This window comes from Nocardioides sp. B129/18 (genome assembly GCF_055282735.1).
This window is the reverse complement of sequence record NZ_JBUZJI010000001.1, coordinates 1-53915: the sequence shown is the minus strand read 5'-3', so window position 1 is coordinate 53915 and position 53915 is coordinate 1. Positions and strand designations below refer to the sequence as shown.

57 protein-coding genes and 1 tRNA gene (1 of these 58 running past the window's edge) are annotated in these 53915 nt (G+C 73.9%); 34 read left to right on the top strand and 24 right to left on the bottom strand.

Annotated elements, in window-relative coordinates; translation table 11 throughout:
• The 3 genes from ACZDWJ_RS00290 to ACZDWJ_RS00280 all read left to right on the top strand — a co-directional run.
• Window positions 1–97 carry the end of a hypothetical protein gene (locus tag ACZDWJ_RS00290; RefSeq protein WP_463518907.1) on the top strand. It extends 638 nt beyond the left edge of the window, so 97 of the gene's 735 nt are visible here — the last part of the coding sequence; its start codon lies beyond the left edge, outside the window; its stop codon occupies window positions 95–97.
• Between the two features lie 70 nt (window positions 98–167).
• Entirely contained in the window at window positions 168–464 is a 297-nt protein-coding gene (locus ACZDWJ_RS00285; RefSeq protein WP_463518906.1) for a DUF4333 domain-containing protein, read from the top strand.
• 88 nt (window positions 465–552) lie between these two features.
• Window positions 553–1251 carry an NAD-dependent deacylase gene (locus ACZDWJ_RS00280; RefSeq protein WP_463518905.1) on the top strand — a complete coding sequence of 233 codons (699 nt, stop codon included), beginning with the start codon at window positions 553–555 and terminating at the stop codon, window positions 1249–1251.
• 84 nt (window positions 1252–1335) lie between these two features.
• Here the strand turns inward: ACZDWJ_RS00280 and ACZDWJ_RS00275 are convergent, their stop codons facing one another.
• A complete protein-coding gene (locus ACZDWJ_RS00275; RefSeq protein WP_463518904.1) occupies window positions 1336–2100 on the bottom strand; it encodes a TetR/AcrR family transcriptional regulator in 765 nt (254 codons plus the stop codon).
• 91 nt (window positions 2101–2191) lie between these two features.
• On the opposite strand from ACZDWJ_RS00275, the gene ACZDWJ_RS00270 reads away from it, so the two are divergent.
• Window positions 2192–4363: an MMPL family transporter gene (locus tag ACZDWJ_RS00270; protein WP_463518903.1), complete on the top strand. Its 2172-nt coding sequence runs from the start codon at window positions 2192–2194 to the stop codon at window positions 4361–4363.
• 86 nt (window positions 4364–4449) lie between these two features.
• On the opposite strand, the gene ACZDWJ_RS00265 is transcribed toward ACZDWJ_RS00270, so the two are convergent.
• Complete coding sequence (locus tag ACZDWJ_RS00265) at window positions 4450–5340, bottom strand: hypothetical protein (RefSeq protein ID WP_463518902.1); 891 nt, start codon at window positions 5338–5340, stop codon at window positions 4450–4452.
• 105 nt (window positions 5341–5445) lie between these two features.
• Between ACZDWJ_RS00265 and ACZDWJ_RS00260 the strand changes: the two genes are divergently transcribed.
• Complete coding sequence (locus ACZDWJ_RS00260; RefSeq protein WP_463518901.1) at window positions 5446–6591, top strand: acyl-CoA dehydrogenase family protein; 1146 nt, start codon at window positions 5446–5448, stop codon at window positions 6589–6591.
• Window positions 6592–6699: 108 nt separating this feature from the next.
• Here the strand turns inward: ACZDWJ_RS00260 and ACZDWJ_RS00255 are convergent, their stop codons facing one another.
• Window positions 6700–7032, bottom strand: a complete 333-nt coding sequence (locus ACZDWJ_RS00255) for an ArsR/SmtB family transcription factor (protein WP_463518900.1) — start codon at window positions 7030–7032, stop codon at window positions 6700–6702.
• A gap of 102 nt (window positions 7033–7134) precedes the next feature.
• Here ACZDWJ_RS00255 and ACZDWJ_RS00250 point away from each other — a divergent pair, with 102 nt between their 5' ends.
• From ACZDWJ_RS00250 to thpR, 3 genes are all read left to right on the top strand, one after another.
• On the top strand, window positions 7135–8358 hold the full coding sequence (locus ACZDWJ_RS00250) for an MFS transporter (protein ID WP_463518899.1): 1224 nt from the start codon (window positions 7135–7137) through the stop codon (window positions 8356–8358).
• Between the two features lie 86 nt (window positions 8359–8444).
• Window positions 8445–9194 (top strand): VIT1/CCC1 transporter family protein, encoded by a 750-nt coding sequence (locus ACZDWJ_RS00245; protein ID WP_463518898.1) that lies wholly within the window; start codon window positions 8445–8447, stop codon window positions 9192–9194.
• Between the two features lie 7 nt (window positions 9195–9201).
• Complete coding sequence (thpR, locus tag ACZDWJ_RS00240) at window positions 9202–9777, top strand: RNA 2',3'-cyclic phosphodiesterase (protein ID WP_463518897.1); 576 nt, start codon at window positions 9202–9204, stop codon at window positions 9775–9777.
• Window positions 9778–9793: 16 nt separating this feature from the next.
• On the opposite strand, the gene upp is transcribed toward thpR, so the two are convergent.
• The gene (gene upp / locus ACZDWJ_RS00235; protein WP_463518896.1) at window positions 9794–10435 is read right to left on the bottom strand and encodes a uracil phosphoribosyltransferase; all 642 of its coding nucleotides are present in this window, start codon (window positions 10433–10435) and stop codon (window positions 9794–9796) included.
• 225 nt (window positions 10436–10660) lie between these two features.
• Between upp and ACZDWJ_RS00230 the strand changes: the two genes are divergently transcribed.
• The 4 genes from ACZDWJ_RS00230 (at window position 10661) to ACZDWJ_RS00215 (ending at window position 13933) form a co-directional block, all read left to right on the top strand.
• Window positions 10661–11164 (top strand): tRNA adenosine deaminase-associated protein, encoded by a 504-nt coding sequence (locus tag ACZDWJ_RS00230; RefSeq protein ID WP_463518895.1) that lies wholly within the window; start codon window positions 10661–10663, stop codon window positions 11162–11164.
• Between the two features lie 63 nt (window positions 11165–11227).
• Window positions 11228–11659 (top strand): nucleoside deaminase, encoded by a 432-nt coding sequence (locus tag ACZDWJ_RS00225; protein WP_463519165.1) that lies wholly within the window; start codon window positions 11228–11230, stop codon window positions 11657–11659.
• Window positions 11646–12896 (top strand): MFS transporter, encoded by a 1251-nt coding sequence (locus ACZDWJ_RS00220; protein WP_463518894.1) that lies wholly within the window; start codon window positions 11646–11648, stop codon window positions 12894–12896. Before ACZDWJ_RS00225 ends, ACZDWJ_RS00220 begins: the two co-directional genes overlap by 14 nt.
• Before the next feature lie 35 nt (window positions 12897–12931).
• Complete coding sequence (locus tag ACZDWJ_RS00215; protein ID WP_463518893.1) at window positions 12932–13933, top strand: aldo/keto reductase; 1002 nt, start codon at window positions 12932–12934, stop codon at window positions 13931–13933.
• 7 nt (window positions 13934–13940) lie between these two features.
• Here ACZDWJ_RS00215 and ACZDWJ_RS00210 read toward each other — a convergent pair whose 3' ends face one another.
• From ACZDWJ_RS00210 to ACZDWJ_RS00200, 3 genes are all read right to left on the bottom strand, one after another.
• Window positions 13941–14309 (bottom strand): DUF779 domain-containing protein, encoded by a 369-nt coding sequence (locus ACZDWJ_RS00210; RefSeq protein WP_463518892.1) that lies wholly within the window; start codon window positions 14307–14309, stop codon window positions 13941–13943.
• 156 nt (window positions 14310–14465) lie between these two features.
• A complete protein-coding gene (gene exaC, locus ACZDWJ_RS00205) occupies window positions 14466–15989 on the bottom strand; it encodes an acetaldehyde dehydrogenase ExaC (protein WP_463518891.1) in 1524 nt (507 codons plus the stop codon).
• 139 nt (window positions 15990–16128) lie between these two features.
• Window positions 16129–17349: a GAF domain-containing protein gene (locus ACZDWJ_RS00200; protein ID WP_463518890.1), complete on the bottom strand. Its 1221-nt coding sequence runs from the start codon at window positions 17347–17349 to the stop codon at window positions 16129–16131.
• A 196-nt stretch (window positions 17350–17545) separates the two neighbouring features.
• On the opposite strand from ACZDWJ_RS00200, the gene ACZDWJ_RS00195 reads away from it, so the two are divergent.
• From ACZDWJ_RS00195 to ACZDWJ_RS00175, 5 genes are all read left to right on the top strand, one after another.
• Window positions 17546–17635 (top strand) — tRNA-Ser (locus ACZDWJ_RS00195).
• Window positions 17636–17720: 85 nt separating this feature from the next.
• The gene (locus ACZDWJ_RS00190) at window positions 17721–18110 is read left to right on the top strand and encodes a hypothetical protein (protein ID WP_463518889.1); all 390 of its coding nucleotides are present in this window, start codon (window positions 17721–17723) and stop codon (window positions 18108–18110) included.
• Window positions 18111–18196: 86 nt separating this feature from the next.
• Window positions 18197–18841, top strand: coding sequence for a hypothetical protein (locus ACZDWJ_RS00185; RefSeq protein ID WP_463518888.1), 645 nt, complete (start codon window positions 18197–18199; stop codon window positions 18839–18841).
• A gap of 41 nt (window positions 18842–18882) precedes the next feature.
• A complete protein-coding gene (locus ACZDWJ_RS00180; protein WP_463518887.1) occupies window positions 18883–19863 on the top strand; it encodes a nuclease-related domain-containing protein in 981 nt (326 codons plus the stop codon).
• Between the two features lie 110 nt (window positions 19864–19973).
• A complete protein-coding gene (locus tag ACZDWJ_RS00175) occupies window positions 19974–20606 on the top strand; it encodes a lysoplasmalogenase family protein (protein WP_463518886.1) in 633 nt (210 codons plus the stop codon).
• On the opposite strand, the gene ACZDWJ_RS00170 is transcribed toward ACZDWJ_RS00175, so the two are convergent.
• The 9 genes from ACZDWJ_RS00170 to ACZDWJ_RS00130 all read right to left on the bottom strand — a co-directional run bounded on the left by ACZDWJ_RS00170 (window position 20593) and on the right by ACZDWJ_RS00130 (window position 28691).
• Complete coding sequence (locus ACZDWJ_RS00170) at window positions 20593–21255, bottom strand: class I SAM-dependent methyltransferase (protein ID WP_463518885.1); 663 nt, start codon at window positions 21253–21255, stop codon at window positions 20593–20595. The two genes, ACZDWJ_RS00175 and ACZDWJ_RS00170, sit on opposite strands and share 14 nt — an antisense overlap.
• A 32-nt stretch (window positions 21256–21287) precedes the next feature.
• On the bottom strand, window positions 21288–21599 hold the full coding sequence (locus ACZDWJ_RS00165; RefSeq protein WP_463518884.1) for a hypothetical protein: 312 nt from the start codon (window positions 21597–21599) through the stop codon (window positions 21288–21290).
• A complete protein-coding gene (locus tag ACZDWJ_RS00160) occupies window positions 21596–22822 on the bottom strand; it encodes a fatty acid desaturase family protein (protein WP_463518883.1) in 1227 nt (408 codons plus the stop codon). The genes ACZDWJ_RS00165 and ACZDWJ_RS00160 overlap by 4 nt, the downstream gene beginning before the upstream one ends.
• A 39-nt stretch (window positions 22823–22861) precedes the next feature.
• The gene (locus tag ACZDWJ_RS00155; protein WP_463518882.1) at window positions 22862–23950 is read right to left on the bottom strand and encodes a ferredoxin reductase; all 1089 of its coding nucleotides are present in this window, start codon (window positions 23948–23950) and stop codon (window positions 22862–22864) included.
• A gap of 228 nt (window positions 23951–24178) precedes the next feature.
• Window positions 24179–24844: a response regulator gene (locus ACZDWJ_RS00150; protein ID WP_463518881.1), complete on the bottom strand. Its 666-nt coding sequence runs from the start codon at window positions 24842–24844 to the stop codon at window positions 24179–24181.
• Window positions 24829–25872, bottom strand: coding sequence for an acyltransferase family protein (locus ACZDWJ_RS00145; protein ID WP_463518880.1), 1044 nt, complete (start codon window positions 25870–25872; stop codon window positions 24829–24831). Before ACZDWJ_RS00145 ends, ACZDWJ_RS00150 begins: the two co-directional genes overlap by 16 nt.
• Window positions 25859–26854, bottom strand: coding sequence for a D-alanine--D-alanine ligase family protein (locus tag ACZDWJ_RS00140; RefSeq protein WP_463518879.1), 996 nt, complete (start codon window positions 26852–26854; stop codon window positions 25859–25861). Before ACZDWJ_RS00140 ends, ACZDWJ_RS00145 begins: the two co-directional genes overlap by 14 nt.
• Window positions 26851–28014: an alanine racemase gene (gene alr / locus ACZDWJ_RS00135; protein WP_463518878.1), complete on the bottom strand. Its 1164-nt coding sequence runs from the start codon at window positions 28012–28014 to the stop codon at window positions 26851–26853. The genes ACZDWJ_RS00140 and alr overlap by 4 nt, the downstream gene beginning before the upstream one ends.
• The gene (locus tag ACZDWJ_RS00130; RefSeq protein ID WP_463518877.1) at window positions 28011–28691 is read right to left on the bottom strand and encodes a M15 family metallopeptidase; all 681 of its coding nucleotides are present in this window, start codon (window positions 28689–28691) and stop codon (window positions 28011–28013) included. Before ACZDWJ_RS00130 ends, alr begins: the two co-directional genes overlap by 4 nt.
• A gap of 110 nt (window positions 28692–28801) precedes the next feature.
• Here ACZDWJ_RS00130 and ACZDWJ_RS00125 point away from each other — a divergent pair, with 110 nt between their 5' ends.
• Window positions 28802–30013 carry a sensor histidine kinase gene (locus ACZDWJ_RS00125; RefSeq protein ID WP_463518876.1) on the top strand — a complete coding sequence of 404 codons (1212 nt, stop codon included), beginning with the start codon at window positions 28802–28804 and terminating at the stop codon, window positions 30011–30013.
• Between the two features lie 21 nt (window positions 30014–30034).
• Here ACZDWJ_RS00125 and ACZDWJ_RS00120 read toward each other — a convergent pair whose 3' ends face one another.
• From ACZDWJ_RS00120 to ACZDWJ_RS00110, 3 genes are all read right to left on the bottom strand, one after another.
• Window positions 30035–30346, bottom strand: a complete 312-nt coding sequence (locus ACZDWJ_RS00120) for an antibiotic biosynthesis monooxygenase family protein (protein ID WP_463518875.1) — start codon at window positions 30344–30346, stop codon at window positions 30035–30037.
• Between the two features lie 50 nt (window positions 30347–30396).
• Window positions 30397–31500 carry an SDR family oxidoreductase gene (locus ACZDWJ_RS00115; protein WP_463518874.1) on the bottom strand — a complete coding sequence of 368 codons (1104 nt, stop codon included), beginning with the start codon at window positions 31498–31500 and terminating at the stop codon, window positions 30397–30399.
• An 86-nt stretch (window positions 31501–31586) separates the two neighbouring features.
• Entirely contained in the window at window positions 31587–32945 is a 1359-nt protein-coding gene (locus ACZDWJ_RS00110) for a hemolysin family protein (RefSeq protein WP_463518873.1), read from the bottom strand.
• A gap of 182 nt (window positions 32946–33127) precedes the next feature.
• On the opposite strand from ACZDWJ_RS00110, the gene ACZDWJ_RS00105 reads away from it, so the two are divergent.
• Both ACZDWJ_RS00105 and ACZDWJ_RS00100 read left to right on the top strand, forming a co-directional pair.
• Window positions 33128–33718 carry a hypothetical protein gene (locus ACZDWJ_RS00105; RefSeq protein ID WP_463518872.1) on the top strand — a complete coding sequence of 197 codons (591 nt, stop codon included), beginning with the start codon at window positions 33128–33130 and terminating at the stop codon, window positions 33716–33718.
• A gap of 55 nt (window positions 33719–33773) precedes the next feature.
• A complete protein-coding gene (locus tag ACZDWJ_RS00100; protein WP_463518871.1) occupies window positions 33774–34280 on the top strand; it encodes a DUF427 domain-containing protein in 507 nt (168 codons plus the stop codon).
• Window positions 34281–34316: 36 nt separating this feature from the next.
• Here the strand turns inward: ACZDWJ_RS00100 and ACZDWJ_RS00095 are convergent, their stop codons facing one another.
• Window positions 34317–34418 carry an MFS transporter small subunit gene (locus ACZDWJ_RS00095; protein WP_463518870.1) on the bottom strand — a complete coding sequence of 34 codons (102 nt, stop codon included), beginning with the start codon at window positions 34416–34418 and terminating at the stop codon, window positions 34317–34319.
• On the bottom strand, window positions 34415–35782 hold the full coding sequence (locus ACZDWJ_RS00090) for an OFA family MFS transporter (RefSeq protein ID WP_463518869.1): 1368 nt from the start codon (window positions 35780–35782) through the stop codon (window positions 34415–34417). Before ACZDWJ_RS00090 ends, ACZDWJ_RS00095 begins: the two co-directional genes overlap by 4 nt.
• 331 nt (window positions 35783–36113) lie before the next feature.
• On the opposite strand from ACZDWJ_RS00090, the gene ACZDWJ_RS00085 reads away from it, so the two are divergent.
• From ACZDWJ_RS00085 to ACZDWJ_RS00045, 9 genes are all read left to right on the top strand, one after another.
• Window positions 36114–36746 carry a hypothetical protein gene (locus tag ACZDWJ_RS00085; protein ID WP_463518868.1) on the top strand — a complete coding sequence of 211 codons (633 nt, stop codon included), beginning with the start codon at window positions 36114–36116 and terminating at the stop codon, window positions 36744–36746.
• A 29-nt stretch (window positions 36747–36775) separates the two neighbouring features.
• A complete protein-coding gene (locus tag ACZDWJ_RS00080; protein ID WP_463518867.1) occupies window positions 36776–37210 on the top strand; it encodes a hypothetical protein in 435 nt (144 codons plus the stop codon).
• A 52-nt stretch (window positions 37211–37262) separates the two neighbouring features.
• Complete coding sequence (locus tag ACZDWJ_RS00075) at window positions 37263–37940, top strand: DUF305 domain-containing protein (RefSeq protein WP_463518866.1); 678 nt, start codon at window positions 37263–37265, stop codon at window positions 37938–37940.
• Window positions 37941–38062: 122 nt separating this feature from the next.
• Complete coding sequence (locus tag ACZDWJ_RS00070) at window positions 38063–38260, top strand: hypothetical protein (RefSeq protein WP_463518865.1); 198 nt, start codon at window positions 38063–38065, stop codon at window positions 38258–38260.
• A complete protein-coding gene (kdpA, locus tag ACZDWJ_RS00065; RefSeq protein WP_463518864.1) occupies window positions 38257–39921 on the top strand; it encodes a potassium-transporting ATPase subunit KdpA in 1665 nt (554 codons plus the stop codon). Before ACZDWJ_RS00070 ends, kdpA begins: the two co-directional genes overlap by 4 nt.
• 8 nt (window positions 39922–39929) lie before the next feature.
• Window positions 39930–42008 carry a potassium-transporting ATPase subunit KdpB gene (gene kdpB, locus ACZDWJ_RS00060; RefSeq protein ID WP_463519164.1) on the top strand — a complete coding sequence of 693 codons (2079 nt, stop codon included), beginning with the start codon at window positions 39930–39932 and terminating at the stop codon, window positions 42006–42008.
• 25 nt (window positions 42009–42033) lie between these two features.
• Window positions 42034–42660: a potassium-transporting ATPase subunit KdpC gene (gene kdpC, locus ACZDWJ_RS00055; protein WP_463518863.1), complete on the top strand. Its 627-nt coding sequence runs from the start codon at window positions 42034–42036 to the stop codon at window positions 42658–42660.
• Window positions 42657–45209, top strand: coding sequence for a DUF4118 domain-containing protein (locus ACZDWJ_RS00050; RefSeq protein ID WP_463518862.1), 2553 nt, complete (start codon window positions 42657–42659; stop codon window positions 45207–45209). The genes kdpC and ACZDWJ_RS00050 overlap by 4 nt, the downstream gene beginning before the upstream one ends.
• Window positions 45206–45883, top strand: a complete 678-nt coding sequence (locus ACZDWJ_RS00045; protein WP_463518861.1) for a response regulator transcription factor — start codon at window positions 45206–45208, stop codon at window positions 45881–45883. The genes ACZDWJ_RS00050 and ACZDWJ_RS00045 overlap by 4 nt, the downstream gene beginning before the upstream one ends.
• On the opposite strand, the gene ACZDWJ_RS00040 is transcribed toward ACZDWJ_RS00045, so the two are convergent.
• Window positions 45865–46215 carry a hypothetical protein gene (locus ACZDWJ_RS00040; protein WP_463518860.1) on the bottom strand — a complete coding sequence of 117 codons (351 nt, stop codon included), beginning with the start codon at window positions 46213–46215 and terminating at the stop codon, window positions 45865–45867. The genes ACZDWJ_RS00045 and ACZDWJ_RS00040 overlap by 19 nt on opposite strands.
• Before the next feature lie 193 nt (window positions 46216–46408).
• Between ACZDWJ_RS00040 and ACZDWJ_RS00035 the strand changes: the two genes are divergently transcribed.
• The 3 genes from ACZDWJ_RS00035 to ACZDWJ_RS00025 are packed head-to-tail and all read left to right on the top strand — an operon-like array spanning window position 46409 to window position 49758.
• On the top strand, window positions 46409–48409 hold the full coding sequence (locus tag ACZDWJ_RS00035; RefSeq protein ID WP_463518859.1) for an APC family permease: 2001 nt from the start codon (window positions 46409–46411) through the stop codon (window positions 48407–48409).
• A gap of 42 nt (window positions 48410–48451) precedes the next feature.
• Entirely contained in the window at window positions 48452–48982 is a 531-nt protein-coding gene (locus ACZDWJ_RS00030) for a gamma carbonic anhydrase family protein (RefSeq protein WP_463518858.1), read from the top strand.
• Entirely contained in the window at window positions 48979–49758 is a 780-nt protein-coding gene (locus ACZDWJ_RS00025; protein WP_463518857.1) for a crotonase/enoyl-CoA hydratase family protein, read from the top strand. The genes ACZDWJ_RS00030 and ACZDWJ_RS00025 overlap by 4 nt, the downstream gene beginning before the upstream one ends.
• Window positions 49759–49849: 91 nt before the next feature.
• Here ACZDWJ_RS00025 and ACZDWJ_RS00020 read toward each other — a convergent pair whose 3' ends face one another.
• Complete coding sequence (locus ACZDWJ_RS00020; RefSeq protein WP_463518856.1) at window positions 49850–50272, bottom strand: hypothetical protein; 423 nt, start codon at window positions 50270–50272, stop codon at window positions 49850–49852.
• A gap of 149 nt (window positions 50273–50421) precedes the next feature.
• Between ACZDWJ_RS00020 and ACZDWJ_RS00015 the strand changes: the two genes are divergently transcribed.
• Together ACZDWJ_RS00015 and ACZDWJ_RS00010 are read left to right on the top strand one after the other, a co-directional pair.
• Complete coding sequence (locus ACZDWJ_RS00015) at window positions 50422–51288, top strand: AAA family ATPase (RefSeq protein ID WP_463518855.1); 867 nt, start codon at window positions 50422–50424, stop codon at window positions 51286–51288.
• Window positions 51285–52757: a vWA domain-containing protein gene (locus ACZDWJ_RS00010; RefSeq protein WP_463518854.1), complete on the top strand. Its 1473-nt coding sequence runs from the start codon at window positions 51285–51287 to the stop codon at window positions 52755–52757. Before ACZDWJ_RS00015 ends, ACZDWJ_RS00010 begins: the two co-directional genes overlap by 4 nt.
• A 13-nt stretch (window positions 52758–52770) precedes the next feature.
• Here the strand turns inward: ACZDWJ_RS00010 and ACZDWJ_RS00005 are convergent.
• A partial coding sequence (locus ACZDWJ_RS00005; protein WP_463518853.1) for a lipase family protein occupies window positions 52771–53915 on the bottom strand: 1145 nt, incomplete at its 5' end.

Below are 53915 nucleotides of genomic sequence, written 5' to 3'. Positions count from 1 at the left end.
CGGCGGTGCCGGTGTGGGCCTGGTCGCGCTCCTCGTGGTGTCGCTGCTCGTCGCGGCGGTGGCCGGCATCGTCGGCGGTCGACGCTCCGCCGTCTAGGCAAAGTCTTGCGGAATCCGCAGCGGTGGGCTCCCTGGACTGCTGAGATCGGCGTATGCGCCTTCGAATCATGACCATCCCGACCTCCGTGGCCGCCCTGGCCCTGCTGGCCGCGTGCAGCGGCTCGGTGGAGGTCGGCGCCAAGTCCGTCGACGCCTCCGACGTCGAGGACCAGATCTCCTCCCAGGCCAGCCAGACCCCCGAGGACGTCAGCTGCCCCGACGACCTGGAGGCCAAGAAGGGCGCGACCCTCACCTGCACCGCGACCTTCGACGGCACCGACTACGACGTCACGGTCACCGTCACCTCCGTCGCCGACGGCAACGTGAAGTTCTCCATCGAGCAGGGCGACCCCACCTCCGAGTGACCCCTCCCGCGCCGTGAGCGCGCGTCCGCAGGTGACCGACCTGCGGGCGCGTTCGCGTGCCGGGGGTCACAGGGCGTAGGAAGGACCCATGAAGGTCGTCGTGCTCACCGGTGCCGGGATCTCCGCCGAGAGCGGGGTCCCCACCTTCCGCGACGCCGACGGCCTGTGGGTCGGGCACCGGGTCGAGGACGTCGCCACGCCCGAGGGCTACGAGGCGCACCCGATGCTGGTGCAGCGCTTCTACGACGAGCGCCGCTCCTCGCTGGCCGGCGTCGAGCCGAACGCCGCGCACGTCGCGCTGGCCCGGCTCGAGGACGTCCTGGGCGACGACCTGCTGGTGGTCACCCAGAACATCGACGACCTCCACGAGCGCGGCGGCTCGACGCGCCTGATCCACATGCACGGCGAACTGCTGCGCGCCTGGTGCCGCGCCTGCGACGCCCACGTCGCCTGGACGCGCGACCTCGCCGACCTGCCGCCGTGCCCGTGCTGCGGCGTCACCGAGCTGCGTCCCGACGTGGTGTGGTTCGGCGAGGTGCCCTACCAGATGGACCGGATCATGGCCTCCCTCGCCGAGGCCGACCTCTTCGTCTCCGTCGGCACCTCCGGCGCGGTCTACCCCGCCGCCGGCTTCGTCCAGCAGGCCACCCGCTTCGGCGCCCGCACCCTCGAGCTCAACCTCGAGCCGAGCGAGGGCACGCTGTGGTTCCAGGAGGCCCGCCACGGCCCCGCCTCCGAGCTGGTGCCGGCGTGGGTGGACGAGGTGCTGCTGGCGGTCACGCCCTGAGGGGCGGCTTCCCCGGATGTCCGGGGAAGCTGGACGTCGTCAGGCGAGGTCTCCCCTGACGACGTCCGGTTCTCCCTGACCTGATCAGCCCGTCGGACGCAGCCCGGCGCGGGTGACCTCGAGCAGCCGGTCGACGTCGTCGGCCAGGCCGAGGCGCGGGAGGAACTCGCGCAGGACGTCGAGGAACATCTCCCCGCTCTCGATGACGCGGGGGTCGAGGTGGCCGAAGACCTCGAGGGCGACGACGCCGTAGAGCCGCATCCAGCCCTGCATGTAGACCCAGATCAGGCCGCGATCGGCGTCGGCCAGCCCGTCGACCTTGGCCGGGATCACAGGGTCGAGGACGGCGTCGCGGATCGCCGGCGGCAGCTCCTCGAGCGCCGGCACGGGGAAGCGTCGAGCCTCCCAGACCGCGCGCAGCTGGTCGGTGAAGAGCAGCCCGGAGCTGGCGAGGGTGAGCAGGTCGCGACGCGCGCAGGCCGAGTCGGCCACCGGGTTGGCGAAGACCAGACCGAACTCGCGGGGGCTGGCCAGGGCCCACTGCCGGAAGCCGGTGACCGACGCGCACAGCCGGGCGGCGGGGTCGTCGGCGGGCTGGGCGTCGGCGAGGGCGGCGAACCGCTCGGTGGCGGCGCGGTCGATCTCGAAGGCGACGAGGTCGACGAGCTCCTGATAGCTCCCGACGTAGCGGTAGAGCGCGGGCGCGGTCATGCCGATCCGTGCGGCGACCGCCCGCAGGGACAGCTCGGCGTCCTCGGCGAGGAGCGCGCGGGAGGCCTCGACGATCTCGGTGAAGGTCTGCTCGCGCTGCCGCTCGCGGCGGGTCGGTGCGGCGGTGGTGGTGCTCACATTCCTCCTCGAGACGGTTGCAAGGAGAGTTTACACCGTTTACGGTTAACGCTGTTCACAAGTCTGATGGGGTTTCACGAGAGGTGTCGTCATGGAGCGTTGGGCAGCACTGGTCGCCCGCCGGGCCGGAGCCGTGCTGGCGCTCGGCGTCCTGCTGACGGTGGTCGCGGCGGCGTTCGGGGCCGGGGTGTTCGGCTCGCTCTCCCAGGGCGGGTTCGACGACCCCGGCTCGGAGACCGCCCGGGAGCAGCGCGCCGAGCGCGCGCTGTTCGGCAACCGCACCGTCGACGTCGTCGCCGTCTACTCCGACGCCGACCGCACGGCCACCGATCCCGCCTTCCGCCGCGCGGTCGAGGACGTCGTCGCCGATCTGCCGGCCGACGCCACCACCGCCGTCGTGCCGTACTGGAACGACCCGGCGCTGGTCAGCCGCGACGGCCACCACGCGCAGGTGCTGATCTCCTTGGCCGGCGACACCCAGAACGAGCAGCTCGAGGCCTACGACGAGCTCCGCCCGGCCCTCGAGGCCCGCGGCCTGACCACCGACGTCGCGGGCTCCTTCGCGGTCTACCACGACGTCAACGAGCGCACGAGCGAGGACCTCGAGCGCGCCGAGCTGCTGACGATGCCGCTGGTGATCCTGCTGGCGCTGCTGATCTTCCGCAGCGTCGTGGCGGCCCTCATGCCCGCGCTCGTCGGGCTGGTGGCGATGGTCGGCGCGCTGGCCGTCGTCCGGCTGATCACGCTGGTCACCGAGGTGTCGGTCTTCTCGGTCAACGTCATCTCGCTGCTGGGCATCGGCCTGGCCATCGACTACGCGCTCTTCGTCGTCTCCCGCTTCCGCGAGGAGCTCGCAGCACTCCCCGACGGCCCCGACGCCGTGCCGCTCGCGGTGCGCCGCACCCTGGCGACGGCCGGCCGCACCGTCCTCTTCAGCGGCCTGACCGTGGCCGCCGCGATGGCGAGCCTGCTGATCTTCCCGCAGGGCTTCCTGCGCTCGATGGGCTTCGGTGGCATGGCCGCGGTGCTCGTCGCCGTGGTCGCCGCCCTCACCGTCCTGCCCGCCACGCTGCGCCTGCTGGGCCGCCGGATCGAGGCCGGCCGCCTCCCGGGCCGCCTGGGACGCCGTACCGACCCCGCGCAGGACGGCGCCCGCTGGGAGCGCCTCGCGCACGCCGTGATGCGCCGGCCGCTGGCCGTCGTCGCCGTGACGGCCGTCGTGCTGCTCGCCGTCGCCTCGCCGTTCCTCGGCGTGCGCTGGGGCAGCGTCGACCACCGCGTGCTGCCCTCCGACGCGCCCTCGCACCAGGCCGCGCAGCTGATCATCGACGAGTTCGGTCCCGAGACCTCCACCGCCTCGGTGCTGGTGCGCGGCGGCTCGCCCGACGCCGTCCGCACCGTGAGCGCCGCCGCCCGCGCGGTGCCCGGCGTCGGCGACGTCACCACCGTCGCCGCCCAGGGCGACGCCACGCTGCTGCGCGTCACGTGGGCCGGCAACAGCCAGTCCGAGGCGTCCCAGCGGATCGTCCGGGACCTGCGCGACCTCCCCGACGACGGCGCCTCCGTGCTCGTCGGCGGGCTCAGCGCCGACACCGTCGACCTCATCTCCTCCGTCGGCGCCCACCTGCCCTGGATGGCGCTCATCGTCGCCGGGGTGATGCTGGTGCTGCTCTTCCTCGCCTTCGGCTCGGTGGTGCTGCCGGTGAAGGCGGTGCTGATGAACCTCGTGTCGATCTCGGCGTCGTTCGGCGTGATCACGTGGGTCTTCAGCGACGGCCACGGCGCGGGCCTCCTCGGCTTCACCAGCCAGGGCTTCCTCGACGCCACCAACCCGATCCTGATGCTGGCGATCCTCTTCGGCCTCTCGATGGACTACGAGGTCTTCCTGCTCTCCCGCATCCGCGAGGAGTGGGACGCCACCGGCGACAACACCCGCGCCGTCGCCGTCGGCGTACGTCGCACCGGCCGCATCATCACCAGCGCCGCGCTGCTGCTCGCCGTCGTCATCGGCGCCTTCTCCACCAGCGGCATCGTCTTCATGAAGATGCTCGGCGTCGGCATGCTCGTCGCGCTGCTGATCGACGCGACCGTCGTCCGAGCCCTGCTCGTCCCGGCGACCATGCGGCTCCTCGGACGCTGGAACTGGTGGGCGCCCGCCCCGCTGGCCCGCTGGTGGGAGCGGCACGGCTTCCGCGAGGAGTCGGCGACCACTCCGTCCGAGGCCGCCCCGGACGTCCGGGTGACGGCGACCTCTGGGAGCTGATCAGGTCAGGGAGAACTGGACGTTGTCGGGGGAAGCCTCCCCTGACGACGTCCAGCTTCCCCGGACATCCGGGAAGCTGCCCCGCGCTAGGCCCGGCGGACGCGCCCGGCGACGACGCCGACCAGCGCGACGACCACCGCCCCGACGAGGCCGGCGAGCAGCAGGTGCCACAGGCCGTCGGAGAGGGCGCCCCAGAGGGCGGAGGCGAGGGTGCGGCCGCTGGCGGTGTCGGCGGAGTCGTCGATGCCGGCGGTGGCCAGCGCCACCAGGGGCAGCGTGAGGAGGACGGTCAGGGCGCTCAGCACGCCGACGCGGCGCAGCATCCGGGGCCGGTCGACGGCGCACAGCAGTGCGAGCAGCAGGACGACGCCGGTGAGCGGCGGCAGCCAGGTGCGGGCGTCGTCGAGGGCCTGGTAGCCGGTGCGGGCGGCGTCGAGGTCGCCGTCGGAGGCCAGCGTGATCGAGGCGTCGGCTGGGACGGCGTCGGCGGCGAGGGTGAGGTCGGGACCGTCGGCGGCGATGCGCTCCAGTGCCCGCTCGAGGATCGGCCGCAGGTCGAGGCGGACGTCGGTGCCGCGATCGCTGGCCAGCGCGCGCACGAGCTCCTCGTGGAAGGTTCGGTGCGCGGCGCGCCACAGGCCGGGGAAGGCCTCGGAGCGGACGACGACCAGCGCCGCAGCCCGCACTGCCGAGCGCACGGCGGTCCGCGCGGCGCCGCCGGCGTCGAGACCCTGGGAGCGGAGGTACTGCTCCAGGGCCGCGGCGCTCCCCGGGACCTCCACCTGGGCGGCGGCGACCTCGCCGACGCGCTCGGCGACGGCGTCCTGCACGTCACGGCGCTCGGCCAGGGGTGCGACGGCGGCGACGTAGCGGTCGGTGTCGGAGACCGTGCCGCTCCACGTCGCGACCAGCGCGAGCGGGAGCAGCAGGGCGCCGACGACGGCCAGGAGGGTGGCGGCGGAGCGTCGCAGGACCATCCGACGAGCCTGCCAGAGCGGGCCCAGGAGCAGGCCCGGACGCAGGGTCGCGGATGGTGCGGACCACGGGGACAGATCCGGTTACCGGCTAGTAGGCTGCGGCCCATGAAGCGTGAGATCTACGACGAGGACCACGAGGCCTTCCGCAGCAGCGTCCGTGAGTTCCTGGAGCGCTCGGTCATCCCCCACGTCGAGGAGTACGCCGCCAACAAGGCGATCCCGCGTGAGTTCTGGCTCGAGGCCGGCAAGCAGGGCTTCCTGGGCCTGGAGATCCCCGAGGAGTACGGCGGCGCCGGCGCCGGCGACTACCGCTTCAACGCGGTGGCCGCCGAGGAGATGAACAAGGTCAACGCCGCGCTGGGCTCGTGCTGGGGCATCCACGCCGACATCACCGCGCCCTACATCGTGGCGCTGGGCACCGAGGAGCAGAAGAAGCGCTGGCTGCCCGGCGTCGCCGCGGGCGAGATCCTGCTGGCCATCGGCATGACCGAGCCGTCCGGCGGCTCCGACCTCGCCGCGCTGAAGACCACCGCCGTCAAGGACGGCGACGACTGGGTCATCAACGGCTCGAAGACCTTCATCACCAACGGCTACTCCGCCGACATCGTCGTCACCGCCGTGCGCACCAGCCCGGAGAAGAAGGCGCGCGGCATCACGCTGTTCGCGATCCCCTCCGACGCTCCCGGCTTCAGCCGCGGCCGCAAGCTCGACAAGGTCGGCCAGGACGAGTCCGACACCGCCGAGCTGTTCTTCGAGAACGTCCGCCTCGGCGACGACCACATCATCGGCGAGCTCGACGGCGGCTTCATCCACATGATGCAGAAGCTCCCGCAGGAGCGTCTGGGCTGCGCGATCTCCAACATCGCCCACGCCAAGCAGATCCTCGTCGAGACCCTGCAGTACACCAAGGACCGTCAGGCCTTCGGCGTCCCGATCGGCACCTTCCAGCACTCGAAGTTCCTGCTGGCCGAGCTGTTCACCCAGATCGAGGTCTCCGAGGCCTACCTCGACCAGTGCGTCATCGCCCACGACAAGGGCGAGCTCACCCCGGTCGACGCCGCCAAGGCGAAGTGGTGGACCAGCCAGATCCAGAACGACGTGCTCGACCACTGCGTCCAGCTGCACGGCGGCTACGGCTTCATGAACGAGTACCGCGTGGCCCGCGCCTGGCGCGATGCCCGCGTCTCGAAGATCTGGGCCGGCTCCAACGAGATCATGAAGGAGCTCATCGGCCGCGACCTCGGCCTCTGACCTCCGGCATCACAGCATCAACAGCACCAACAGCACGACGCCCCCGCACCTGCGTGCGGGGGCGTCGTCGTCTCTCGGCCCGGGGGCCGGGTGCCGGAAGTCGGGGGGTCAGTCCTCGGAGGCGAGGATCGCGCGGAGGACGCCGGGGTGGCGCTCCTCGACGTCGTCGAGCCGCAGCCGCTGGGCCGGCTGGCCGCCGGAGGTGGCCGGGACGATGACGCCGGCCTCGCGCAGGGTCTTGAAGTGGTGGGACGCCGTCGACTTGCCGATGCCGTCGTAGAGGGTGCCGCACGGGGCGGGGCCGCCGGCGGCGTGGAGGCGACGCACCATCGTCAGGCGCACGGGGTCGGCGAGCGCGGCCAGCACCTGCTGGAGGCCGGCGACCGGAGCGGGCGTCGCCTCGGGAGCGGTGGTCGTGACGGCGGCGTGCGCGTCGGACATCTGTGGGGTCCCTCACCTTCGGTTCGAGATTGATCGAACCATGGGGTAGCGTCCCCGATGTTCGATCACCGTCGAACCTACCACCGTCTCGGAGGAGTGCCGATGTCCGCCTCGCCCGCCCCCGCGCAGGCCCAGCACGGCTCGCAGTCGTGGGCCTACCCGCTGCTCGTCACGCTGCTCGCCGTCTCCCTGGGCGTCTCCGGCGCACCCGCGCCGCTGTACGGCGTCTACGAGGAGCGCTGGCACCTCGCGCCGCTCACCACCACGGCGGTCTTCGCGGTCTACGCCGTCGCTGCGCTCGGCGCGGTGCTGGTCGCCGGCCAGGTCAGCGACGCCTACGGCCGCAAGCCGCTGCTGCTCGGCGCGGCCGCGGCGATGGTGCTGGGCCTGGTGGTCTTCATGACCGCCGACGGCGTCGGCGCCCTGCTCGTGGCCCGCGGCCTGCACGGTGCGGCCGTCGGCACGGCGGTGGTCGTCGGCAGCGCTGCGCTGCTCGACCTGCGTCCCGCGCACGGGGCGCGCACCGGCCAGCTCACCGGCATCGTGTTCAACGTCGGCATGGCCGTGACGATCCTCGCCGCCAGCCTGCTCGCCCAGTTCGGCCCGCACCCGCTGGTGACGCCCTACGCGGTCGTCGCGGTCGTCGTGCTGGCCCTGCTCTGCGGGGTGCTGGCGATGGCCGAGCCCCACACCGCCCGCGAGCGCGGCGCCCGGGTGCGGCTGACCCGTCCGAGCGTCCCCGCGCACATCGCCCCCGACTTCCGCTTCGCGGTGCTCGGCGTCATGGCCGCGTGGTCGGTGCTCGGCGTCTACCTCTCCCTCTTCCCCGGCCTGGCCGGCCAGGAGACCGGCATCCACAGCCTCGCCTTCGGCGGCATCGTCGTCGCGGCGATGGCCGGCTCGGCGGCCGTGAGCCAGGCCTTCGGCGGCCGCGTGGTGGCCCGGCGTGCCGCGATCGTCGGCGACATCGGCACCGCGATCGCGCTCGGGCTGGGGGTCCTGGCGCTCGACAGCCACCACGCCTCGGCCGTGCTCGGCGCGGCGGTCGTCATGGGCCTGTGCTTCGGGCTCGGGTTCGGCGGCTCGCTGCGCCACCTCGGCTCGGTGGTGCCGGCCGGGCACCGCGGCCAGGTGATGTCGGCCTACTACCTGCTCGCCTACGCCGCCCTCGCCGTCCCGACGCTGCTGGCCGGCTGGGCCGCGACGATGTGGGGCCTGGCGGCGGTCTTCCCCTGGTTCGCGCTCGGCGTCGCGCTGCTGTGCCTGACCGCCGCGGCCCAGGGCGTGCGCGCCGCGGCCTCCCCCGCAGCGGTGAACGCGGCCTGAGCAGAGCGGCCGCCCATGGCGGGTGACGTCGCCAGCCCAGGCTGTCCTTCGTTGCGCAGCCCGCTCCGACCCGGGACCCTAGGGGCATGACCGACCTCGCCGACTCCCTGGAGGAGATCCAGCCCGAGGACATCGGCCCGCACGAGGCCGAGCCGCACGAGGGCGGGCTCAACAACCGACTCAACTGGCTGCGCGCCGGCGTGCTCGGCGCCAATGACGGCATCGTCTCCACCGCCGGCATCGTCATGGGCGTCGCGGGCGCCACCACCGCCCGCAGCGACATCCTCATCGCCGGCATCGCGGGCCTCGTGGCCGGTGCGATCAGCATGGCGGCCGGCGAGTACGTCTCGGTGTCGACCCAGCGCGACTCCGAGCTGGCGCTGCTCGACAAGGAGCGACGCGAGCTGGAGGAGGACGCCGTCCACGAGCTCGAGGAGCTCGCCGGCATCTACGTCGAGAAGGGCCTCACGCCCGACCTCGCGCTCGAGGTCGCCAAGCAGCTCACGGAGAACGACGCCCTCGCCGCCCACGCGGAGGCCGAGCTCGGCATCGACCCCGACGACGTCACCAACCCCTGGACCGCCGCCTGGGCGTCGATGCTCTCCTTCACCCTCGGTGCGCTGCTGCCCCTGCTGACGATCACGCTCGTGGTCGCGGGGGCACGGGTGCCGGTCACGGTCGCCGCCGTCACCGTCGCGCTCGCCGTCACCGGCTGGGCCAGCGCCCGATTCGGCTACGGCCCCGCGCGTCCAGCGGTGATCCGCAACGTCGTCGGCGGCCTGATCGCGATGGGCGTCACCTACCTGATCGGATCGCTCATCGGCGGCGCCGTCTGAGCCGGCGATGAGGATCTTCCTCGCGCTGGTGCCGCCCGACGACGTCGCCGAGCACCTCGACGCCTTCCTCGAGCCGCGCCGCTCGGCCCTCGACCTGCGCTGGTCGGCGCCCGAGCAGCTGCACCTGACGCTGGCCTTCCTGGCCGACGTCGAGGAGTGGCGCGTCGAGGAGCTGATCGAGCGCACGGCCGAGGCCGCCGACGGACGCCGGCTCGGGGCCTGGCGCATCGCCGGCGGCGGCGCCTTCCCCGACCCCGACCGCGCGAAGGTGCTGTGGGCGGGGCTCGAGCCGCTCGGCGAGGACCCGGGCAGCCAGCGCGCCGACCTCGACCGGCTCGCGACCTCGTGCCGCAGCGCCGCCAACCGGATCGGCGCCGCACCCGACGGCGGACGGTTCCGTCCGCACGTCACGGTGGCGCGCAGCGGCCGACCGCAGAGCCTGACCTCCGGCGTGCGGGTGCTCGACGCCTACGCCGGCCCCACCTGGGAGCCGGACGCCGTCAGCGTCGTCGCCTCGCACCTGGGCGAGGGGCCGCGCGGACGGCCCCGCTACGAGACGCTGGCCGAGCTGCCGTTCTCCTGAGCCGGCCCGCAGAGGATCAGTGCGCCAGGCCGTAGAGCCGGTCGCCGGCGTCGCCGAGGCCCGGGACGATGTAGCCCTTCTCGTTCAGCCGCTCGTCCATCGCCGCGGTGACCACGGTGACCGGCACGTCGAGGCCCTCGAGCCCCGCCTCGAGACGCTGGCAGCCCTCCGGGGCGGTGAGCAGGCAGATGGCGGTGATGTGGTCGGCGCCGCGGTCGGTGAGGAAGCGGATGGCCGCGGCCAGGGTGCCGCCGGTGGCCAGCATCGGGTCGAGGACGTAGCACTGCCGGCCCGAGAGGTCCTCCGGCAGCCGCTCGGCGTAGGTGGAGGCCTCGAGGGTCTCCTCGTTGCGCACCATGCCGAGGAAGCCGACCTCGGCGGTGGGCAGCAGCCGCATCATGCCGTCGAGCATGCCCAGCCCGGCTCGCAGGATCGGCACCACCAGCGGCGCCGGCGTCGCCAGCCGCACGCCCGTGGTCTCGGTGACCGGCGTCGAGATGCGGGTGGTCTCGACCCGCACGTCGCGCGTGGCCTCGTAGGCCAGCAGCGTCACCAGCTCGTCGGTGAGCGCCCGGAACGTCGGCGACGGCGTCCGCTCGTCGCGCAGGGTGGTGAGCTTGTGGGCGACGAGGGGGTGGTCGACGACGTGCACGCGCATGGGGGGAGCGTAGTCGGGGCGGGGAGGCAGAAGTTCCCCGGTCAGCCGGGGAACTTCTCGAAGGTCAGGGGAACTTATAGGCCCTGACGCCCAAGTTCCCCTGACCAATCGCGCCGTCGTCCACAGGCCGACGCCTGCAAGCCCGGCCCGGAAAGGGATTGGCGGGCCGCGTCGACTGTGCGACCGTGGACGCGACCGGGGTGGTGCATCGACGAAGGGGCCGTCATGTCCGAGCAGCTCGACGCCGTCGACTTCGCGTTCGCCGCCTACCTCGAGGACGACGAGTGGATCCTCGACGACCTCGCCGACCACCATCTGCGCGACGTCGTCGACATCGCCGAGGCGCTGCGTCGCCTGCCCGGTGAGGACGGCGCGCTGGCGATGATCGGCGTCGACGAGGACTTCTTCGTCATCGTGCGAGTGCGCGGCGAGCGCACCCACGTGCTGCTCTCCGACGTCACCGCCGCCGACGACTGGGACCTCGCCGACACCGCGCTGGAGTTCCTCGGCAACCCCGACGTCGAGGACATCGGCGACCTCGCCGACCCCGACCGGCCCACGCCCGCCGGTGACCTCGCCCTGCTCGCCGACCTCGGCGTCGAGGCCGCGGAGCTCGCCGAGCTGCTCGACGACCCCGAGCTCTATCCCGACGAGGCGCTCTCGGAGATCGCGGGTCTGCTGGGCTTCGGCGAGATCTTCGACGACGCCGTCGGCCTCACGCCGGCCTGAGGTCGCCGCGGGGCCGGCGCCGATCGGCGTAGGGTCCCGACCGTGGACGAGTGGCACGCACCCATGCGCGCGGCGCTGGCCCAGGCCGAGCAGGCGCTGGCCACCGGCGACGTGCCGATCGGCGCGGTCGTGCTCGACGCCGACGGCGTCGTGATCGGCGCCGGGCGCAACCGCCGCGAGGCCGACGCCGATCCCACCGGCCATGCCGAGGTCGTCGCGCTGCGCGAGGCCGCTCGTGTCCGCGGTGAGTGGCGGCTGGAGGGCTGCACCCTCGTCGTCACGCTCGAGCCGTGCACGATGTGCGCCGGCGCCGCCGTGCTGGCCCGCGTCGAGCGGATCGTCTTCGCCGCCTTCGACGACAAGGGCGGCGCGGTGGGCAGCCTGTGGGACGTCGTCCGCGACCGTCGCCTCAACCACCGCCCCGAGGTCGTCTCCCGCGTGCTCGAGGACGACGCCGTCGCCCTGCTGCAGGGGTTCTTCCGTGACCATCGCTGAGCCCGAGCGGTCCGGCCAGCCCGTAGCCGCGTCGCCGCCGGCGGGCCATCCGCTGCGGCATCGCGAGTTCCGCCTGCTGCTGGCCGGCGTCTCGATCAACAGCCTCGGCAACGGCATCGCTCCCGTGGCGCTGGCCTTCGCGGTGCTCGACCTCGGCGGCGACGCCGCCCAGCTCGGCCTGGTGGTCGGGCTGTACGCCCTCGCCGACGTCGTCGTCACGCTCTTCGGCGGCGTGGCCGGCGACCGGCTCAGGCGGCGCACCATGATCACGCTGAGCCTGCTGGCGGCCGGGCTGGTGCAGGCGGTGGCGGGCGCATCGCTGCTGGGCGGCTGGTCGAGCCTGACGCTGCTCTCCGTGCTGGGCATGGCCATCGGCGCCGTCAGCGCGCTCGGCGGTCCGAGCTCCTCGGCGATCACCGGCCAGACGGTGCCGCCCGAGCTGCTGCACCAGGCCGTCGTGTGGCGACGGCTGGGCATGACCTCGATGGCGATGGTCGGCAGCGGCCTGGCGGGCGTCGTCGTCGCCGTGGCCGGCTCCGGCTGGGGCCTGCTCATCGACGCCGTCACGTTCCTCGCCGCGGCCGCCTGCTTCGCCGCCCTGCGCGTGGGCCGCGACCGCGGGACCGCCACCGGCACGGTGCTCGGCGACGTCGGCGAGGGCCTGCGCGAGGTGCTGCGCCACACGTGGCTGTGGCTGCTGATCGGGCAGGCGCTGCTCTACCACCTGTTCTACGGCGGCGTGCAGGGCGTGCTCGGTCCGATCGTGGTGGGCGACGACCTCGGCCGCGCCGCCTGGGGCTACGCGCTCGCGACGATGATGGCCGGCTTCGTCGCCGGCGGCCTGGTCTGCACCCGCTGGCGTCCGCGACACGCCCTCGGCGTCGGTGTCGTCTTCCTCGCCCTCACCGCGGCGTTCCCCGCCGCGATCGCGCTCTCCGATCAGCTCGCCGTGGTGCTGCTGGGCGCGTTCCTGCACGGCTTCGGCCTGGAGATCTTCTCGGTGGGCTGGGACCTCTCGATCCAGCAGAACGTGGCCCCCGACAAGCTCTCGCGGGTCTACTCCTTCGACCTCGTCGGCTCGTTCGTGATGCGACCCGTCGGCCTCGCGCTCACCGGCCCGATCGCGCAGGCCGTCGGCTACGACGCCTGGCTGCTGGTGGTGGCGGGCGTGCTGGTGGGCAGCGTCGCGATCTCGCTGTGCTCGCCGCAGGTGCGCCACCTCCAGCGCTCGGGGTGAGGGGCGGCGTCGGCGGCGTCGGGGAGGATCGGGACATGGACATCCGACCCCTGCCGCGCACCGACCTCACCGCCTCCGCCCTCGGCCTGGGCACCTGGCAGCTGGGCGCCGACTGGGGCGAGGTCACCGAGGCCGACGCTCGCGCGGTGCTCGAGGCCGCGGTCGAGGCCGGCGTCACCTTCCTCGACACCGCCGACGTCTACGGCGACGGCCGCAGCGAGCAGATCATCGGCCGGTTCCTCGCCGAGCAGCGCGCGGCCGGACGTGACGACCTCGTCGTCGCCACCAAGGCCGGACGCCGCGCCGAGCAGGTCTTCGAGAGCTACACGCCCGCGAACCTGCGGGCCTGGACCGAGCGCTCGCGCAGCAACCTCGGCGTCGACCGGCTCGACCTCGTGCAGCTGCACTGCCCGCCGTCCGACGTCATCGAGGCCGACCGCACCTGGGACGCCCTGGCCGCGCTCGTCGACGACGGCGTCGTCGGGGCCTACGGCGTGAGCGTCGAGACCTGCGACCAAGCGCTCGCGGCGATCGCGCGGCCCGGCTGCGCGTCGGTGCAGATCATCCTCAACGCCTTCCGGCTCAAGCCGCTCGACGCCGTGCTGCCCGCCGCGCGCGAGGCCGGCGTCGCGATCATCGCCCGGGTGCCGCTGGCCTCCGGCCTGCTCTCGGGCCGCTACGACGCCGAGACCACGTTCGCCGCCGACGACCACCGCTCCTACAACCGCGACGGCAGCGCCTTCGACGTCGGTGAGACCTTCTCCGGCGTCGACTTCGCCACCGGCGTCGCGGCCGCGCAGGAGTTCAGCCGCCTGGTCGCCGAGCACCTCGACGGCCTCACGCCCGCTCGGGCCGCGCTCGCGTGGGTGGCCCAGCAGCCCGGCGTCACGACCGTGATCCCGGGGGCGCGCAGCGTCGAGCAGGCGCAGGCCAACGCCGCAGCGGGCGACGTCGCCCCGCTGCCGCAGGCCTTCCTCGACGCCGTCCGCGACCTCTACGACGAGCGGCTGCGCGCGCAGATCCACCCGCGCTGGTGAGCCTGGCTCAGGTGCGGGCGGCGACCTCGTCGTCGGTCATCAGACGGCTGCGGATGAGGAACCGCACGCCGTAGGGGGCCTCGAGGGAGAAGCCCGCGCCGCGGCCCTTGACCACGTCGATGGTCAGGTGGGTGTGGCTCCAGTACTCGTACTGCGACTTCGACATCCAGACCGGGACGGGGCGCTCGAGGCCGACGTCGAGGTCGCCGAGGTGGACGTCGGCGTCGCCGAGGAGGAAGTCGCCGTCGGGGTAGCACATCGGCGCCGACCCGTCGCAGCAGCCGCCGGACTGGTGGAACATCACCGGTCCGTTGCGCTCGGTGAGCTCGCGCAGGAGCGTCGCGGCCTCGTCGGTCACCGCCACGTGCTGGGTCATGCGTCCTCCTTCGTCACGGGGTCCCGGCAGGCCCGGCCACCGGTGCCAGGACGATCGAGTCGATCCTCCGGTGGTCGAGCCTGCCGAGACCCCCGCGTCCGAGCACTGCCTCGGGCGCGGGGGTCGAGCGGTCAGCCCGGGTCGGGCGCGGTCGGCTCAGAAGAAGCCGAGCGCGTCCGGGCTGTAGGACACCAGCAGGTTCTTGGTCTGCTGGTAGTGGTCGAGCATCATCTTGTGGGTCTCGCGGCCGATGCCGGACTGCTTGTAGCCGCCGAAGGCCGCGTGGGCCGGGTAGGCGTGGTAGCAGTTGGTCCAGACGCGGCCGGCCTTGATGGCCTTGCCGGCCCGGAAGGCCTGCGAGCCGTCGCGCGACCACACGCCGGCGCCGAGGCCGTAGAGGGTGTCGTTGGCGATCTTCAGCGCGTCGGCCTCGTCGTCGAAGGACGTCAGCGAGACCACGGGGCCGAAGATCTCCTCCTGGAAGATGCGCATCGAGTTGTCGCCCTCGAAGATCGTCGGCTGCACGTAGTACCCGCCGGCGAGGTCTCCCTCCAGGATGTTGCGCTCACCACCGGTGAGGATCTTCGCGCCCTCCTGCTTGCCGATGTCGATGTAGCTGAGGATCTTCTCCAGCTGGTCGTTGGAGGCCTGGGCGCCGATCATCGTCGCGTCGTCGAGCGGGTTGCCCTGGATGATCTTCTCGACGCGGGTGACGGCGTCGCCCACGAAGTCGGAGTACATCGAGCGCTGCACCAGCGCGCGGCTCGGGCAGGTGCACACCTCGCCCTGGTTGAGCGCGAACATCGCGAAGCCCTCGAGCGCCTTGTCGTAGAAGGCGTCGCGCTCGGCGGAGACGGAGTCGAAGAAGATGTTCGGGCTCTTGCCGCCGAGCTCCAGGGTGACCGGGATGATGTTCTGGCTGGCGTACTGCATGATCAGTCGGCCGGTGGTGGTCTCGCCGGTGAAGGCGACCTTCGCCACGCGCGGCGAGGACGCCAGCGGCTTGCCCGCCTCGACGCCGAAGCCGTTGACCACGTTGAGGACGCCCGCGGGCAGCAGGTGGCCGACGAGCTCCATCAGCTTGAGGATCGACCACGGCGTCTGCTCGGCGGGCTTGAGGACCACGCAGTTGCCGGCGGCGAGGGCCGGGGCGAGCTTCCAGACGGCCATGAGGATCGGGAAGTTCCACGGGATGATCTGGCCGACGACGCCCAGCGGCTCGTGGAAGTGGTAGGCGATCGTGTTCTCGTCGACCTCGCCGATCGAGCCCTCCTGGGCGCGCAGGCACCCGGCGAAGTAGCGGAAGTGGTCGACGGCCAGCGGGAGGTCGGCGGCGAGGGTCTCGCGGACCGGCTTGCCGTTCTCCCAGGTCTCGGCGACGGCCAGCGCCGGGAGGTTCTCCTCCATGAGGTCGGCGATCTTGAGCAGGATGTTGGCGCGCTCGGTGGCGGGCGTGCGTCCCCACGCGTCCGCGGCGGCGTGCGCGGCGTCGAGGGCGGCCTCGATGTCCTCGGCGGTGCCGCGGGCGATCTCGCAGAACGGCTTGCCGTTGACCGGCGAGATGTTCTCGAAGTACTCGCCCTTGATCGGGTCGACCCACTCGCCACCGATGAAGTGGCCGTAGCGGCTCTGGACGGACACGAGGGAGTCAGCGGCTCCGGGGGGTGCGTAGACGGTCATGGTTGCTCTCCTCGAAACGGTGGACGTCGCCGGAACAGTGACGACGATCACACGCTAGGCAGCGCAACGTTGCGGCCCCGTTGCGTCGGGACGGGACCTCGGTCCTGACCTTCTCGGGCCCTCCGGTGGACCCGCGACGTCAGCCGAGCTCGCGGTCCAGGCGCGCGATCTGGCCCTCGATGAGCGCCAGCATGGGGGAGCCGGATCCGACTGCCGAGCGCTGCGCCAGCCACATCTCGTAGTCGTCGCGACCCCACGCCGAGCGCGTCCACGCCGACATGAGGTCGGCCTCGCGGCTGCGCAGCAGGGCGTGGCGCAGCGACGCCTCGAGCGCCTCGCGCAGCCGGACGACGCCGGGTGCGGACGAGCGCGGCAGCAGGGGCCCGCGGAACCCGCGCATCGCGCCGCGCAGGTCGCCCGCGGCCAGCAGCGCCTCGGTGGCCAGCCAGTCGCCCGTGACGCCGGCGGCCAGGCGGTAGGGCCGCGAGAGCAGCATCTCCTCGCCCAGCAGGTGACGCAGCCGGTTGAGCTCGGCGCGCAGCGTGGAGGAGGCGCCGTCGTCCTCGTAGAGCAGGACGGCGAGCTCGTCGCCGGAGAGGCCGTGCGGCGCGGAGGCCAGCAGCAGCATGATCTCGCTGTGCCGCGGGCTGAGCCGCAGCGTCTGGGTGCGCCCGCGGCCGTCGTCGATGGTGAGCAGCGCCTCGGTGCGGCCCAGCGACTCCAGCATCACCTGCAGGCCGCTGCTGTGCGTGGCCGGCGCGGGACGCGCGAGGAGGTCGCGCGCGAGCTCGGCCTCGGCCATCCGCGCCGCCGCCCGCACCATGGCCAGCGTCTGCGGGACGACCACCTGGTCGCCGCCGGTGACGTCGAGGACGCCGAGCAGCTCGGAGGTGCTGGGGTCGTGGATCGGGGTCGCCGCGCAGCTCCACGGCTGCACCGCGGAGCGGAAGTGCTCGGCGCGGGTGATCGTGGCGGCCCTCCCGGTGGCCAGCGCGAGGCCGGGGGCGTTGGTGCCGGCCAGCCGCTCGTCCCAGTTGCTGCCCTCGACGAACCCGATGGTCTCGGCCTTGCGCAGCGTCGCCGGGGTGCCGCAGACCCACAGCAGGGTGCCGGTGGCGTCCGAGATGGCCATGATCGAGTCGCACTCGCGCACCGCCTGGCCCAGGACGTCGTCGAGCAGCGGGAAGACCCGCGAGAGCGGATGGGCCTGGCGCAGGGCCCGCAGGTCGCGCTCGGCGATCGTGATGGGGGCCTCGGTCTGCTCGGTGGAGACGCCGGCGGCGGCGCTGCGCTGCCAGGACTCCGCGACCTCGGCGCGCATCGCAGCGGCCCGACCGGGCTCGCTCCGTCGCTGCGCCATGAGTCCAGTAAACGTCACCGTGGGCCCCTCGACAACGCAGAAGTGTGACCGGCGTCTCTCGCCGGCCCTGGGGCGAGAGTGCTGCCGCAGAGGTTGCGAGGAGGTTGCGCCACGCGCGCTCGTCTGGACCGGCTGCCGCCTCCCACGCGTCCGCCCGATTGGTCGGCCGCCCGACGGCTCCGGTACATTCCTCCTCGGTGGCGTGTCCGAGCGGCCTAAGGAGAACGCCTCGAAAGCGTTTGTGGGTGCAAGCCCACCGAGGGTTCAAATCCCTCCGCCACCGCCAGTCGACGAAGCCCCGCCGGATCTGATCCGGCGGGGCTTCGTGGCGTCGGGTGGCCCTGACCCAGGGCTCGCCTAGGGTGCGGGGCGTGAGCCACTCTCGGGACACCGCCACGACCTCGCCCACCGTCGACCACGCCGACCTCGGGCTGCTGCTCGCCGCGATCGGCGGGCTGGTGGGCCTGCTCCTGCGCGGCGACGCCTCCGGTGCGGCCTGCGTCGCCGCGGCCCCCGGCGTCGTGCTGGCCGCCGCCCTCCAGCTCGGCTGGCCCCGGTCCCCCTGGCTGCGCGAGCGGACCTGGCTGGCCGGGCAGGCCCGTCAGGAGCGGGTGATCCTCGGGGCGACCCTGGTGGCGTCCCTGCTCGTCGGAGTCGGCACCTCCGGTCTCGAGCGCGCCGCTGCGCTGTGCGTGGGGCTCGCCGCGCTGACCTGGGGTCTGGCTCGACGTCGGCACGCGGGGAGCTCGGGTAGCCGCTGAGGAGGTCTCGATGAGGGGCTTCCGGCGGCGAGGCTCCCTCTCCGGTCGGCGATTGGCATCGCCGACCTCGGGGCAGGATCCGCGCCGTGCCGCATGACCCGACCTCGCTGTCCGCCGATGGCCGGACGCTGCGGCCGTCCTGGCGCGCCTGGCGTCGCAACCGCGGTCGGCGGATGGGCGCCGTCGTGGGATTCGTGATCGCCACGCCGGTGATCACGGTCCCGCTCCTGCGCGCTGACGCCGCGACGCTGCTGGTGATCCTGGCGGTGGTCGTGCCGCCGACGCTGGTCCTCGCGCTCGGCTCCCTCGCGCTGTCCGTCCGGGCCACGCGGGTGGCCCTCCTGCCCGGAGCCATCGAGGTGCGCACCTGGCGCTCGCGGGAGCGCTTCGAGCTCGACGACTCCTTCCGGGCCGGCGAGATCGGCGCGCCGGCGCACCTGGGCGGGGAGACGTCGAGTCCCTTCCTCGCCTTCGCGGACACGAGGTCGGGGCGGCGGGTGCAGCTCGGCGTCGAGATCTTCAGCCCCGAGGACGTCGCTGCGATCCGCGCGCACGTCGGGGACCGGCTGCGCTCGATCACCCTCTCCGAGGACTCCGCGGGGGAGACCGCGCTGCTCCCCTGGTGGCAGCGGCGGCCCTGGCTGTCGGGATGCCTCCTCGTCGTCGTGCTGCTCGTGCTCGTCATCGGCGCGACGATGGCGTACGTCCTGGTGGTCGGGGTCGACTCCTGAGTCTCGCTGGCGTGCGGCACCAGGCGACCTGGTGAGGAAGGGTGCTTGACGAACAGCTGGGATCGCTCGCCCATCTGCCGATGGAGGACGGCATGGATGCGATCTCGGTGAAGCGATGGCGCCGCTACGGCCATGACCGGCTCTACGTCGAGCGTGAGGACGGCGAGGGGCTCGGCCACTGGGACCTGCGCGCGGGCACCGTCCACCCGTCCGCTCCGGAGCTGGAGGGCGTGGTGCGCGCCGCCGCCGAGGAGTGGTGTCGGGAGAACGACGTGACGCCGGCGCCGGTCGTCGAGCCGATGGAGCCGATGGAGCTGGTGGAGCTGGTGGAGCGGGTGGAGCCGGTCGTCGAGTCGGAGCCCGCAGCCATCTCCTCGCCCGAGCCCGCGCCCGTCGTCGAGCCGTGGGTCGACCTCGCCACCAACCGGCCGGGCGCCGAGGCGCGGGAGCGGGCCGACGCCGCCTTCGTCGCCGCGCCGGTGCGCACCACCCTCGCCCGCGTGCTCGGCGTCCACACCAGCGAGCGCGCCTGGCGCATCGGCGCGGACGGCGAGGAGAAGGTGGCCGCGCAGCTGACGAAGGTCGCGCGCAAGGATCCCCGCTGGCGCTTCCTGCACGCGATCCCCGTGGGCACCCGAGGCTCGGACATCGACCACCTCGCGATCGGTCCCGGCGGGGTGTTCACGATCAACGCCAAGCACCACCCCGGCGCCAAGGTCTGGGTCGGCGGAAGCACGGTCATGGTCGACGGGAGCCGCGTCCCGTACGTGCGCAACGCTCGGCACGAGGCGACCCGTGCCGGGCTGCTGCTCGCTGAGGCCTCCGGCGTCGAGGTGCCGGTGCGCGGTCTCGTCGCCGTGGTGCGGGCGGGCGACTTCGTCGTCAAGGCGCAGCCAGACGGCGTCACGGTGCTGCCTCGGATGCAGGTGGCGTCCTGGCTGCTGCGCCATGGCGAGGTGCTCGACGCGGAGACCTGCGCGACGCTCTTCGATGCCGCCCGACGGTCGACGACCTGGCGCTGAGGGAGCTCATGACGGGCGAAGCCGTCAGATGGCAGGCGAAGCTTCGCCCATCAACCGCGGGTTTCCCCGGTCGACCGGGGAAACCGGCTCCGGTCCACCAGGATGACCCCGTGCGGACCAAGGCGATCTACGCGGCGACGGCCCTGGCGACGGCGACGGCGGGGGCGCTGGAGCGACGGCGGGCGCTGGTGCCGAGCAAGGGCGCGCTGATGCCGGTGCTGGCCTCCACGGTGAGGGGCGGGCGGGACCGCGGTCTGCTGCGGGCGGCGCTGGCGGCGGCGTGGGTGGGGGACGTGGCGCTGCTGCCGCCGTCCCGACCCGAGGACGACGCGGCGGCGCGGCGACGGCTGCGGCGCGGGGCGAGCGCGTTCGCCGTCCAGCAGAGCGCCTACCTGGCGCTCATGGCGCGGCGGGGGCACCGGCCGCGGCCGGCGGTGGTGGCCGCGGTGGGGGCGTGGCTCGGCGCGCTGGCGGTGCTCGACGCGCGGGCGCTGGAGGGGCGACCCGACCCGGTGGTCACCGGCTACGGACTGCTGCTCGGGACGATGGCGGCCACCGCGCTGGGCTCCGACGACGCCGAGCTGCGCATCGGCGGCGGGATGTTCCTGGCGTCGGACTCCGCGATCCTGCTGCGCGAGCGGTTGCTCACCGGCCACCGGGCGCGGGCGCTGGCCGAGGCGTTCGTGCTGCTGACCTACGCCGACGCCCAGTGGCACCTGGTGCAGGGGCTCACGCGGGACTGACGCGACGCAGGTGCGCCCGCAGGCGGGGCACCGGCGGCTCCTCGTCGTCGAGCAGCTCCTCGAGGGTCTGGACGCGCAGCTCGTCGTCGGCGATCGACTCCACCTCGGCGCGGGTCAGCGGCCAGGGCATCGAGCCGACCGGGTCGGACTCCTCGCGTCCGCGAGCGACCACGAGCAGGTCGCGGCCGGTGAGCCAGCGCAGGGCCGCGATGCCGGCGCCACGCTCGATGCTGCCCGGCGGGAGCACCTGGATCGTGTAGATCTCGACGACGAGGTCGAAGGGCTCCCACCCCGGCAGGTCGAGGAGGTCGGCGGCGAGCCAGCGGACGTCGTCGCCGAACCGCTCGCGGGCGTGCAGCACCGCGGTGGCGGAGAGGTCGAAGGCGGTGACCTGCCAGCCGCGCTCGGCCAGCCAGGCGGCGTCGTCGCCGTAGCCGCAGCCGACGACCAGTGCGCGGCCGGGCGTCAGGTCGGCGAGCCCGGGCCAGGAGGCCAGGTGCGGGTTGACGCTGAGATCGGCCCACGGCACGACCGCCTCACCGTCGGCGGCCGCGGCGTAGAGCGTCTCGAACCAGCCGAGGGGGTCCTCGCTCTCCAGCGCGTCCTGGGCGAGGGCGCGGGCGGTGGCGCGGACGGCGTCGTCGGTCATGGTGGGTCCTTCCCGAGGTGGCGACGACGAGGCTAGAGCAACGAGTTCGGGACGAACCTCGGCAGCGGGTCGGCGTCGTCGGCGCCGGGGCGGACGAACTCGAAGCCGGCGGTGTGCACCGAGCGGAGGTCGGGGTCGACGGCGGAGCGGACGGCCTCGACGCAGGCGGCGTGCAGGGGCGGGGCGTGGAACTCGTTGCGGGCCACCTCGTCGGGGGTGCCGACGAAGGCGATCGGTCGGCCGAGCGGGCGTCCGCAGGCGCCGCAGACCCGGGCGAGGGCGCACCGGGTGACGGCGCGTCGCGAGGGCGACGCGCCGTCCCAGGCGAAGAGGGTCGCGGTCACGCCCGGGCGGACCCCGCGGCGCGCGACCAGGCGCCGAGCTCGGTGCGGCGCTGGTGGGTGTCCTCGTGACGCACCCGCTGGTGCTGGGCGATGGTGACGCCCTCGCCGGTGGGCGGACGGTCGTCCTTGGTCATCTTGTTGGGCAGCGAGAGCTTGTGGATGGTGCGCAGCACCTGGCCGTACTGCCGGTGCAGCGGGCCGGAGGTGTAGGGGATGTCGTACTTCTCGCACAGCGCCCGCACCTCGGGGGCGATCTCGGCGTAGCGGTTGGAGACCAGGTCGGGGAAGAGGTGGTGCTCGATCTGGTAGCCGAGGTTGCCGCTCATGACGTGCAGGAGCTTGGAGCCCTCGAAGTTGGCGGTGCCGAGGATCTGGCGCAGGTACCACTCGGCGCGGGTCTCGTCCTCCAGCTCCTCCTCGGTGAAGTGCAGCGCCCCGTCGGGGAAGTGGCCGCAGAAGATGATCAGGTAGGCCCACACGTTGCGCATCAGGTTCGCGGTGACGTTGGCCTTGACCGTCTCCTTCCACCGCTTGCCCGAGAGCGCGGGGTAGAGCACGTAGTCCTTCACCAGCTGGTGACGGCCCTTGCGGACGATCTGCGCCAGCTGGCGCTTCATCTCCGCGGGGTCCTTCTTGCCGTGGCGGATCGCCTCGAGGTCGAGGTCGTGCAGGGCGACGCCCCACTGGAACAGCGTCGCGAGCAGGGCGTTGTAGACCGGCTGGCCGAGGTTGGCCGGCGTCCACCTCTGCTCGCGCGCCATCCGCAGGACGCCGTAGCCGATGTCGTTGTCGTAGCCGAGGACGTTGGTGAACTGGTGGTGGATGTAGTTGTGGGAGTGCTTCCACTGCTCGGCCGGCTGGCCGGTGTCCCACTCCCAGGTGGAGGAGTGGATCTCGGGGTCGTTCATCCAGTCCCACTGGCCGTGCATGACGTTGTGGCCGATCTCCATGTTCTCGAGGATCTTGGCCAGGCCGAGGGTGATCGCCGAGGCCGCCTGGACCGGCCGGCGGTACTTCTTCTCCAGCGGTGCCGCGGCGATCATGCCGATGCGGGCGGTGGCGGCCATCCAGCGCTGGGTGCGGATGACCCTGCGGATGTAGGCGGCGTCGGCGGCGCCGCGGGAGCGCTCGACGCGCTCGCGCAGGGCGTCGAGCTCGCGCCCGATCGCCTCGACGTCGGCCTCGGTGAGGTGGCAGTACTCCTGGACGTCGGCGATGGCCATGGTGTCTCCGATCCGAGCGGGCGGTAGGTGGGGAGTGGGTCAGACGTTGAGCGTGCAGGGGCCGACGGGCACGGTGACGCACGTCTGCACCTGCTCGTTCGGCTGGTCGAACTCGTCTCCGTTGCGCAGGTCGCGCACGGTGCCGGAGATCTTGGTGACGGTGCAGGTGTGGCAGATGCCGACGCGGCAGCCGTAGGGCATGCCGACGCCGGCCTGCTCGCCGGCCTCCAGCAGGGTGGTGGCGCCGTCGGCCTCGAAGGAGCGGCCGGTGTTCTGGAAGGTGATCTCCCCGCCCTCGCCGCCGTCGCCCTTCAGCTGCAGGGAGAACCGCTCGAGGTGCAGGCGCTCGGCGAGGTCGGCGCGCTCCCAGTGCTGCTCGACGGCGTCGAGCATGGGCGCGGGGCCGCAGGCCCAGGTCTCGCGACGCCGCCAGTCGGGCACGAGGTCGTCGAGGCGGGCGAGGTCGAAGATGCCCTGCTCGTCGGAGAACCACTCGTGCACGGTGAGGCCGTCGTGCTTCTCGTGCAGGGCCGCGATCTCGTCGCGGAAGATCATCCGCTCCGGGGTGGTGGAGGCGTAGTGCAGCGTGACGTCGCCCATCGTGTCGCGGCGGTCGAGGGTGCGCAGCATGGACATCACGGGCGTGATGCCGCTGCCGCCGACGAGGAACAGCGACCGCGCCGGGGGCGGGTCGGGCAGCACGAAGTCGCCGTTGGGCAGGGCCAGGCGGACGATCGTGCCGGGCTCGAGGCCGTTGACGAGGTGGTCGGAGAGGAAGCCCTCGGGCATCGCGCGCACGGTGATGGCGAGGGTGCGCCCGGAGCGACGCGGCGGCGAGCTGACCGAGTAGGAGCGCCAGTGGAACTTCCCCTCCACCTGGACGCCGATGCCGACGTACTGGCCGGGGCGGTGGTCGTAGGTCCAGCCCCAGCCGGGACGGATCACCAGCGTGGCGGCGTCGTCGGTCTCCTGGACGACCTTCTCGACGCGGCCGCGCAGCTCGCGCGAGCTCCACAGCGGGTTGATCAGCGTCAGGTAGTCGTCGGGGAGCAGCGGCGTCGTCAGCTGGTCGAGGCCGCGGCGCAGGCGACCCCAGGTGTCGCGCGGGGTCTGTGTGGTGCTGGTCACAGCGTCAGTGAACAACCGCGCACCGGGCGGCGTCCACCGTTTGCTCGAATCGGACCTCGCCCCAGAGGAGGGTCTGGTGCCACGGTGCGGTAGGAAGGGGGCGTGGAGGATCCCCGGGCGCGTCAGCGCGGTCCGCTCACCGGGGTCGGCGCCCTCCTGCTGGTGCTGCTCGCGCTCGGCGTCGCCTACCGGATCGGGGACGTCCTCGGCCTGTGGTGAGGGGGCGGCTCAGGCCAGACCGTGCTCGTGGGCGTAGACGACGATCTGGACGCGGTCGCGCAGGTCGAGCTTGCGCAGCACCGCGCCGACGTGGGTCTTCACCGTCGACTCGCTGGCGAAGATCTCCTGGCCGATCTCGGCGTTCGACAGACCGCGGGCGATGGCGCCGAAGACCTCTCGCTCCTTCTCGGTGAGCGCGAGGTAGGCCGGCGGGGGAGGGCTGGCGAGGGTGAACTGCGCGGAGAGCAGCGCCGCGAGCTCCTGCGGGCCGAGCACGGCGTTGCCGGAGTGGACGGTGCGGATCGCCTCGCGCAGCGCCGCCGGCGTCGTGTGCTTGAGCAGGAACCCGCTGGCGCCGTGGCGGATCGCGGTGGCGGCGCGGTCGTCGAGGTTGAAGGTCGTCAGGACGATGACGCGCAGCGGCCGCTCGCGCTCGGCGACCCGCTGCGGCGCGAAGAGCTGGCGAGTGGCCTCGACGCCGTCCATCTCCGGCATCCGGATGTCCATGAGGACGACGTCGGGCCGGGTGTCCTCGACCACCCGCAGCGCCTCGTGGCCGTCGGCCGCGGTGCCGACGACGTGCATGCCGGGCTGGGCGTCGATGATCACGCGCACGCCCTCGCGGAAGAGGTCCTGGTCGTCGACGAGCACCACGCGGATCAGGTCGTCGTGCAAGACCGGCCTCCTGGCTCGGGTGCGCGGGCGGCGGGGGTGCGTCGTCGGCTCCGCGAGCGCTCGACGACGAGCCAGGAGCCTAGGGCGAGGAGCAGTGTCAGGACGAGTCCCAGGACGCCCGTCGGGTCGACCGGACGCAGCCACAGCGCCACGGGGTAGTTCCACAGGTAGGCGTCGTAGGAGATCAGGCCGAGGCCCGCGGCGGCGCGGGCGGCCGGCGTCGTCGCCTCCTCCCACGAGCCCCAGGCCCGCAGCAGGACGCCGGTGAGCGCGGCCACGAGGGGCCCGACGACGAGGTAGGTGGGCAGATGACCGCGCAGCGGCAGCGCCCCGAGGACGAGCAGCGCCGCGAGGGCCGCGATCACGGCCGGGCCCCAGCGGGCCGGACGCCGCAGAGCGGGCCAGCGCGGCGTCGTGACGCGCAGCAGCCCGCCGGCGGCCAGGCACACCGCCCAGGTGGTGGGCAGGGCGTAGGAGAGGTCGGGGTCGGCGCGCAGGTGGGCGACGACCGCCCAGCCGAGCAGGAGCGCCAGCACGGTGACCGCGGCGACGACCGCGCGGGTGCGAGGGGCGCGGTGGGCGAGCAGCAGCACCAGCGGCCAGACCAGGTAGAACTGCTCCTCCACGGCGAGGGTCCACAGGTGGAAGGCGCCGTCGGTGACGTGGGTGAAGGGCAGGTCGGCGGTCCAGGTGAGCGCGGTCAGGAGGGTCGCCGGCAGCCGGCGCCGCTCGGCGAGGGGATCGATCGTCAGCGTGACGAGGGCGTAGCCGGTCAGCATCAGCAGCAGCGGCGGGACGAGACGTCGCAGGCGGCGCCGGTAGAACCCGCCGAGGTCGAGGCGTCCCGAGCGCTCGAGCTCGCCCTGCAGCAGGCCGGTGATCAGCCAGCCGCTGAGGGTGAAGAAGACGACGACGCCCACCAGGCCGGCCCCCGGCAGGAGGCCCGGCCAGGCGTGGCGGGCCAGGACGAGCGCGATCGCGAGGCCGCGCAGGACGTCGAGCCCGGCGATGCGGCTACCCCCGCGCATCGACCCGCGCATCGACCCGCGCATCGACCCGCGCGTCGACCCGCGCGTCCGGCACGGCGTCGGCGACCATCGCGTCCAGCAGCGCCGCGTAGGGCAGGCCGGCGGCCGCGAACATCCGCGGCGCCTGCGAGGCGGCGGTGAAGCCCGGCGTCGTGTTGACCTCGTTGAGCACCGGGCCGTCGGCGGTGAGGAAGAAGTCGATCCGCACCACGCCCCGGCAACCGAGCGCGTCGTACATCGCGAGCGCCGCCCGCTGCAGCGTCGCGGCGTCGTCCGGCTCGAGCGGGGCGGGGACGAGGAAGCACGCGCTGCCGTCGTACTTGGTGGCGTGGTCGAAGACGCCCTCGCCGACGATCTCCAGCGCGGGCGCCACGACGCGGGTGCCGTCGCGGCGACCGAGCACGGCGACGTCGATCTCGCGGGCCTCCACCAGCTGCTCGACCAGCACCCGGTCGTCGTGGGCGAAGGCGGCCTCGAGGGCGGTGGGCAGGGCGGCGGCGTCGCGGACCAGCGTGACGCCGAGGCTCGAGCCGGCGCAGACCGGCTTCACGACGACGGGCTCGGTGACCAGGAGATCCCCCGCGGTCGCGCGGGTGAGCAGGACGCCGGGGGTCACGCCGATGCCGAGCTCGCGCGCGACCAGCTTGGTGACCCACTTGTCCATCGCCACCGCGCCGCCGATGACCGGCGTCCCGGCGCAGGGGACGTCGGCGAGGTCGCAGAGGGCGGCGAGCGTGCCGTCCTCACCGCCGGGACCATGCACCATCGGGATCGCGACGTCGCAGGCCTGCAGCACCTGCACCGCGCCGGCCAGGCCGATCGGCCGGTGCGCGTGGTCGAGCCAGGCGCCGTCGCGGCCGAGGGTGAGGGCGACGGCCTCGTGGCCGGCCTCGCCGAGGGCGGCCACCACGGCCGCCGCCGAGCCGAGGGAGACGTCGTGCTCGCCGCTGCGTCCGCCGCCGATCACGGCGACCCGGCTCATCGCGGGCCTCCGGTCGAGCGGCGGACCCGGGGCCCGATGCCGGTGAGGATCTCGTGCTCGAGGCAGTCGGCCCACGCCGCCCACTCGCGGGGCGTCGGGGCGCCGTCGGCGCCGAGGAGCGTCACGGTCTCGCCGGGCTCGACGCGGCCGCCGCGCTGCAGGGCGGGGCCGAGATCGACGACGGTCATGTCCATCGACACCCGCCCGACGACGCGGCAGCGCCGCCCGCGGACGCTCACCTCGGCGCGGGACGAGGCGGCCCGCGGGACGCCGTCGGCGTAGCCCAGGCCGATCAGGCCGAGGGTGGTGGCGCGCGGGGCGGTCCAGGTGTGGCCGTACCCGACCCCCGTGCCGGCGACGACCTCGCGCACCGAGACGAGCGGCGCGGTCAGGCGCAGCGCCGGGCGCAGGCCGGCGGCACCGGTGGGGTCGATGCCGACCAGGCCCGCGCCGACGCGCACCATCTCGTGGTGGCTGGCGCGGTCGGCGAGGGTCGCCGCCGTCGTCGCGAGGTGGCGCACGCGCGGACGCAGGCCGGCGGCCCGGGCCACCCCCACGCCCCAGGTGAACCGCTCGCGGCCCAGGCGCGAGGACGACGACGTCGGGTCCTCGCCGCAGGGCAGGTGCCCCATGACGCCGACCACCTCCAGCGCCCCGCGCTGCTCCCAGGCGCGGGCCGCGCGGCACAGCGAGGCCCACTCCTGCGGGCTGGCGCCGTCGCGGGCCATGCCGGTGTCGAGCTGCAGGTGCACCCGGCCGCCCGGGGCCCGCGTGGCGACGGCGTCGAGCAGGGCGCGACCCGGCACGGCCAGCTGCACGTCGGCGGCCCGGGCGGCGGCGACGTCGGCGTCCACCGGGTTCAGCCACGACAGCAGCGGCGCGTGGACGCCGTCGGCGCGCAGCGCCAGCGCCTCGGTGATCGAGGTGACGCCGAGGGAGGTGGCGCCGTGGGCCAGCGCGGTGCGGGCCACCGCGGCGGCGCCGTGGCCGAAGCCGTCGGCCTTCACGACCGCCATGAGCGCGGCGTCGGTGCGGCCGGCGAGCAGCGCGGTGTTGTGCGCGACCGCGTCGAGGTCGACGTGAAGCTGGGCCCCGGTGCCGAGCGTCGGGACGGCGGCGTCGGGACGCAGCAGACGGGGAGGGGCGACCAGGGCGCTCATGCGCTCAGCCCGGTCACGACGTCGTCCAGCACCGGGTCCAGCACCGGGTCGAGCGTCGGATCCAGCGCCGGGCCGAAGAACGCGGCCGGAGCGCCGGTGACCACCGCCCAGTAGCGGTCGCCGTAGGACCAGTGCCACCACTCGGTGGGGTAGTTCACCAGGCCGGCGGAGCCGAGGGCGTCGGCCAGCAGCGCACGGTGACGCCGAGCGACGGCGTCGAGGCCGGGGGCCTGGAGGTAGCAGCGGCCGCCGGACGCCTCGGGGGTCGCGTCGATCTCGGTGCCGAGGTCGAGCGGACGCCCGTGGGCGTCGACGAGCGTGAGGTCGACCGCGGCGCCGGCCACGTGCGGGGCGACGTCGAGCGGGCTGACGAAGCGGCTGGTGAGCCGGTGCACCTCGGCCTCGTCGGCGTCGGGATGGGCGGCGCGCACCTCGGCGCCGTAGCGGTCGATGATCGCCTGCTGCGAGGCGGCGCTGCGGTGGCCCTCGACCACCCGCAGGTGGACGCCGGCGGGCAGGGAGCGGTCGGCGTCGAGCAGCCGCAGCGCGAGCGAGGACCGCACGCGCACCGTCGGCTCGCTCCGGCGGCGCAGCGCGCCGGGGAGCGGCAGGAGCGGCTCGGCGAGGCCGAGCACCGGGACGGCCGCCACGGCCGGATCCGAGAGGAGGAGCGTCATGTGCTCCAGCGTCGCGATCGGGCGTCTCGTCGGGCATCGGCCCGAGGTGCCGGGCGGCGGCACCTGCGGCGGAGGGACGACGAGGCGCGGGGCCTCTAGGCTCGCTGAGCGTGACGACCGGTGAGGAGGTGCGCGTGCAGGGGACGTCCCGATCCGCCTGGCGTGCCGCCGACCTCGCCGCACCTGCGCTGGGGGCCCTGGTCGCGGCGTTCGGACTGGTCGACGTGCTGACGGCGAACGAGCCAGTGACGCTGCCGCGGCTGCTCGTCTGCCTGCTCATGGGCGTCGCGGTGGGCTGCCATCGTCATGCCGCGGCGCTCGGCCTCGGCGTGCTCTGGCTGGCCACGGCGCTCCAGCTGCTCAGCGGCTCCGCGCTCATGGTCGTGCAGATGTCCTACGTCGTCGTGCTCTACGGGTGCGCCCGCCACGGCCGGCTGCTGACCGTGTGGGCCGCCCTGCTGAGCCAGCCGGTGGCGCTGCTCGCCGGGCTCGTCATGATCCAGCAGCGCGAGGTCGTGCCGTTCCGCATGATCGGCGAGGGACGCCTCCTCGGCCTGGCCTCGCTGCCGATGACGACCCTCGGCGTCATCATCGGCCTCCTGCTCGTGGTGCCGTGGCTGGCCGGGCTCACGCTGCGCTTCAGCGACCGCGCGCGCGAGAGCCGCCGGCGCGCGACGCAGGCCCAGGCCCAGCAGGCGGTGGCCGAGCAGCGTCAGGGCGAGGCCGAGCAGGTGGCGCGGGCCGTCGAGGAGCGCGCCCAGCTCGCGCGCGACGTGCACGACGTCGTCGGGCACTCCCTGGCGGTGATCCTGGCCCAGGCCGAGGCGGTCCGCTACCTGCCCGACGACGAGCTCGCGCGCATCCGGCAGAGCATGGCCGCGATCGCCGACTCCGCCCGCGAGTCCCTCGGCGAGGTCGGCGCGGTGCTGGCCGGCGGGAGCGCCGCCGAGGCCAGCGGACGCTTCCCGCGCCTGGTGGCGCAGTCGGGGGCGACGACCCCGCGGGTGCACGTCGAGACCGCCGGCCTGCCACGTCCCCTGCCGCCCGACCTCGACGTCGCGGCCGAGCGGGTGCTGCGCGAGCTGGTCACCAACGCGCTCAAGCACGGCGCGGCCGACGCACCCATCCAGGTGCACGTCGGCTGGGGCCGCTCGCTCGAGGTGGCGGTCACCAACCGGGTCGGCGAGCAGCGCGCGCCCGGCACCGGCAGCGGCCTGGCCGGGGTCCGGCGTCGGCTGTCGGCCGTGGGCGGCACCCTGGACGTGCAGCGCCGCGGCGAGGAGCACCGCGCCATCGCGCGCCTGCCGCTGGGTCCGGCCTGAGCCCGGACCGGACCAGTCAACTCAGCCCTGCACGTCGAGGACGACCTCGAACTCCAGCAGGTCGGCGCCGGAGGAGACCGGACGCCGCTGCTCGCCGTCGGGCCCGGCGTGCGCGGCACGGGAGTCGCCGTCGCGCCAGGCGGCGAAGGAGTCCTCGTCGGCCCAGTGGGTGACGACGAAGTAGCGCTCCTCGCCGGCGACCGGCCGCAGCAGCTGGAAGCCCAGGAAGCCGGGCGTGCCGGCCATCGTGCCGGCCCGCTCGGTGAAGCGGCGCTCGAGCTCGGCGCCGGCCTGCGGGGGGACGCTGATCGCGTTGATCTTCACGATGGCCATGGCAGCGAGCCTAGAGCCCCCTCCCAGGTCGACGGTCCCGGGCGGTCGGCTCAGGGCAGCACGCGCGCCGCCCGGTAGGCGTCGAGGTGGGCGAACAGGGTGGCGCGGGTGTCGCGGGTGGCGCTGAACCCGGCGGCCCGGCTCTTGTTCATGTCGGTGACGACCTCCATCTCGCGGCCGAGGTCGGCGTCGGTGTGCCACCACGACGCGACCCGCGCCAGATCGGACTCCACCAGCCCCTCGCGCTCGGCGATCCGCGCCCAGACCTCCGCGGTGCCGGCCATCTGCTCCTCGAGCGGACGGGCTCGGCCCCCGAAGCCCTCCCAGGGCAGGTCGAACCGCGCGGCCAGCTGGGGCCAGAGCCAGCGCCAGCGGAAGACGTCGCCGTTGGCGGTGTTGAAGGCCTCGTCGTGGCCGTGCGCGGCGGCCCAGATCATCTGCTCGGCCAGCAGGTCGGCGTCGGTGACGTCGGTGAGACCCTCCCACTGGGTGCGCGAGCCGGGGAAGACCATCGGACGGCCGAGCTCGCGGCACAGCGCCGCGTAGGCGCCGAGGGTGGCCACCATGTTCATCGCGTTCCCGGTGGCCACGCCGAAGACGGTGTGCGAGCGGTGCACCGACCACGTCGCGCCCTGAGCGGCGGCCGCGGCGACGAGCTCGTCCTCCTGCGCGTAGTAGAAGTTCGGCGCGTCCAGCCGCGGCGACTCCTCGCGGAACGGGGTGTCGGGCAGCGCTCCCTGGCCGTAGGCCTCGAAGGGTCCCAGATAGTGCTTGAGGCCGGTCATCAGCGCCAGGTGCCGCCGGTCGGCCACGGGCGGCAGGGCGGCGAGCAGGTCGCGGACGGCGGCGCCGTTGACGGCGATGTTCTCGGCCTCGGTGGCGCGCCGCGTCCAGGCGGTGAAGGCCACCAGGCGCGGCGAGGCGCCGTCGAGGGCCCGGGCCACGGCCGCCTGCAACGAGGTGGGATCGGACAGGTCGGCGCGCACGGGCACGACGGCGGGGTGCGGGACGCCGCCGCTGCGGGAGAGCCCCAGCACGTGCCAGCCCTCGCCGAGCAGGCGGCGGGCGACGGCCTGGCCGACGATGCCGGTGACGCCGACGACCAGCGCGGTGCCGGGACTGCTGACGGGGCTGCTGACGGGGCCCGGGGACATGGAATCGCTCCTTCGGTCGGGGACCCGTCCGAACCTAGGAGCCGCTCAGCGCGGACCCCAGCGCCCACCCCGGAAGGTGGGTCGCCTCAGATCGCCGGGGCGGCTGCGGCCTCTCCGGGCTGGTCGCCGGGCTGCTCGCGCCGCACCTCCAGGCGCAGCACCCGCGGGCCGCTCATGGCGGTGACGCGCAGATGCGCGCGCAGGCTGCCGTCCTCGCCGTCGTCGGGGTCGAGGTCGTCGGCCAGCAGCACCTCCACCTCGTCGCCCAGGCTCGGGATGCGCTGCAGTCGGGCCAGCACGTAGCCGGCCGCGGTGTCGTAGTCGCCGTCGGGCAGCGGGACGCCGGTGAGCTCGGCGAAGTCCTCGATCGAGAGCGAGGCGTCGACGTCGCCGGCGGCCGCGGTGCCCGGGGCGGGGCGGCCGGCGTCGTACTCGTCCTCGATCTCGCCCACGAGCTCCTCGACGAGGTCCTCGAGCGTGACGATGCCGTCGGTGCCGCCGTACTCGTCGACCACGACGGCCAGGTGGGTGCCGGCCTCGCGCATGGTGGTGACGGTGGGCAGCACGTGGGCGGTCGAGGGCACGAGCAGGATCGTGCGGACGACGTCGGCCACGGTGCGCGGGTCGTCGTCGGTCAGGCCGAGGAGGTCGCGCACGTGCAGGAAGCCGACGACGTCGTCGACGCTGCGGCCGGTCACCGGGTAGCGGGAGTAGGGCAGCTCGCGCACGGCGGCCGCGGCCTCGGGCAGCGGCTGCGCGGCGTCGAGGAACGCGACGTCGCCGCGCGGCTGCATCACCTCGCGCACCGTGGTGCGGGTGGCGCCGAGCACGTCGGAGAGGATGCGACGCTCCTGCTCCTCCAGGCCCTCGTGGGTGGTGACCAGGTCGCGCAGCTCCTCCTCGGAGAGCTCCTCGCCGGAGGCGCGGGGATCGCCGCCGAGCAGGCGTACGAGGGCGTCGGTGGAGATGGAGAGCACCCAGATCACCGGGCGCATGAGGGTCGCGAACCGGTCGAGGGCGGGCGTGACGGCCAGGGAGAGCCCGGCCGAGCGCTGCAGGGCCAGGCGCTTGGGCACCAGCTCGCCGAGCACCAGCGAGAGGTAGGCGATGAGCAGCGTCATCAGCACCAGCGCGAGGGTGTCGGCGGCGTCGTCGCCCAGGCCGAGGCGGGTCAGGGTCGGGGCGAGGTCGGGTGCGAGCGTCGAGCCGCCGTAGGCCGCGGAGAAGAAGCCGGCCACCGTGACGCCGATCTGCACCGCCGCGAGGAAGCGGTTGGGGTCGCGGGCCACCTCGGCCACCTTCGCGCCCCGACGGCCCTGGCGGGCCAGGCCCGAGAGCTGGCTCTCGCGCAGGGAGACCAGCGCGATCTCGGTGGCCGCGAACACCCCGCCGACGAGCACGAAGAGCACCACCAGGCCCAGGTTCACCAGGGTCTGGACGTCCATCACGCCTCCCGGGCGCGCAGCGGTCTGCGGGCGTGCGAGCGGGCGGGGCGGGCAGGCGGAGGATGGTCCACGAGGCAGACGGTATCCACTCGGGCCGCCTCGCGCCGCTCACCCGAGCCGGTGGGGACCCTCCGACGCGCGCCCCTCGACTCCGGGGCAGGCGAGCACGTAGCGTCCACGAGGTGACTCTCGGACCCGCCCTCGCCCCGCCCGTCGACCCCTCCTGCGCCGTCCTGGACGCGCAGCTGCGCCGCCGCGGGGTGTGGATCCTCGCCGGGTTCGGCGCGATGTGGGGACTGGTCGGCGCTGCGGGTCTCGGACAGGCCATCGACGGCCCGGGAGGCACCCTCGCCCGGTGCCTGGTCGTCATCGCCGCCGTCGGCGTGGTGGTCGTGGCCCACCAGCACGCCGGCGACCCGGCGATCGCCCGGCTGCGCACCCTGCCCGCGCAGTGGGGACGCATCGTCGGGATCACCAACGGCGTCGAGGTCCTCGCCATCCTCGCCACCGTGCTCGTGCTCGTCCGCCTCGACCTCGACGTCGCAATCCCCGGCGCGGTGGCGATCGTCGTCGGACTCCACTTCTGGCCGCTGGCCCGCGCGTTCGACCAGCCGCAGTACCGGGCGACCGCGCTGGCGATGGGCCTGCTGGGCGTCGTCGCGCTCGGCCTGGCGATCGCCGGCGTCGAGACCACCACGGTGCAGGCCGCCGCCGGGCTCGCCTGCGCGGTCGCGCTGATCGGCTCGGCCGCCCACGTCGGTGTGCGTGGTTGACGGTGGTTGACGGCGGCTGAGGAGCCACGTCGGGAGCCCTGCCTACGCTGGAGGCATGCGTCCCGTCCCCGAGAAGCCCGGTCCCGGACAGGAGTCCGTCTGGGACTACCCGCGTCCCCCGGCCCTGGTCAGCGCCCGGGAGCGCGTCGAGATCCACCTGGGCGGCGTGCTGGTGGCCGCCGCCGACGAGGTGTGGAAGGTGCTCGAGACCAGCCACCCGCCGACGTACTACCTGCCGCGGGAGGCCTTCGCCGCCGGCACGCTGCGTCCGACCTCGGGCAGCAGCCACTGCGAGTGGAAGGGCCAGGCGCGCTACTTCGACGTCGTGGCGGTCGGCGGGGCGGGCGAGGTGGTCGCCGAGCGATCGGCGTGGACCTATCCCGAGCCGACGCCCGGCTTCGTCGACCTCGCCCACGCGATCGCCGTGATGCCCGCGGCGATGGAGCGCTGCACCGTCGACGGCGAGGTCGTGGTGCCGCAGCCCGGAGGGTTCTACGGCGGCTGGATCACCTCGAAGGTGTCCGGTCCGTTCAAGGGCGAGCCGGGCACCTGGGGCTGGTGAGCCCCGGGCGCCCGGCCCGCTCCGACGTCGGTCGGCTCAGCCGTTGAACAGGCTGGAGGCCTTGCGGATCGTCTCGACCAGCCCGTAGGCGATCGGGACGCCCACCAGGGCCCAGGCGACGGTCAGGCGCGCGATCATGCGTGGCTCCTCTCGCCGGCCGGGGTGCTGGGGCCGGTCGTGTCGGACGGGTCGGTCGTGTCGCTCGTGGGCTGGTGGAACCGGCTGTCGACCGGTCGCACCAGCAGGTTGGCGATGCTGCCGAGCGCGAGGAGGCCCACCATCGTGAACAGCGCCGGCCGGTAGGCCTCGGCCGTCAGCGTGCCCGGCTCGCCCTGGGCGTCGAGGAAGCGGTTGACGATGAGCGGTCCGACGATGCCCGCCGCCGACCACGCCGTCAGCAGGCGGCCGTGGATGGCGCCCACCTGGTAGGTGCCGAAGAGGTCGCGCAGGTAGGCCGGGATGGTGGCGAAGCCGCCGCCGTAGAACGACAGGATCACCGCGGCCAGCAGCACGAACAGCGCCGTCGAGCTCGAGCCCACCGAGGCCAGCAGGGCGTAGAGCACGAGGCCGACGCCCAGGTAGACGACGTAGATGCGCTTGCGGCCGATGACGTCGGAGGTCGTCGACCACAGGAAGCGGCCGCCCATGTTGGCCAGCGAGAGCAGGCCGACGAAGCCGCCGGCGGCCGCGGCGGTGACGGTCGAGGCGTCGCCGTCGCGGAAGAAGTCCTGGATCATCGGCGAGCCCTGCTCGAGGATGCCGATGCCCGCGGTGACGTTGCAGAACAGCACGATCCACAGCAGGTAGAACTGCGGGGTGCGCAGCGCGTCGTGCGCGGAGACGTTCGCCGTGGTGACCAGCGGCTTCTCCTTGACCGACGCGGGGTCCCAGCCCTCCGGCGTCCAGCCGTCGGGGGGCACGCGCACGGTGAGCGCGCCGAAGCTCATCAGGACGGCGTAGGCGATGGCGAGCGTGACGAACAGCAGCGCCACGGCGTGGCCGTCGGGCACCGACGTGGGGTCGGTGGCGTCGAAGCCGGAGTCGTAGAGGCCCAGCAGGCGGCCCGAGAGGGGGCTCGCGATGAGCGCGCCGCCGCCGAAGCCCATGATCGCCATGCCGGTGGCCAGGCCCGGACGGTCGGGGAACCACTTGATGAGCGTGGAGACCGGCGAGATGTAGCCGATGCCCAGGCCGATGCCGCCGATGACGCCGTAGCCGAGGAAGACCAGCCACAGCTGGCCGGTGGAGATGCCGAGGGCGGCCACGAGGAAGCCGGTGACCCAGAACGTCGCGGAGACGGCCATCGCCGCCCGCGGGCCGTTGCGGTCGACCCAGGTGCCGCCGAAGCCGGCCGCGAGGCCGAGCATCGCGATGGCCACGGAGAAGATCAGGCCGATCGTCGTGGCGCTGGAGTCGAACCGCTCGACCAGCGCGGTCTTGTAGACGCTCGTGGCGTAGACCTGGCCGATGCACAGGTGCACGGCCAGCGCGGCCGGCGGCACCAGCCAGCGGCTGTGGCCGGGACCCGCGATGATGCGCTCGCGGGCGAGGAACGAGGGGACGATGGGCTGCCTTCCGAGACATCCGAGAGACGGTGACCGGCCTCACAGGAGGCCGCCGACCGGTCTACCACGGTCGGACGCCGCCGCGCCCCGCCCGCGCGGGGCCGCCCCCACCGCGGGGTGAGGGTCGCTGCCGGGTCGCTGCCGGGGCGTCCGAAGGTCAAGGTCTGTCGATTCCGCCGCGTGCGGCCTCGGACGTCTGGTTCGATCTGCGCCGCGACATCGACTCGGCGATGGCGCCAGACCCCCGTGACCGAGAGCAGGAGCAGCCATGTCCGACGCCTTCATCGACACCCCCGAGGACCCCTCGAGCGACCGCCTCCAGATCTTCGCGGCGATCCTGCTGGGCATCGCCGCGACCCTGACCGCGTTCTCCGCCTACCGCTCGGCCCTCACCGACGGCGAGGCGCTCCAGGGCTACACGGTCGCGAGCCAGAAGCTCGCCGACAGCAACTTCTACTACGGCCAGGGCAATCAGGTGGAGGCCGGTGATCGGGCGCTCTTCGTCGCCTACGCCACCGCGAACGAGCAGGAGCAGAGCGACCTCTCGGAGTACCTCAAGACGCTGATGCGTCCGGAGCTCCAGGAGGCGATCGACTGGTGGATCGACTCCGACGACTCGGTGACCACGCCCTTCGACGAGGCCGACGACAACCCCTACGCCAACGACGACTACGCCAGCGGCGAGGAGCTCGGAGCGGAGTCCAAGAAGGCCTACGAGGCCGCCGTCGCCGCCGACAACCAGGGCGACGAGCTGGAGAAGGCGACGGTCTTCCTCGCGCTCACGCTGTTCTTCGGCGGCATCGGGACGCTGTTCTCGCGCCGCTCGGTGCGGATCGGCCTGCTGCTCATGGGCACGGCGACGCTCGCCTTCGGGAGCATCACCCTGCTCGGAGCGCTCTGAGCCTGGCTGGGTCCGCCTACCCTGGAGGCATGGCCCCGCAGCGCGACCACGAGCCTCGCCGTCGTCTGCTGCTCGCGCTCGCCGTCGCCGTCGTCCTCGGGGTGCTCGGCATGCACGGTCTGAGCCTGCATGCCGGGCACCCGATGGGGGCGAGGGACGGGGCCGCCCCGATGTCCTCGATGTCCTCGATGCCCGGGTCCTCGACCACGTCCCACCACGCGCCGGTCGACGAGACGAGCGGCGTCGCGATGGATCGGGCGGTCGAGGCGATGGCGCCGATGCTGTGCGCGCTGATGCTGGCCGGCGGCGTCCTGCTCCTGCTGCGACGCCCGACCCGCGGCCTCCTGGGCCTGCTGGGCGCGGTCGTCCCGCTCGCGCGGGCCGCTCCGGCCCGCGCGCTCGTGCTCCCCGGGGCCCACGGGCCACCCCCACCACCCTGGCGCCACTCCGTGGTCCGCTGCTGAGGGCTACGCGCTCCCGCCCCTCAGCACGCCACCACGCCCACCAGGAGACCTCATGACCCACCGCACCACCCGCACCACGCGCGCGACCCGACGAGCCGGCCTCGCCGCGCTCGCCCTCACCGCCGCCGTCGGCCTGGCCGCCTGCGGCTCCGACGACGACGGTCACTCCATGGCCGGCCACGACATGGGCGACATGGGCGACACGGGCGCCTCGGGCTCGCCGGGCGCGCGTGCGTCGTCCGCCGCCCACACCGAGGCCGACGTCGCGTTCGCGAGCGACATGATCCCGCACCACGCCCAGGCGGTGGAGATGGTGCGCATGCTCGAGGGCCGCGACGTCAGCCCGGAGCTCTCGCGCCTCGCCGCCCGCATCGAGGCCGCTCAGCAGCCGGAGATCACGACGATGAGCGGCTGGCTGCGGCAGTGGGGCAAGCCCGTGCCGGACGCGTCGGGCGGCATGAGCGGCATGGGCGGCATGGACCACTCGACCTCCTCCGGCATGCCCGGGATGATGACCGACGCCGAGATGGGCGCGCTCGAGAAGGCCACGGGCGAGGCGTTCGAGCAGATGTGGATCTCGATGATGATCCGCCACCACGGCGGCGCCGTGGAGATGGCGCGCGTCGAGGTCTCCGACGGCTCCTACGCCCCGGCGATCGCCCTGGCCGAGGACATCATCGAGTCGCAGTCGAAGGAGATCCTGACGCTGCGCGGCCTCCAGCGCGGCTGACGGTCCTCCACGCGTGAGCGGCGTCGCATCGGCGGAAGGGTGTCGTCAAGACGCCCTCCCGTGACGTCAGGAAGACGTCAAGAAGGGCAGGTCGCCGCGCGTCGAGGGAGTGGGATCGCGATGTGTCCGACCTGCTCTATGTGCTGGTGACGCTGCTGTCGTTCGGAGTCCTGGCGCTGCTCGCCGGGGTCCTCGACCGCCGCCTCTCCGAGCCCGATGACGATGACCACGACCCCGCTGACGACCTCGCGGGCGACCCCGCCGAGGAGCTCGGCGAGGGTCACGGCGAGCCGACCGCCACCGCGGGAGGCGCGCGATGAGCCAGACCCTCCCCGCGCTGGGCCAGATCGCGTTCCTGCTGATCGGCCTCGCGATCGCGGTGCCGCTGCTCGGCCGTGTGCTGGCCCACGTCTACACCAGCGAGAGGCACTGGCGCGTCGAGTCCGCGACCTACCGCGTGCTGCGCCTGGACCCCGACGCCGACCAGCACTGGCGCGTGTACGCGCTCTCGGTGCTCGGCTTCTCGATGGTCGGCGTCCTGGCCCTCTACGCCCTCGCCCGCCTCCAGGAGCACCTGCCGGCGTCGATCGGCATGGCCGCCTTCCCCGCGGACGGCGCCTGGAACACCGCGGTCTCCTTCGTCACCAACACCAACTGGCAGTGGTACTCCGGCGAGGCCGCCGCCGGCAATCTGCTGCAGGCCGGCGGCCTGGCGGTGCAGAACTTCGTCTCCGCCGCCGTCGGCCTCTCCGTGGCCGCCGCGTTCGCCCGCGCCCTGGCGCGCAGCCGCGCGGCGGGCCGCGTCGGCAACTTCTGGGCCGACCTCACCCGCACCACCGTGCGCGTGCTGCTGCCGATGTCGGTGGTCTCCGCGCTGATCCTGGTCGCGCTCGGCGTCGTGCAGAACCTCTCCGGCGCCCGCACCGTCACCACCCTCACCGGCGGCACGCAGAGCCTGCCCGGCGGCCCGATCGCCAGCCAGGAGGCCATCAAGGAGCTCGGCACCAACGGCGGCGGTCCCTTCAACGCCAACTCCGCGCACCCCTTCGAGAACCCGACGCCCACCAGCGACCTGCTGCAGATCTTCCTCATCCTGGTGCTGCCGTTCGCGATGGCCTGGGCCTTCGGCCTGATCGTCCGCGACCGCCGCCAGGGCGGCGTCATCGTCGCCGTCATGGCGGCCCTGCTCGGCGCCTCGGTGGGCCTGCTCACCTGGGCCGAGATGGCCGGCCACGGCACCGCCCCGCAGCTCGCGGGCGCCGCGATGGAGGGCAAGGAGACGCGCTTCGGCGAGGCCGCCAGCGCCCTGTTCGCCGCCGTCACCACCGGCACCTCGACGGGCGCCGTCAACGCCACCCACGACTCCCTCACCGCCGCCGGCGGCGGCCTGGCGATGTTCAACATGATGCTCGGCGAGATCGCGCCCGGCGGCGTCGGCTCGGGCCTCTACGGCATGCTCATGCTCGCCGTCGTCACGGTCTTCATCGCCGGCCTCATGGTGGGCCGCACCCCCGAGTACCTCGGCAAGAAGGTCGGTCAGCGCGAGATGGTGCTCGTCGCCTCCTACGTGCTCGCGACCCCGGTGCTCGTGCTCGTCGGCATCGCCGTCGCGATCACCGCCAAGGACGGCCTCGCGGGGCTCCAGGAGTCCGGTCCGCACGGCCTGTCCGAGGCGCTCTACGCGGTGACCTCGGCGTCGAACAACAACGGCTCGGCCTTCGGCGGCCTCACCAGCGGCACGCCGTTCTGGAACACGCTGCTCGGCCTGCTGATGCTCTTCGGTCGCTTCCTGCCGATGATCCTCGTGCTCGCCCTCGCCGGACGCTTCGCCGCGGCGCGGACGCTGCCCGCCGGCGCCGGCACCCTGCCCACCCACCGTCCCCTGTTCGCCGTGCTGCTGGGAGGCGTCGCGCTCGTGCTCGTCGGCCTCACCTACGTGCCGGTGCTCTCCCTCGGCCCGATCGCGGAGGCGCTCTCGTGACCACCACCATGCCCGCTCCGGCGAACACCCCGGAGCCCCCGACCTCCGACCACGCAGGCACCCGCCAGTCCGCGCTCGGACTGGGGCGTCAGCAGATCGTCGAGGCCCTGCCCGGCGCGCTGCGCAAGCTCGACCCGGTGGCGCTGCTCGGCACGCCGGTGATGCTCGTCGTCGAGATCGGCGCCGCCGTCACCACCGTGCTCTCGCTGCGCGACCCCAGCACCCTGGGCTGGATGGTCACCGTCTGGCTGTGGCTCACCGTGCTCTTCGGCACCTACGCCGAGTCGGTCGCCGAGGGACGCGGCAAGGCCCAGGCCGCCAGCCTGCGCGCCCTGCAGGCCGAGACCGACGCCCGCCGCCGGCTGCGCGACGGCACCCACGAGATGGTGCCCTCGACGAGCCTGCGCGCCGGCGACGTCGTGCTCGTCGAGGCCGGGGAGCGCATCCCCGGCGACGGCGAGGTCATCGACGGCGTCGCGTCGGTCGACGAGTCGGCCGTCACCGGCGAGTCCGCGCCGGTGATCCGCGAGTCCGGCGGCGACCGCAGCGCCGTCACCGGCGGCACCGTGGTGCTCTCCGACCAGATCCTCGTGCGCATCTCCAGCAACCCCGGCGAGTCCTTCGTCGACCGGATGATCGCGCTCGTCGAGGGCTCGCAGCGTCAGCGCACCCCCAACGAGATCGCCCTCAACGTGCTGCTCGGCTCGCTGACGATCATCTTCGCCGTCGTCGTCGGCTCGCTGTACTTCGTGGCCGACTACTCCGACGCCCACCAGTCGGTGCTGGTGCTCACCGCCCTGCTGGTCTGCCTCATCCCGACGACGATCGGCGCGCTGCTCTCGGCCATCGGCATCGCCGGCATGGACCGCCTCGTGCGCCGTAACGTGCTCGCGATGTCGGGCCGCGCGGTCGAGGCCGCCGGCGACGTCGACGTCCTGCTGCTCGACAAGACCGGCACCATCACCTACGGCAACCGCCGCGCCACCGAGCTGCTGCCGGTCGCCGGCGTCGAGGTGGCTGCGATCCACCGGGCCGCGCTGCTCTCCTCGCTGGCCGACGAGACCCCCGAGGGCCGCAGCATCGTCGACCTCGTCGAGGCCGAGGGGAACGCCGTCGGCGTCGTCTCCCCCGAGGGCGCGACGCTGGTGGAGTTCTCCGCCGCCACCCGCATGTCCGGCCTGGACGCCCCCGGCCTGGAGCTGCGCAAGGGCGCGGCCAGCGCAGTCGACGCCTGGGTGCGCGAGCACGGCGGCACCGTGCCCGCCGACCTCGCCGAGGCCGTCACCGCGGTGAGCGAGCAGGGCGGCACGCCGCTGGTCGTCGCCGAGCGCGAGGGCGAGGCCCCCGCGCGCGTCCTGGGCGTCATCCACCTCGCCGACGTCGTCAAGGAGGGCATCGCGGAGCGGTTCGCCGAGCTGCGCGCCATGGGCATCCGCACGGTGATGATCACCGGCGACAACGCGGTCACCGCCCGGGTCATCGCCGCCCGGGCCGGCGTCGACGACGTGCTCGCCGAGGCCACCCCCGAGGACAAGCTGGCGCTGATCCGCAAGGAGCAGCGCGGCGGCCGGATGGTCGCCATGTGCGGCGACGGCACCAACGACGCGCCCGCCCTCGCGCAGGCCGACGTCGGCGTCGCGATGAACACCGGCACCGTGGCGGCCAAGGAGGCCGGCAACATGGTCGACCTCGACTCCGACCCCACGAAGCTCATCGAGGTCGTCGAGATCGGCAAGCAGCTGCTCATCACCCGTGGCGCGCTCACGACCTTCTCGGTGGCCAACGACGTCGCGAAGTACTTCGCGATCCTTCCGGCGATGTTCGTGGTGGCCTTCCCGCAGCTCGACGTCCTCAACGTCATGCGGCTCTCCTCGCCGGGCTCGGCGATCGTCTCCGCAGTGGTGTTCAACGCCCTGGTGATCATCGCGCTGATCCCGCTGGCGCTGCGCGGCGTGCGCTACCGACCGGCGGCCGCCTCGGACCTGCTGCGCCGCAACCTCCTCGTGTACGGCGTCGGCGGCCTGATCGCCCCCTTCGTGGGCATCAAGCTGCTCGACCTCGTCATCTCCCTGCTCCCCGGCCTGTGAGCCGGAACCTCGAAAGGCAGTCGTCGTGAAGGACCTGCTCGCCCTGGCCCGCTTCAGCGTGGCGGGGCTGAAGATGATGATCGTCGCCACCCTCGTGCTCGGTCTGGCCTACCCGCTCGCCGTCACCGGCATCGCCCACGTCGCCTTCCCCTGGCAGGCGCAGGGCTCGCTGGTCACCAGCACCGGCGAGCACACCGAGAAGGCCGGGGACGCCGTCGGGTCGGCCCTCATCGGGCAGCTCATCGAGGGCGAGGAGGCCCAGGGCCTCTTCCTGCCCCGTCCCTCGGCCGCCGGCGACGGCTACGACGGTCTCGCCTCGGCCGGCTCCAACCTCGGCCCGGAGAGCCCCGACCTGGTCAAGGCCATCGAGGAGCGCCGTGCCGAGGTGGCCGAGCGGGAGGGCGTCGACCCCGCCCAGGTGCCGCCGGACGCCCTCACCGCGTCGGGCTCGGGCCTGGACCCCGAGATCTCTCCGGCCTACGCCGAGCTGCAGGTCCCGCGCGTCGCGCGGGTCAGCGGTCTGAGCGAGGACGAGGTGCGCGCCCTGGTGCGTCGCCACACGTCCGGCCGCACATGGGGCACCCTGGGAGAGCCGCGCGTCAACGTGCTGCGGCTCGACATCGACGTGCTCCAGGCCCAGAGGGGACGATGACCGACCAGCCACCCGCTCCACCTGCGGCGCCGTCGCGCCGAGGTCGGCTCTCCGTCTACCTCGGCGCGGCCCCCGGCGTGGGCAAGACCTACGCCATGCTCGACGAGGCGCGTCGCCGCTGCGAGCGCGGCACCGACGTCGTCATCGGGTACGTCGAGACCCACGGCCGCCCGCACACCGAGCGGCAGGTCGAGGGCCTCGAGGTGCTGCCCCGCAAGGTGCTGGCCTACCGCGGCACCGAGCTCACCGAGCTCGACGTCGACGCCGTGCTCGCGCGGCGCCCGGCGGTGGTGCTGGTCGACGAGCTCGCGCACACCAACGCGCCCGGAAGCCGGCACGCCAAGCGGCACGAGGACGTCGCGCAGCTGCTGGCGGCCGGCATCGACGTCATCACCACCGTCAACATCCAGCACCTGGAGTCGCTCAACGACGAGGTCGAGCGCATCACCGGCGTCCGGCAGCGCGAGACCGTGCCCGACGAGGTCGTCCGCGTCGCCGACGCCATCCAGCTCGTCGACATGGCCCCCGAGGCGCTGCGGCGCCGGATGGCGCACGGCAACGTCTACCGGCCCGAGAACATCGACGCCTCGCTCACCTCCTACTTCCGCGTCGGCAACCTGACGGCGCTGCGCGAGCTGGCGCTGCTGTGGCTGGCCGACCGCGTCGACGACGCCCTCGGCGACTACCGGCGTCGCCACCGCATCGAGCACCCGTGGCCCACCAAGGAGCGCATCGTCGTCGCCGTCACCGGCGGCCCGGAGTCCGAGGCGCTGCTGCGTCGCGGCGCGCGCCTGGCGCAGCGGGCGGCCGGCTCGGAGCTGCTCGCCCTGCACGTGGTCTCGGCCGACGGCCTGCGCTCCTCCGACGAGCGCACCATCGCCCGCACCATCGAGCTGATCGCCAGCCTGGGCGGCACCTACCACTCGGTGGTCGGCGACGAGGTCGCCGACGCGGTCGTCGACTTCGCGACGGGTGCGAACGCCACGATGATCATCGTCGGCGTCTCCCGGCACGGCCGGCTGCGTCGCTCCTTCGTCGGCACCACCGGCGACCGCATCGCCCGGCTGGCGGGCTCGATCGACGTCCACCTCGTCACCCACGACCAGGCGCCCAGCGCGGGCCGACCGCGCCCGTGGGGCTCCCCGCTCTCCCGGCGACGCCAGTGGCTGGGCTGGGTGCTCGCGCTCATCGCGCCCGTGACCCTCGCCGAGCTGCTGCGCCTGCCCAAGGGCGCCGACGAGCTCGACCTCGTGACGATGGTGCTGCTGGCCTCGGTGGTGCTCGTGGCGCTCGTCGGCGGCCTCCTGCCGGCGCTGCTGGGCGCCGTCGTCGGCTTCCTCGCGCTCAACTGGTGGTTCACCGACCCCACCGGCACCTTCACCGTCGCCGAGCCCCGCAACCTGCTGACGCTGATGGTCTTCCTCGCGGTCGCCGCCGGCGTGGCCACCGTCGTCGACCGCGCGTCGCGGCGGGCCACCGAGGCCGTCCGCGCCCGCACCGAGGCCGCCACCATGGGCTCGCTCTCGCGCTCGGTGCTCACCGGCCAGGACACCGCCGAGGCCATCGTCCAGCGCGTGCGCGAGACCTTCGGCCAGGACGCCGTCTCCCTGCTCGAGCGTCGTGACGGCGTGTGGCGGATGCTCGCCGGCGACGGCGAGCGTCCGGCCTCCGACCCCGCCGACGCCGGCACCCACGTGGCCGTCGACGACGACCACCTGCTGGTGCTGTGCGGCTCCCCGCTGCGGGCCGGCGAGCGACGCGTGCTCGAGGCGTTCGGCGTCCAGACCGGCCTGGTGCTGGAGTACCGCCGGCTGCGCGAGCGCGAGGAGCGCGCCGCGGTGCTGGAGTCGGCCGAGGCCACCTCCACCGCCCTGCTGCGCGCGGTCTCCCACGACCTGCGCACCCCGCTGGCCACGATGCGCGCCGCCGTCGACGGCCTGGTGCACGCCGATCTCGACCCCGAGGACCGCGGTCACCTGCTCGACGCCGTCGCCTCCTCCAGCGACCAGCTGGAGCGGCTCATCGACAACCTCCTCGACCTCTCGCGCGTGCAGGCCGGGCTGGTACGCCCGCGGATGGTGCCGTGCAGCCTCGACGAGGCGCTGCCGCTGGCGATGGCCGGGCTGCCGCAGGGCTCGGTGAGCCTGGAGGTCGACGAGGACGCGCCGTTCGTCCTCACCGACGCCGGCCTCCTCGAGCGCGTCGTCGCGAACCTGCTGGCCAACGCGGTGCGCGCCAGCGGCCCCGACGGTCCGCCGGTGCGGCTGCTGGCCCACGTGCTGCCCGAGACCGTCGAGATCCTCGTCGTCGACCGCGGCCCGGGGGTCTCGCCGGTGCTCCGGGAGCGGATGTTCGAGCCGTTCCAGCGCCTCGACGACACCGGCGGCGGCGGACTCGGCCTCGGTCTCGCCGTGGCGCGCGGCCTCGCCGAGGCCCTCGGTGGCACGCTGACCGCCGAGGACACGCCTGCGGGCGGACTCACGATGGTGCTGACGGTGCCGCGGGCCGTGCCCGCCGCCGCGGCCGAGCTGCAAGGAGCCGAGCGGTGAAGAAGCGCGTCCTGGTCATCGACGACGAGCCGGCCCTGGCCCGCGCCCTCGCGATCAACCTGCGCGCCGCCGGCTGGGACGTCGTCACCGCCGCCGACGGCCGTTCGGGCCTGGCCGCGGCCGCCGACACCCACCCCGACGTCGTCGTCCTCGACCTCGGCCTGCCCGACATGGACGGCACCGAGGTGCTCGCCGGCCTGCGGGGCTGGACCACCGTGCCGATCGTGGTGCTCTCCGCGCGCCAGCACGGCGAGGACAAGGTCGAGGCGCTCGACCTCGGCGCCGACGACTACGTCACCAAGCCCTTCGGCATGGGCGAGCTGATGGCGCGGCTGCGCGCGGCCGTGCGTCGCGTCGGCCAGGCCCCGCCCACGGAGTCGCTCGAGGTCGGCGACCTCACCGTCGACTTCGCCCGCAAGCGGGTGCTGAAGAAGGGCGAGGAGGTGCGGCTGACCCCCACCGAGTGGGCCTTCCTCGACCTGCTCGCGCGCAACCTCGGACGGCTGGTGCCGCGCGAGGAGATCCTGCGCAAGGTGTGGGGTCCGGGCACCGAGAACCAGACGCACTATCTGCGGGTCTACGCCGCGCAGCTGCGTCGCAAGATCGAGGACGACCCGGCGCACCCCACGCACCTGATCACCTCGGCGGGGCTGGGCTACATCCTGGAGGCGTGACGCCCCACGGCGGCGGTCGCGAGGGCGAGGCCCGTCAGCGCGGCCAGCCGCAGCAGGTCGTGCGGGGTGCCGGTGAGCCGGCCGCCGTCGTGCTCGGCGAAGCCGGTGGCCAGCGCCCAGGCGGTGACGCCGACGAGCGCGGCCAGCGGCAGCGTGAGCGTCAGCGCGCCCGCGGCGACCACCGCGGCCAGGACGCCCATCGTGACGCCGAGGGGAGCGCCGAGCGCCACGGCGCCGGCCGTCGCGATCGCCAGGGCGCCGGCCGCGAGGCCCGCGCGGACCTCCGGCACCGCCTCGACGAGCCCCGTCGGCGCGCGCTCTCCGATCGCCACCGGAGCAGTCCGCGACGCGCGGGGGAGAGGGGCGTGGAGAGAGGACACCGGATCAGGACATCGCTCCTGGTGCGGGCGCGGGAGGGGCGTTGACGACCTCCGGACGCGCTGCTGGCGAAATCCTTACGGTTCCTTGACGCCCCAGCGCCGAGATCGGCTCGGCTGCGGGCCGATCGCGCGGCAGGCTGGAGACATGGCCCTGCTCGCCGACCCCGGCGCCCCCTCCGATCCCGACCTCGATCCGCGCGACGGCGCGGCCTCGCGGGGTCCGATCGCGCGGTGGCTGCTCGCCGACCTCGGCGACCACCGCAGCCGGGCCGCCGCCCACGGCACCCCGGCCGACGAGGAGCGGCCCGCGAAGGGCCAGCCGTGGTGGCGCGTCATGTGCCTCACCGGCGTCGACTACTTCTCCACCCTCGGCTACCAGCCGGGCATCGCGGCGCTGGCCGCCGGCGTCCTCTCGCCCCTGGCCACCATCGTCCTGGTGACGCTGACGCTCGTCGGCGCCCTGCCGGTCTACCGCCGCGTCGCCGCCGAGTCGCCCCACGGCGAGGGCTCGATCGCGATGCTCGAGCGGCTGCTGTCGTTCTGGAAGGGCAAGCTGTTCGTCCTGGTGCTGCTGGGGTTCGCGGCCACCGACTTCCTCATCACCATGACCCTCTCCGCGGCCGACGCCACCGCGCACCTGGTGGAGAACCCGCACGTGCCCGCGGCCTGGCAGGGCCACGAGGTGCTGATCACCCTCGTGCTGCTCGCGGCGCTCGGCGCGGTGTTCCTGCGCGGCTTCGGCGAGGCGATCGGCGTCGCGGTGGTGCTCGTGGTGCTCTACCTCGCGCTCAACGCCGTCGTCATCGGCGTCGCGCTGTGGCACGTGGCCACGAAGCCCTCGGTGGTCTCCGACTGGACCACGGCGCTCACCACCGAGCACGGCAACCCGGTGATGATGATCGCCATCGCGCTCGTGGTCTTCCCCAAGCTCGCGCTCGGCATGAGCGGCTTCGAGACCGGCGTCGCGGTGATGCCGCAGATCCGCGGCCGTGCCGACGACGACCCCGCCCACCCGGCCGGCCGCATCCAGGGCGCGCGCCGCCTGCTCACCACCGCCGCCGTCACGATGTCGGTCTTCCTCGTCACCAGCAGCATCGTCACCACGCTGCTGATCCCCGAGCAGGAGTTCCAGCCCGGCGGCGAGGCCAACGGCCGCGCCCTGGCCTACCTGGCCCACGAGTACCTCGGCAACGGCGTCGGCACCGTCTACGACGCCTCCACCATCGCCATCCTCTGGTTCGCCGGCGCGTCCGCGATGGCCGGCATGCTCAACCTGATCCCGCGCTACCTGCCGCGCTACGGCATGGCGCCCGACTGGAGCCGGGCCACCCGCCCGCTCGTCCTGGTGCTCATCGGCGTCGCGTTCCTCGTCACCTGGGTCTTCGACGCCAGCGTCGACGCGCAGGGCGGCGCGTACGCCACCGGCGTCCTGGTGCTGATGACCTCGGCCGCCGTCGCCGTCACCCTGGCCGCGCGGCGGGCCGGGCAGCGGCGCGCCACGATCGGGTTCGGCGTCATCGCCGCGGTGTTCGCCTACACGACCGCCAGCAACGTCGTGGAGCGTCCCGACGGCGTGAAGATCGGCGCCTGCTTCATCGCCGCGATCGTGCTGGTCTCGGCGTGGTCGCGCGTGCGTCGCGCCTTCGAGCTGCGCATCACCGAGGTCGAGCTCGACGCCACCGCCCAGCGGTTCCTGCGCGACTGCGCGCGCCGCACCATCCGCCTCGTCGCCAACGAGCCCGACGCCGGCGACGCCGCCGAGTACGACGAGAAGGCCCGCCAGACCGTGCGCGACAACGACCTGCGCGACGAGGGCGACGTCATCTTCGTCGAGGTCACCGTCACCGACCCCTCCGAGTTCGAGGGACGTCTGCGCGTGCGCGGCGAGGTCGTCTGCGACACCCGGCGCGTGCTGCGCTTCGAGTCCGCCGCCGTGCCCAACGCGCTCGCCGCGCTGCTGCTGCACGTGCGCGACACCACCGGCGTCATCCCTCACGTCTACTTCGAGTGGACCGAGGGCAACCCCGTGGTGCAGTTCTCGCGGTTCCTGTTCTTCGGCGTCGGCGAGGTCGCGCCGGTCACCCGCGAGGTGCTGCGCCGTGCCGAGCCCGACCGCGCGCGGCGCCCGCACGTGCACGTGGGCTGAGCGGTCTCGGGGCTGCGGCCCGGCGTCTGCTGGGATGGGCCCATGAAGCTGATCGAGTTCGAGGGCAAGCGGCCCGTCGTCCACCCCGACGCCTTCGTGGCGGAGACCGCCACCCTCATCGGCGACGTGACCGTCGAGGCCGGGGCGAGCATCTGGTACGGCGCGGTCGTGCGGGCCGACATCTGCACCATCGTCATCAAGGCCGGCACCAACGTGCAGGACAACTCGGTGCTGCACGCGGCGCCGAACGAGACGCTCGTCGTCGGCCCGAACGCCACGATCGGGCACTCCTGCGTGGTGCACGGCCGCGAGGTCGGCGAGAACGCGCTCATCGGCAACGCCTCGACGCTCCTCGACGAGTCCGTCGTCGGCGCCCGCACGCTCGTGGCCGCCGGCTCCGTCGTCACCCCCGGCGCGCAGCTGCCCGAGGAGGTCGTCGCCGCGGGCATCCCGGCCAAGCCCACCAAGCCGATCGCCGGCACGTCCTCGGAGTTCTGGGTGCTCACCAACGCCGACTACTACCGCGAGCTGGCCTCGCGGCACGCCGCGGGCGCGCGGGTCGTCGAGGGATGAGCACGTCGGTGCGCGTCGAGCGCGACGGACCGGTCACCACCGTGGTGCTGGCCCGGCCGCAGGTGCGCAACGCCGTCGACGGGCCCACCGCCGCGGCGCTCCTCGAGGCGCTCCTCGCCTTCGAGGCCGACGACGACGCCGCCGTCGCGGTGCTCTGGGGCGAGGGCGGCGCGTTCTGCGCCGGGGCCGACCTCGGCGCCCTGGGCTCGGAGCGTCAGAACGCCCTGCACGAGGTCGGCGCCGGGCCCGGACCGATGGGCCCCAGCCGGCTGCGGCTCTCCAAGCCGGTGATCGCGGCCATCGAGGGTCCGGCCGTGGCTGGCGGCCTCGAGCTCGCCGCCTGGTGCGACCTGCGCGTCGCCGCCCGCGACGCCCTCCTCGGCGTCCTGTGCCGCCGCTGGGGGGTCCCGCTCATCGACGGCGGCACCGTCCGGCTCCCGCGGCTGATCGGCGAGAGCCGCGCGATGGACCTCATCCTCACCGGCCGTGCGATCGACGCCGTCGAGGCCGAGCGCATCGGCCTGGTCAACCGGCTCGTCGAGCCCGGCGAGGCGCGTGCCGCCGCCGAGGCTCTCGCCCACGAGCTCGCCGGTCTTCCCCAGACCTGCCTGCGCGGCGACCGCGCGGCCGTCCTCGACGCCGCCGGCCTCCCCGAGGACGACGCGCTGGCCGTCGAGTGGCGTCACGGACTCACCTCGCTCGCCGCCGACGCCCTCCCCGGCGCCCGCCGGTTCGTCGACGGCGCCGGCCGGGGCGGCGCGTCCGCACCGATGTGACGCGGAGTCCCGTGCACTTCCCACAGGAGATGACAGGGGGTCAGTGCACGGGACTCCGCGTGACAAGCCAGCGTCGGCCGTGCGGGGGAGGTCAGCGGGCGGTGGCGCGACCCAGGCAGACGGCGACGAGCGTGCCGGAGCGACGACCCTCGTAGGCCGCCCAGCCGCGGGCGAAGGAGACGACCTTCACGGTGTCGGCGTCGGTGCGCAGGAGCGCCTTGGCGGGGATCACGTCGGAGCCGAAGCCGGTGTAGGAGCAGCGCTCGGCGTCCATCAGGCGCGCCACCTGCGCGGCGACAGCGCTCCGGGCGGCCACCTGCTCGGCGCGGTCGCGCTCGGCGGGGCTGGGACGGCCGAGCGCGCCGACCAGCAGCACGACGGCGATGGCGGCGACCAGGCCGACCTTGGCGAGGCGGGCGTGGGCGAGGACCCGGCGGCGGACGTCGTCGCGGGTGCGGGCAGGAGCCGAGCAGGCGTCGGCGGGGGCGAGGGCGTCGGCGGTGGACGGCGTCACCCGGGGGAGGGTCGCGGTGGGGGCCACGCCAGGACAACGACGCGCGCGCGCCGGGGTGACGGCCGAACGGGTGGACTGCTCGGTGGTCCGGTCCGGTCCGTCCCCCGGGCGGTCCGGACCGAGCGTCCGCTTGGTGCGAGGATCAGGGCATGAGCAGCACCTGGTTCGCCTCCCCGGACGACGCCCGCACCCGCCTGGAGGCGGCCGGCTACCTGGCCGACGACGCCGCCGCGACCACCACGTTCCTCGCCGGCGCGCTGGAGAAGCCGCTGCTGCTGGAAGGGCCGGCCGGCGTCGGCAAGACCGAGCTGGCCAAGGCCGTCGCCCGCGCGACGGGCGCCGAGCTGGTGCGCCTGCAGTGCTACGAGGGCCTCGACGAGGCCCGCGCGCTCTACGAGTGGAACTACAAGAAGCAGCTGCTGCGCATCCAGGCCTCGCAGGGCCAGGAGTGGGACCAGACCCACGACGACATCTTCACCGACGAGTTCCTGCTGACCCGTCCGCTGCTCACCGCGATCCGCCGCGAGGAGCCCACCGTCCTGCTGGTCGACGAGGTCGACAAGACCGACGTCGAGGTCGAGGGCCTGCTGCTGGAGGTGCTCTCGGACTTCCAGGTGACCATCCCCGAGCTCGGCACGGTCGCGGCCGTGCGGCGGCCGTTCGTGGTGCTCACCTCCAACGCCAGCCGCGAGCTCTCGGAGGCCGTCAAGCGCCGCTGCCTCTACCTGCACCTGGACTACCCCGACCTCGAGCGCGAGCGTCAGATCCTGCGCTCCCAGGTGCCCGGCCTCGACGAGGCGCTGGCCGGCCAGCTCGTCGCGATGGTCGCCCGCCTGCGCGAGCTGGAGCTGAAGAAGGCGCCCTCGATCGCGGAGTCGGTCGACTGGGCGCGCACCCTCATCGCGCTGGAGATCCGCGACCTCGACGACGCCGCCGTCAGCCGGACCCTCGGCGTCGTCCTCAAGCACGCCTCCGACGCCGACCGCGCCGTCAAGGAGCTGCGGCTCCCGCGATGAGGCTCCCGGGCACCCGCGCGAGCGACGTCCCCGAGCCGGCGCCCGCCGGCTCGGGCATCCTCGAGCGCCACGTGATGTTCGTCGAGGCGCTGCGCGGCGCGGGCCTCTCGGTCTCCCTCGCCGAGGACCTCGACGCGATCGCCGTGCTCGGCGCGCTCGACTGGGATCGACGCTCGGTGGTGCAGGAGGGCTATGCGGCAGCGCTCGTGAAGCGTCCGGGTCAGCGGCCCACCTTCGACGCCCTCTTCGACCTGTTCTTCCCGCGGGTCACCGGCAGCGGCGGCCTCGGGCTCGGCGAGGACCCCGACTCCCCGTCCGCCGAGGGCGAGGGCGAGTCAGGCGAGGGGGCCGAGGGCGCTGAGGGGCAGGTGCGCGACAACGCCGAGGCGCTGGCCGGCTTCCGCGAGGAGCTCTTCGAGGCCCTGCTCGCAGGCGACCGCGAGGCGATGATGCGGATGGCCGCGGAGATGGTGGCGCGCTTCGGCGCGATGCCCGGCCGCGGCCCCGGCCTGTCGTCGTGGTCGGCCTACACCGCGCTGCAGCGCGTGGCGCCCCAGGAGCTCGTCGACCGCATCGTCGAGGGCCTGCTCGGCCAGGGCCGCACCGAGGAGGAGGCCGCCCGCACCGCCGCCCAGCGCGTCGGCGCGCTCACCAGCGCCGTGGAGAACGACGCCCGCCGCCGGATCGCGGAGGAGAAGGGCCCCGAGCACGTCGCGAAGGTGGCAGTGAAGCCCACCCTCGACAAGCTCGACTTCCTGCAGATGCGCCGCTCCGACCTCGAGCAGATGCGCCGCGAGATCCACCCGCTCGCCCGTCGCCTGGCCACCCGCCTCACCCAGCAGCACGCGTCGCGTCGGCGGGGACCGCTGGACTTCCGCCGCACCGTCCGCGCATCGGTGTCGACCGGCGGCGTGCCGCTGACCACGCACCACAAGCCCAAGCGGCCGCACCGCACCGAGCTGGTGATCCTCTGCGACGTCTCCGGCAGCGTCGCGAACTTCGCGCAGTTCACCCTGCTGCTGGTCTTCGCGCTGCGCGACCAGTTCCAGGGCGTGCGGGCCTTCACCTTCATCGACCACGTGCACGAGGTGACGCCCTACTTCCGGCCCGGCGCCGACATCGCCGACGTGATGTCCGACCTCGCCGCCTCCACCGCCCATGCCGCGCTGTGGGGCCGCACCAACTACGGGCGCGCGTTCACCCGGTTCGCCGAGGCGCACCCTGACGCCATCGGCCCGAAGACCTCGCTGCTGGTGCTCGGCGACGCCCGCTCGAACTACTCCGACCTCGCGCTCGAGACGCTGCGTGAGATCACCGAGCAGACCCGCAACGCCTGGTGGCTCAACCCCGAGCACCGGCGGCACTGGGACACCGGCGACTCCGCCGCCACCCGCTACGGCGAGGTCGTGCCGATGGTGGAGTGCCGCAACCTCACCCAGCTCTCGGAGTTCGTGCACGACCTGCTCTGACCTGCCGGGGGCATCACGGCCTGGGCCGGGTGAGCTGGAAGAGCCGCGAGGAGGCCGGGACGTCGTCGGGCCCGAGGAAGCCGTCCTCGCGCAGCGCCCGCAGCTGGTCGAGGACGGAGGGGTCGGTGCTGGCGTCGGCGCCCGCGGCGATGGCGGCGTACTCGGGGAAGCCGTGCCGGGCCAGGACGTCGCCGGGCCGGGTGCCGAGCAGCGGGCCGGGGTCGCCGGTGACGGTGGTGAGGCGGCGGCTCTCGGTGGTGTTCGGGGCGCCGTCGGTGCGCGGGACGACGTCGTGGGCGTTCTCCAGCGCCAGCAGGCGGGTGCCCGGCGGGGGCGAGGCGGAGGCCAGCGGCGCGCCGAGCGTGACGACCTGGCGCACCGCGAAGCCGCCCGAGCGCGCCTCGAGCGCGGCCGCCTGGAGACCGCCCTGGGAGTGACCGACGATCAGCACCGGCTCGCCGGGCCGCACGCCGCTGCGGTGCAGCGCGGTGAGCACCCCCGCGCCGTAGGCGGTGGGCACCCCGCCGACCAGCGCCATGTTCTCGCCCATGTCGCGCAGGGTGTGGTCGCGTCCGCCGGGCACCGTGCCGATGTCGTCGGTGCCGGGGAGGTAGACGACGTGCCGCGGCCCGGCGGGGGTGTGGAGGGTCTGCACCTCGATCTGACCCTCGAGGTCGCCGCCCTCGGGATCGTCGAGCCCGGCGACCTGGGAGAGGTGCCCGACCAGCCCGGCGAGGGAGTCCTCGCGGTGGGCGCCGCGGCCGACGACGAGGTCGGCGCGGGTGCGCACGGTGACGGCGTCGGCGCCGTAGAGCCGGCTGAGGGTCTGGGCGCCGAGCGGCACCCCGCCCAGGGGCGCGGCGAGGAGGCCGAGCAGCCCCTGCGCGGCGTCGGGGTCGTCGGTGAGCGCGTCGAGCAGCGCGGAGCCGGTGCGCGCGCGGACGGAGTCGGGCACCGCGCTGCCGACCAGCGCCGTGGTCGTGGCGCCCGCGGCCAGCCCCGCCCACAGCGCGGCGCCCGCGCCGAGCCGCAGGCGCTGCATCTCGTCGGCGACCAGGGAGTCGACCAGGCTCAGGCCGAGCGCGGCCCGGCGGGCGGCGTCGGCGTCGTCGTGGAGCCGCGCCGCGACCTCGACCAGCCCGCCCGGACCGACCTCCG

What these genes read in the sequence shown, in the direction of transcription:
- ACZDWJ_RS00095 (WP_463518870.1), bottom strand. Translation starts at nt 34,418, where the DNA reads ATGATCGCGCGCCTGACCGTCGCCTGGGCCCTGGTGGGCGTCCCGATC.
- ACZDWJ_RS00255 (WP_463518900.1), bottom strand. Translation starts at nt 7,032, where the DNA reads ATGTCCGACGCGCACGCCGCCGTCACGACCACCGCTCCCGAGGCGACG.
- ACZDWJ_RS00025 (WP_463518857.1), top strand. Translation starts at nt 48,979, where the DNA reads ATGAGCACGTCGGTGCGCGTCGAGCGCGACGGACCGGTCACCACCGTG.
- ACZDWJ_RS00050 (WP_463518862.1), top strand. Translation starts at nt 42,657, where the DNA reads ATGACCGACCAGCCACCCGCTCCACCTGCGGCGCCGTCGCGCCGAGGT.
- exaC (WP_463518891.1), bottom strand. Translation starts at nt 15,989, where the DNA reads ATGACCGTCTACGCACCCCCCGGAGCCGCTGACTCCCTCGTGTCCGTC.
- alr (WP_463518878.1), bottom strand. Translation starts at nt 28,014, where the DNA reads ATGAGCGCCCTGGTCGCCCCTCCCCGTCTGCTGCGTCCCGACGCCGCC.
- ACZDWJ_RS00170 (WP_463518885.1), bottom strand. Translation starts at nt 21,255, where the DNA reads ATGACCGACGACGCCGTCCGCGCCACCGCCCGCGCCCTCGCCCAGGAC.
- ACZDWJ_RS00100 (WP_463518871.1), top strand. Translation starts at nt 33,774, where the DNA reads ATGCGTCCCGTCCCCGAGAAGCCCGGTCCCGGACAGGAGTCCGTCTGG.
- ACZDWJ_RS00140 (WP_463518879.1), bottom strand. Translation starts at nt 26,854, where the DNA reads ATGAGCCGGGTCGCCGTGATCGGCGGCGGACGCAGCGGCGAGCACGAC.
- ACZDWJ_RS00265 (WP_463518902.1), bottom strand. Translation starts at nt 5,340, where the DNA reads ATGGTCCTGCGACGCTCCGCCGCCACCCTCCTGGCCGTCGTCGGCGCC.
- ACZDWJ_RS00200 (WP_463518890.1), bottom strand. Translation starts at nt 17,349, where the DNA reads ATGGCGCAGCGACGGAGCGAGCCCGGTCGGGCCGCTGCGATGCGCGCC.
- ACZDWJ_RS00280 (WP_463518905.1), top strand. Translation starts at nt 553, where the DNA reads ATGAAGGTCGTCGTGCTCACCGGTGCCGGGATCTCCGCCGAGAGCGGG.
- ACZDWJ_RS00215 (WP_463518893.1), top strand. Translation starts at nt 12,932, where the DNA reads ATGGACATCCGACCCCTGCCGCGCACCGACCTCACCGCCTCCGCCCTC.
- ACZDWJ_RS00010 (WP_463518854.1), top strand. Translation starts at nt 51,285, where the DNA reads ATGAGGCTCCCGGGCACCCGCGCGAGCGACGTCCCCGAGCCGGCGCCC.
- kdpB (WP_463519164.1), top strand. Translation starts at nt 39,930, where the DNA reads ATGCCCGCTCCGGCGAACACCCCGGAGCCCCCGACCTCCGACCACGCA.
- ACZDWJ_RS00015 (WP_463518855.1), top strand. Translation starts at nt 50,422, where the DNA reads ATGAGCAGCACCTGGTTCGCCTCCCCGGACGACGCCCGCACCCGCCTG.
- upp (WP_463518896.1), bottom strand. Translation starts at nt 10,435, where the DNA reads ATGCGCGTGCACGTCGTCGACCACCCCCTCGTCGCCCACAAGCTCACC.
- ACZDWJ_RS00030 (WP_463518858.1), top strand. Translation starts at nt 48,452, where the DNA reads ATGAAGCTGATCGAGTTCGAGGGCAAGCGGCCCGTCGTCCACCCCGAC.
- ACZDWJ_RS00270 (WP_463518903.1), top strand. Translation starts at nt 2,192, where the DNA reads ATGGAGCGTTGGGCAGCACTGGTCGCCCGCCGGGCCGGAGCCGTGCTG.
- ACZDWJ_RS00120 (WP_463518875.1), bottom strand. Translation starts at nt 30,346, where the DNA reads ATGGCCATCGTGAAGATCAACGCGATCAGCGTCCCCCCGCAGGCCGGC.
- ACZDWJ_RS00160 (WP_463518883.1), bottom strand. Translation starts at nt 22,822, where the DNA reads ATGGCCATCGCCGACGTCCAGGAGTACTGCCACCTCACCGAGGCCGAC.
- ACZDWJ_RS00130 (WP_463518877.1), bottom strand. Translation starts at nt 28,691, where the DNA reads ATGACGCTCCTCCTCTCGGATCCGGCCGTGGCGGCCGTCCCGGTGCTC.
- ACZDWJ_RS00230 (WP_463518895.1), top strand. Translation starts at nt 10,661, where the DNA reads ATGTCCGAGCAGCTCGACGCCGTCGACTTCGCGTTCGCCGCCTACCTC.
- ACZDWJ_RS00145 (WP_463518880.1), bottom strand. Translation starts at nt 25,872, where the DNA reads ATGCGCGGGGGTAGCCGCATCGCCGGGCTCGACGTCCTGCGCGGCCTC.
- ACZDWJ_RS00080 (WP_463518867.1), top strand. Translation starts at nt 36,776, where the DNA reads ATGGCCCCGCAGCGCGACCACGAGCCTCGCCGTCGTCTGCTGCTCGCG.
- ACZDWJ_RS00110 (WP_463518873.1), bottom strand. Translation starts at nt 32,945, where the DNA reads ATGGACGTCCAGACCCTGGTGAACCTGGGCCTGGTGGTGCTCTTCGTG.
- ACZDWJ_RS00115 (WP_463518874.1), bottom strand. Translation starts at nt 31,500, where the DNA reads ATGTCCCCGGGCCCCGTCAGCAGCCCCGTCAGCAGTCCCGGCACCGCG.
- ACZDWJ_RS00250 (WP_463518899.1), top strand. Translation starts at nt 7,135, where the DNA reads ATGTCCGCCTCGCCCGCCCCCGCGCAGGCCCAGCACGGCTCGCAGTCG.
- ACZDWJ_RS00075 (WP_463518866.1), top strand. Translation starts at nt 37,263, where the DNA reads ATGACCCACCGCACCACCCGCACCACGCGCGCGACCCGACGAGCCGGC.
- thpR (WP_463518897.1), top strand. Translation starts at nt 9,202, where the DNA reads ATGAGGATCTTCCTCGCGCTGGTGCCGCCCGACGACGTCGCCGAGCAC.
- ACZDWJ_RS00245 (WP_463518898.1), top strand. Translation starts at nt 8,445, where the DNA reads ATGACCGACCTCGCCGACTCCCTGGAGGAGATCCAGCCCGAGGACATC.
- ACZDWJ_RS00260 (WP_463518901.1), top strand. Translation starts at nt 5,446, where the DNA reads ATGAAGCGTGAGATCTACGACGAGGACCACGAGGCCTTCCGCAGCAGC.
- ACZDWJ_RS00225 (WP_463519165.1), top strand. Translation starts at nt 11,228, where the DNA reads ATGCGCGCGGCGCTGGCCCAGGCCGAGCAGGCGCTGGCCACCGGCGAC.
- ACZDWJ_RS00085 (WP_463518868.1), top strand. Translation starts at nt 36,114, where the DNA reads ATGTCCGACGCCTTCATCGACACCCCCGAGGACCCCTCGAGCGACCGC.
- kdpA (WP_463518864.1), top strand. Translation starts at nt 38,257, where the DNA reads ATGAGCCAGACCCTCCCCGCGCTGGGCCAGATCGCGTTCCTGCTGATC.
- ACZDWJ_RS00285 (WP_463518906.1), top strand. Translation starts at nt 168, where the DNA reads ATGACCATCCCGACCTCCGTGGCCGCCCTGGCCCTGCTGGCCGCGTGC.
- ACZDWJ_RS00035 (WP_463518859.1), top strand. Translation starts at nt 46,409, where the DNA reads ATGGCCCTGCTCGCCGACCCCGGCGCCCCCTCCGATCCCGACCTCGAT.
- ACZDWJ_RS00210 (WP_463518892.1), bottom strand. Translation starts at nt 14,309, where the DNA reads ATGACCCAGCACGTGGCGGTGACCGACGAGGCCGCGACGCTCCTGCGC.